We start from the raw sequence: 48,497 nt of genomic DNA, 5'->3' as shown, positions 1-48,497 counted from the left end.
CCACCGCATCGATCACCCGGTCACGCAAATCCTGAGAATAGGCTCGTGGCATAAAGGCTGGCCTCCAAACCCAGCCCCAAGCTTGAATCACACCTCGGCCGCCTTGGGAATCCCAATTCGATTCAAGCTATTCGCAGCGCGCTCTAAGGGCTGCGTCACCGCGTGTCGCTCCACCCTCTTGCCGTAACGATTGTGAGCGGGTATGTTCTCCATTCGTTCCAGCGGAGGCGCGGCATGTCACTGATCAAGACAACCGAGGAGAGCTTTGAGTTTCCAGTGCTCGGCTTCACCTCAGATGGGGATTTCTGCGGATTCCCCGACATGGACATCCTGACGATCGCGGCTCCGGCGATGATCAAGCGCGGCATGCACGAAGGCATGCTGCTTATCGACAATGGAAATAACCAGTGGGTCGTCCGATCGGTTCGAACCAAGGGCAGGGCCGCGCGCTGGACGTTGTTGGGGATTCTCCTGTACTTGCCGCCGTCCTGGCGTGTCGAACATGAGCTCGAGAAGCTCCCGCCGCTGTCGCTGGATGAGATCAAGGACCGGACCTGCGCCGCCGTGCGCGTCAGCTGGTATGACGGTTATGAGGCGGATGGCCAGGAGGATGAGTTCGAGGCGCTGCTCGACCAGGTGCGATCGGCCCGCGATGTCGCGCATATCTATCAAGTCCTCGGCATTGACGAGTTCGCGGGCTTGTGAAACGGCCTTATGATCGTCGCGACTGGGTGCTGACGTAAGTTCTTCTTTTGTTCTTATCCCAAATCGCGTAGGGAGTCGAACGAAGGAGAAACGCCATGACCCTGCGCCGGCCCTTTGACGATAGCGACGAGCTTGTCCTCCACCGCCTGTTCTTCGCGCTGATGCCGAGTGCGGAGGCCATCGAGGAGATCGCTGCGGTGCGCGACGGGATCGGCGTGGCGCGCAGCCATGTCGCCGATGACCGGCTGCAGATGACGCTGTTTGCGCTCGACCTGCCGATGACGCCGCCGCCGGGGCTGGTCGCGGCGATGGGGACGGCGGCCGCGACTCTGGCAGGGCCGGGGCTGCGGATCGTGCTGCAGGAGGTGGTGAGCAACGGCCACGTCACCTGCCTCAAGCCGGGCGATCACATGCCGGTGCTCAAGGCGTTCCAGCAGAAGCTCGCGCTGACAATGGCCGACGCCGGGGTGTGGCCCAATCGCGGCTTCCGCTTCGATCCACATGTTACCCTGGCCTATGGGCAGGAGGAAAGCTTCCGCCGCCCGGTCTGGCCGATCAGCTGGCGCGCCGGCGAGTTCGTGCTGGTCCACAGCCTGGTCGGGCTGACCGAGCATGTCCCGCTGGGGCGCTGGGCGCTGGCTGGCTGAGGCCGCCAAAGGTTCGCCGCTCGCACCAAGGAATCGTTCGAATACAGGAACTTACCAAATGCCGTCATTCCAGCGAAAGCTGGAATCTCTCTGCGCTGACATGTCGAGGAAAGGGGCAAGAGAGATCCCAGCGTTCGCTGGGATGACGAAAACGAGGGGGGTGGGATCTCTCCTCAAGCGCCGCGTCAGGCGGGATCCCCCATTCGCACCGCTCTGGACGCCGCGCTCGATACGCGACACACTCCCGCGATAGACTTTCGATCGGGGGATTGAAGGAATGACGTTCGACCGGCGCGCCATGCTCGCGCTGCTGCCCGCGCTGGCGCTCGCCGGCCGCCTGTCCGCGCAGGAGCCCGCGCCGGGCATTCCGGGGCAGGCCGGCTTCCAGGCGGAGCTTGCGCCATTCTGGGATCAGCTGGCGATGCTGCCCAGCATCCGCGTGCCGGCGAGCGGCGGGCCCTCGGCCGGCATCTGCTACATGTTCACCAACAAGGACTGCGCGGTCTGCCAGCTTGTTCACAAGGAATATCCGCGCGGCTTCCGCCATATCGAGATGCGCTACATCATCTATCCCTGGCCGGGCGAACCCTATCGCGAACTCAACTACATGTACCGGCCCGAGACCACGCCCGCCGACTATGAGACCTATATGGCACACAGGCTGGCGGCGCAGTCTTCGTCCGACAGCAGCGCGCAGGTCGACCTGGTGACGGCGGTCGCGGCCGACATGGCGCATGCGCTGATCGAGGGCGACAGCTTCGGCACCCCCTTCTTCTTCCACGCGCTGCCCGGTGCGACGCCGGGCAGCCTGCTGTTCAGCGCCGGCGACATCGTCGCGATGGCGCCGCTGCTCGACCGGGGAGCGTAGGGGCGATTTGTCAGGCCGTCAGGCGGCCCCGATGTCGGGCAGCGACCAGTCGATCGGCGGCAGGCCCCGCGCCTCCAGGAAGGCGTTGGCCTTCGAGAAGTGGCGGCAGCCGAAGAAGCCGTTGTGCGCGGACAGCGGCGAGGGGTGCGCGGCATTGAGCACGAGATGGCGGCCGCCCCGGTCGGTCGAGTCGACGAATGCCGCCTTCTTCTGGGCGTAGCTGCCCCACAGCATGAACACGACCGGCTCGGCCCTGGCGTTGACGAGGCGGACGATCGCGTCGGTGAACCTCTCCCAGCCGCGGTCGCGGTGCGAGGCGGCGAGGCCCATCTCGACGGTCAGCACGCTGTTGAGCAGCAAGACGCCCTGCCGCGCCCAATGTTCGAGAAAGCCGTGGCCGGGGCGCGGCAGGCCGAGGTCGCCGTGCAGCTCCTTGTAGATGTTGACCAGGCTCGGCGGCGGGCGGACGCCGGGGCGGACGCTGAAGCACAGCCCATGCGCCTGGCCCTCGCCATGATAGGGATCCTGCCCGAGGATCACGACGCGGACCTTGTCGAGCGGCGTCAGATCGAGCGCGCGGAACCACTCGCCGCCGGCCGGGAAGATGCGCTTGCCGCCCGCGCGCTCGCCGGTGAGGAAGGCCTTGAGCGCGGCCATATAGGGGGCGGCGAACTCGTCGGCGAGCGGGGTCTTCCAGCTGTCGTGGAGCTTGATGTCGGGCATGGCGGATGTTTGGCGCAGGACGGCGGTTCCGACAACTGCCGATCGTCACCCCCGCGCCATGATCGGCAGGATGTCGACCGGCGCGCTGTTGTGGCGCAATTCGACGGTGATGCGCGGATCGCGGTTTTCGGCGGTGCCGATCGGGCTGCCCTGGATCACCTGCTGGCCGACCCGGACGCCGAGCCCGGCCAGGCCGGTGATCAGCGTCGCCCAGCCATTGTCATGATCGATGATGACGATCCCGCGATAGCCGCGGAACGGGCCGGCATAGGCGATCCGCCCAACCGCGGGCGATACGACCTGCGCGCCGCGCGCCGGGGCGAGGGTCAGTCCCTTGGCGCGCACCCCCGACTGGGAGATCTCGCCCATACCGGCGACGAGCCTGCCGAGCACCGGCAGTCGGTAGAAGGGCGGCGCATTCGCCGCCGCCGCCAGCGCGGCGAGTTCTGCGGGCGGCGGCGGCGCCTGGCCGGGGATCGGCGGGCGCAGCCGGGGGCCGGGCAGGCTCGCCAGCCGCATGCGGATGTCGGCCTGGTCGCCGAGGTCGGCGATCAGCTGGGTGATGTCGCGCGCCTTCTCGCCCATCGCGATCACCCGGTCCTGCTCGGCCATCGCATCGTCGATCAGGCCCTGCGAGCGCCGGCGCTGGTCGGCCTCGAGCCGGGCGAGCGCGTGGCGATCGGTCTCGAGCTGCCGCTGCTGATGGCGCAGCTCGGCCACGGCCTGCTCCGCCTGGCGGCGCAGCGCATCCCCGCGCGCCACTTCGGCGCGCAGGCCGGCGGTCCGGGCGCGGATCTCGGGCAGCGTCGAGCCGAGCAGCGCGCGGACATGGACCATGTCGTCCACCGAGCCCGGCTGGACCAGGGCCAGCGCGGCCGGACGGCGCGCCATCGTCTGGAGCGCTGCGGTCAGCCGTACGATCGGCCCCTGCCGTTCGGCGAGCCGCGCCCGCTGCGCCGCGCGCAGCCGATCGACGATGACGACCTGCGCCTGCGCGGCGGCGATGCGCGCTTCGGAGGCCTGGATCGCGGCGGCGGCGGCGGCCTGCTCGGCCTGGGCGCGGTCGGCGGCGCGGGAAATCGCCTTGGCCTGGTGCTCGAGCCGTGCGGCGCGGCGCTCGGCGGCGGCCGCGTCGCGCCGTGCCGAGAGCAGCGCGCGCTGCTGCTCGGCGACCATCGGATCGCGATCGACGGCCGGGGCGCTGGCGGCGCAGGCCATCATCGCAGCGGCTGCCAGGATGGCGATGGCGCGCGTGCGCATCACCCTTCCCGATGATAGGGATGGCCGGCCAGGATGCTGGTCGCGCGCCACAGCTGCTCCGCCAGCATGGCGCGGGCGAGCATGTGCGGCCAGGTCGCCTTGCCGAAGGCGAACAGCAGGTCGGCATCGCGGCGCTGGTCTTCGCCGAAGCCGTCCGCGGCCCCGATCAGGAAGCGTATCTCGCGGACGCCATCGTCGCGCCAGCGACCCAGCTTTTCGGCAAAGGCCATCGATCCCAGCTGCTCGCCCTTTTCGTCGAGCATGACCAGCATGGTGCCGGGATCGCGCGGCGGCAGCTTGCCGCCGGTGTCGGGCAGTTCGGTGATGCGGGTCGGCCAGGCGATCCGCTTCAGGTAGCGGGCGACCAGCTCGGCCTCGGGGCTGCGGCCGATCCTGCCCCGGGCGACGATGTGCAGCAGCAATGCTTTCCCGGCCCCCGCCTGCTGCCGCTATGTCAGGCCTGGGCCGCCAGCGGCGCGGCGGGCGCGTCGCCGAAATTCCACATCCGCTCGAGATTGTAGAAGCTGCGGACTTCGGGGCGGAACAGGTGGACGATCACGTCGCCCGCGTCGATCAGCACCCAGTCTGCGGTTGGCAGGCCTTCGATGCGGACGCTCTTGCCGGTTTCGCTCTTGATCTTGTCGGCGAGCTTCGTCGCCATCGAGGCGACCTGGCGCGTCGAACGGCCCGAAGCGATCACCATGTGATCGGCGATGGACGACTTGCCCGCGAGCGGGATCGTCACGGTCTCGACAGCCTGGTCGTCGTCGAGAGATTTCAGCACGAGCTCGTGGAGCTTTGCTGAAGGGTCTTGGGCGGTCAAATTACCTCCTCATGGAAGCGGCTGGCGCGTCAAACGATCGCGCAAGCCTGTGTTGCTGTAGGAAAGATGCCAGCTAGGGTCCTTGGCCCGGAGCCGCGTTGCGGAACCGCGATCAGGATAAAAGTGCAGCAGCACGAGCGCTGGCGGTCTCCATGCCGTCCACTCCTTCGCCTTGGCCACGGGCCGGACGAAACGCCGTAACCAGCCCATCGACCTCGAGGCCCGGGCACCACCATCATAGCCCGGCCGGGCGACAACGGCAATGGCGACGCTGCGCGATATGCCGCGCCAATCATGCCATCGGTCGAATTGCGCCAGATTGTCGGCGCCCATGATCCAGATGAAGCGGCGGTTGGGATAGCGGCGGACCAGCGCGCGCAGCGTATCGGCGGTGTAGCGGGTGCCGAGCCGTGCCTCGATGGCGGTCGGCCGGATCGGTGCGCGGCGGGCCATGCGCTCCGCCGAGCCGAGCCGCGCCGGCAGCGACGCCATGTCCGACGCCCCCGCCTTCAGCGGATTGCCGGGCGACACCAGCCACCACATCTCCGCCAGCCCCAGCGCGCGAACCGCGAACAGGCTGATATGCCTGTGACTGTAATGCGCGGGATTGAAGCTGCCGCCGAGCAGGCCGGTTGGAATCATAGCGCCGCTCTAGCGGGTGGCGATATGTTCGGGAAGCCCGGCGACCGGCGTGAGGGTGAGCGGGGAGGTTGGAGCGAATGGCAGCAGCGCTTCATATCGCTCAAGTCCCGGCTTTCCCGGCCGGGCGACGCCGCGCCGCAGCAGGAAGGCATCGGCGACGATCTCGGCCTGCTGCTCGATGCCGTAGCGGGCGAACGGCCGGCCCGGCATCAGCCTGTAGGCGTAACGGCAGAAGGGATGGCGCATCAGCGGCAGATACCATCGCCCGCGCTGCTGCGCCTGCCAGACATGGGTCATCTCATGGACGAAGAGTGCCTGCATCGCCAGGCTCTCCGAGGCATAGCAGGCACGGAACAGCCCGCCACCAGGATGGCACCAGATCGCGCCGTCGGGCGCCATCAAGGTGCTCCTGGGCTGGAACGGCCACCAGCGTGCGTTGTGGACGACCGCGCGGTCGATATCGATCGCGTCGCCGAACATCGAGCGGACGAGCGCATGTTCGGCGGAGGTGAGAGGACGTGCGGTCATCCGCCCCATATAGTGCGCCCCGATGCGAGGAGGAGGAGGAGGAGGGAACATCGCCTGCCGCCCGCGCTTCATTCCCAATTCACCCCGGCTTGGGCATAAGCGCGGTTGCAACGACAGAATTGGAACCGCATGCGCCCGCTCTTCGCGTCCCTGATGCCCTTCGCGATCATCGCCGCGCCTGCCGCCGCCGAGACGGGGGGGGCGCTGGCCGCGGTGTCCGCGCATCTGCGCGGCATCAGCACGATGACGGCCGATTTCGTCCAGACCGACCGCAGCGGCAAATCGCTGTCGGGCACGCTCAGTCTCAAGCAGCCCGGGCGGATCCGCTTCCAATACCAGAAGGGCGTGCCGCTGCTGATCGTCGGCGATGGCAGCGCGTTGACGATGATCGACTATTCGGTGCGCCAGGTGTCGCGCTGGCCGGTCGGCAATTCGCCGCTGTCGGTGCTGATCGATCCCCGCAAGGATATCGGCCGCTTCGCCCGCGCGGTGCCGTCGGCGATGCCGGGCATCACAATGATCGAAGCGCGCGATTCCAAGCATCCCGAATTCGGCACGATCACCATCGCCTTTGCGCGCGGCGCCGGGCCGGGCGGGCTCAGCCTGCAGGGTTGGACGGTGCTCGATGCGCAGAATGGCCGTTCGACGGTGCGGCTGGTGAATCAGCGTTACGGCGTGCCGATTTCGGACAGGACGTTCCATTGGGACGACCCGCGGCCGAAGGGGCCGCAAAAATAGCGGCGCCGTTCATTCAGGCGACAGGTTGTGTAGCCTAATGCTCCTCCAGCGGTCGCGATCGTCCTCGGGATTCCCCCCTGTTGCTCGAGGATATCAATCGCGCCCCGCCTGCGTGACGAACGTCAGGTCGGCCCTCGCTCCCCGCCCCCGGAGCGGGGGCCATTCCTTTTTGAGTTCCTCCCATCCCGTGGAGCATAGGTGGCCCCGGGTGCCTTGCAGCGCCATCTTTCGCCGCGACAGTCCATCTTGCCGGGCTGCATTCACCTGCAACGATCAAGTCGCCTAGAAATGATAGCTTAGATTGATGCCGAATATCCGCGGCTCGCCAAAAACATTGGTCGTATAACCGAGCGAGTAATAATAATTGCCCGCGGCGATCCGGTAGAGCTTGCCGGTCACGTTGTTGGCATAGATCGTCGCGTCGATCGGTGTCCCGCCGATACCATTCCAGGTCGCGCTCAGGTTCAGCAAGCCGTAGCCCTTGATCACGATGTCCGGATCGAAGGCATCCAGGTTGCGGTAGCTGCTCTGATAGGCATAGGTCGCATGAAGCCCGACGGTGCCGATCTCGGCGCCCAGCTCATGCTGGTAATCCGCCTTGAGCGCGAGCTTGTGCTTGGGCGTGTAGGGCAGCCGCATTCCGGAAAAATCGCCCTGAGGACTGATGAACGCACCATAATGGGCATCGAGATAAGAATAGTTCAGGCCGACCTTGAATTCGCGCGACAGCGCGGCATCGGCTTGGACCTCGATGCCCTTGATCGTCGCATTTGTCGCATTGACGACATAGACGCCCACCCCGCCGCCAAAATCGGCCGGCAACGCGCGCTGGATGTCCTTATATCTGTCGCGGAAGCCGGCCACTGAGGTGCGCAGCTCGATGTCGCCCAGCCAGACCGTGGCCTTGGCGCCGAGCTCGATGTCGTCGACCTTCTCCGGACCGAAGCTCGCCGCGGCCGAAGCCGGCGGCGCAATCAGGTTGAAGCCGCCGCTCTTGAAGCCGCTCCGCGCGGTTGCATAAAGCAGCACGTCCTTCACGGGCTCGTAGCTCAGGGCGGCGGTGTAGGTGTCCGCGGAAAAATTGCGTGGCGCGAAGACGTATCGGCAGTTCGGATAGCTTCCGGGCAGATAGGAGCAAGCCCCTCCGCCTTCGAAGCTGTTGCCGGCCTGTAGATAGCTCTCGGTGTAATCCTCGCGCCTGTCATGCGTATGACGATAGCCGAGCGTCAGCCTGAGGCTCGCGAGCGACGGTGTCAGCGTGCCGAAGTCTAGCGTGCCCTGTCCGAAAACGGCCTTGCTGGTGAGTTCGTCGGCTAGCCTGGACAGGACGACCGGCCCGCCGAAGATACGCTGCGCAGTAAGCTCGTTCTTGGGCTGGTTGTGCTGGTAGTAGCCGCCGATCGTCCAGGACAGCATCCCGCCGGTCGTCTTGCCGGAAAGCTGAAGCTCGTCGGTGAACTGGTTGATCGCAGGCGTGGCGTTGTTCTGTGGCCCGCCCCACGCCGGCGTCTCGAAATAGTCGACGAGGGGGAGCACCGACCCGTCATTGTCGAAGGTGACGCTGGATCGGAAACGGGTGAAGCTGACGATGTTCTTGAGATCGATCGTTTCGGTCAAGCCGACGGTCGTGCGATTGACGATCGTGAGCACCTTCTGCTGCTCCTGCTGGGGCACGCCCATGCGGGTGCGGCGCGGACCCAGCACCGCCTGCTCGTCGGCTGCGGCCTGTGCGGCCTGCCCGAAGATGAACGCGGCCGGACCCAGCGGATTGACAAGCGACAATTTGGTGCCGACGCCATGCTCGTCACGGTCCGTGTAATTGACCACGGTATAGTTCTCGATCCCGTCGACCGGCTTTACAAGCAGCGAGGCGCGTGCCGCGAGGTAGTTGATATTATCATAGCGCGTGCCGGTGCCGACATCGCGGGTAAAGCCATTGCGCGTGCGATGGGTCATGCCGGCGCGAAACAGAACCTTGTCTTCCGCCAACGGGATGTTGACGACCGCTTCTTGCTGGAAGTTGTTGTGGTTGCCATATCCAAGCGTGACGTAACCGGCGAGCTTGTCAGTCGGGCGCTGCGGTTCGAACAGGATGGCGCCACCAGTCGTGTTGCGGCCGAACAGCGTTCCCTGAGGCCCATTCAGCACCTGGATATCGGCGAGGTCGAAAAGCATGCCCGAGCCGCCGCCGCCGCCGGGCATTGGGACTTCGGCGAAATAACCGACGACCGCCGGATCGGTGCCATATGTCGTGCCCTGGCCGCGCAAGGTATAGTTGTCGGAGTTCCGCGTCGTGTTGGAGCTTATGTTCAGCGACGGCGCAACATATTGGACATCCCTGATTGACGTCATGTTGGTCTGCTTGATCAAGCTGCTGTCGAACACGCTCGCCGAAAGCGGAACCTTTTGCAGGTTCTCCGTCTGACGACGCGCCGTGACGACGACCTCGTCCAGGCCGCCTTGATCCGAAGCGCCGGATGTGGCGGCTTCGCCCTGTGCCGCCGCGGACGCCAGCAGCACGGACAGCAATGCGCCCAATCCGGCCTGTGCCGAGATATATCGCTTCACAATTCCCCTCCCGCTCTGTCTATCATCCTGCGCAACTACCAACAGACAGCGGACACTGCGAGTAGCCAAACCCCGGGTAGTAAAAAAACGCTGCGGATGGCCTGCCGTTCGGCTCGCCAGTCCATGTTGACCCAAAATGCGAACAAGACGCTCTCGTTGGGACAAGAAGATTGGTACCGACAGCCAACCGGCTCAAGGTACATGACGGCTCACCCGAGCCGGTTGACGAGTGGTGTTCCGTCGGCCCGCGTTCCCATGAGCGTTTCTCATAATCGACCCCGAACTCTCATTGGTCTCAAGCTACGGCAGGCAGGATGCTGGTTTTCGGATATGCTATTGGAACAGTTCGGTGTGTGACGTCATTATGCCCTCGCTCGACCCTTTGCGCCAGTTTATCGGCAACTTGGACGGCATCGTCCGCACCGGCGACGAACCGCTGATCCTGGCTCAAGGCGGAAAGGCGCTCGCAAGGCTCGTGGCCCGCGACGACTGGCTTCCGCCAAGCTACGCCGCGCCGGATCGCGAACGCTACCGTCAGTATCGGCTATATGGCGACCCCGCCGGGCGCTATTCGATCGTCAGCTTCGTCTGGGGACCTGGGCAATATACGCCCATCCACGATCATACCATATGGGGACTTATCGGCGTGTTGCGCGGCGCTGAGATCGCCGAAAGTTTCGCGCCGGGCGCAGCTGGCCTGGAGCCGGCGGCCAAGCAACGGCTCGACGCCGGCGCCGTCGATGCGGTATCTCCGCGGATCGGCGACATCCATCGCGTTCGGAACGCCTATAACGATCGCGTATCGATCAGCATCCACGTCTACGGCGCTGACATCGGCATGGTCCACCGCCATGTTTATGACGAGACCGGCCGGAAAAAGGCCTTCGTCTCCGGCTATGCCGAGGCGCCTGCTCTCCTGATCTGAAGAGGTGAATTTGAATCCGACCTGCTCTCCCGCCGATGTTCGGCGCGCGCTGCTTCTGCGCAGCGAAATCGCTTTGCTCGACCTGCGAACGGAGGCCGCTTTCGCAACGGGCCATCCGCTGTTCGCCGCCAATCTCGCGGCCGACCGGATCGCGCTGGAGGCGCCGGTTCGGCTGCCGCGACGCGATATCCCGATCGTGATCTATGATGACGGCGAAGGATTGGTGGACGGGGCCCGCGCCAGTCTCGGCGCGCTCGGCTATTCCAACATCGCGTCGCTGGAAGGCGGCCTCGGCGGCTGGGCGGAGACGGGCTATGAACTGTTCGAGGATGTCAATTCCTACTCCAAGGCGTTCGGCGAATTGGTCGAGGCGCGGCGGCACACGCCGTCCTTGTCGGCGCAGGATGTCGCCGCGCTGATCGAGGAGAAGGCCGATATCGTCATCGTCGATGCGCGTCGCCCCATCGAATATGCGACGATGAACATCCCCGGCTCGCTGAGCAGCCCGGGCGCGGAACTGGTGTTACGGGCCGGGGCGGTCGCGCCCGATCCTGACACCACGATCATCGTCAACTGTGCTGGGCGCACCCGGTCGATCATCGGTGCGCAGTCGCTGGTCAATGCCGGCATCGGCAATCGGGTGTTCGCCCTGCGCAACGGAACCATCGGCTGGTCGCTCGCGGGGCAGGCGCTCGAACATGGCGCGGATCGCCATGCGCCGAGCGGCGATGCGGACAGTGCCCGTGATGCGGCCCGTGCAGTTGCCTATCGCGCCGGGGTGCGTCGCTTGTCCGCGGCCGATGCCGAGATTCTCGCCGCCGATCATCGCCGCACGCTCTATCGCTTCGATGTGCGCACCGCAGAGGAATATGCGGCTGGTCATCTCCCGGGCTTCCGCCATTATCCAGGGGGGCAGCTGGTGCAGGAGACCGATATGGCCGCTCCTGTCCGCGGTGCCCGGATATTACTTGCCGACGACCTCGGCTCGCGAGCCGACATGACCGCCTCCTGGCTCGCGCAGATGGGATGGGAGGTCTATGTCCTCGACAGCTTCCAGGTGCGGCTGGACACCGGGGCCGATCATCCGCTTCCGCCGGTTCCCGTCGCCGATCGCTACAAGCGTCCTTATGAGGGGACCGACAATGCCCGCGAGGCGATGCAGGCCTATCTCGATTGGGAATATGGCCTGGTCGAGCAACTCGAACGCGACGCAACCCACGGCTTCTACGTGATCTGATTAAAAAGCAGCGGCCCCCGCCGATATGGGAGGCCGCTGCCTTCCGTGCGCCTCAGGCTGCTGCGCTGTCGAGGGCTCGTATCGGCGTGACCGGCTCGGCAGCGGTCCGCTTGTTGGTCGGGATCGGCAGGCCGAGATTGCCGCGCAGCGTGCTGTGCTCATATTCCGTACGGAACAGGCCGCGCTCCTGCAGGATGGGCACCACTTCCGCCGTGAAGCGGCGGAACTGGCTCGGATGACCGGCGTGGATGTTGAGGCCGTCCAAGGCGCGCCCTTCGAACCAGCGCTGGATCTCGTTCGCCACGGTTTCGGCCGAGCCCACGAACGGGCTGCGCTGTTGCGCGCGGCCACCTTCCACCACCTGCCTGAGCGTCAGGCCGTTGGCCACCGCCGTCTCGGTGATCTTCTTGGCCTGGGTGAAGAAGCTGTTGTGCGCCAGCTCGAGCGCCTGGGCGGGGAAGGGCGCGTCGAGGTCATATTGGCGGAAATCGTGCCAGCCGAAGCTGCGACCGAGCTCGCCCAGCGCGCGTTCGAAGCTATGATCCTGTTCCCGGTAATGGCGCTCAATCGCACGTGCGTCGTCGTCATTGTCGCCCACCGTGACGGTGAAGCCGGGCAGGATCACGATCTCGTCGGGGTTGCGGCCGAGCTTCGCCGCCCTGCCCTTGAGGTCGGCATAGAATGCCTGGCCCTGCTCGATCGATCGTGCATGGGTGAAGATGCCGTCGGCGATGGCAGCACCGAGATCGCGCCCCTGCTCGCTATCGCCGGCCTGGAAGATGACGGGCTCGCCCTGTGGCGAACGCTCGATGTTCAGCGGCCCGGTGACCGAGAAGAACCGTCCCTTGTGGTTGAGCGCATGGAGCTTGGTCGGATCGAGGAAGACCCCGGTCTCGCGATCGCGGACGAAGGCGCCATCCTCGTAGGAGCGCCACAGGCCGCGCGCCACGTCGAGATATTCATGCGCACGGCCGTAGCGCGTGTCATAATCATAATGTTCGTCCTTGCCGTAATTGCCGGCGGTGCCCGCGTCGCCGCTCGTCACGACATTCCAGCCCGCCCGGCCACGGCTGATGAGATCGAGCGACGCCAAGCGCCGGGCAAGATTGTAGGGGTCGTTGTAGGATGTCGTCGCGGTCGCGATCAGGCCGATATGCTTGGTCGTGACCGCCAGCGCCGACAGCAGCGTCAGCGGCTCGAGCCGGTTCAGATAGTGCGGTGGCGAGTGCGGCGTGATGAACTGGCTGTCGACGATGAACACCAGGTCGAATTTGGCCGTCTCGGCGGCCTGGGTGACTTCGATATACCAGTCGATGTTCACGCTCGCATCGAGCGGAATCTCGGGATCGAGCCAGCGATGATGTTCGCCGGGTCCGCCGACGCCGGTGGGGACCAGGCCAAGCTTGAGCTGTCGTTTCGCCATGAATGTCACTCCTTGAAGATTATGGTGGGGCGCCCCGAGATCGGTGTCAGGAAAGCGCCGAACGGAGGTTGCGTCGTTCCACCGGCTGCGCGCGGACGGGATTGAGGGCCGCAAGCACCGCATCGGGTTCGACGCGGTCGAGCCAGTCAGGGCTGACGGCAGCGAACCGGACCCGGTACTCTTGATCGACGATGATGACCGCGGTCTGGGGCAGCTCCCAGCTGCCCGTTCCCGCCTTCTCGCCGATCCAGCCAGGCGGCGGCGGCTCGGGTGTCGACAGCGGTGTGAAGGTCAGCCTCAGAGCGCGCGCGAGGCGATTGTCGCGATCGGTGGCGACGGTCAGGTCGAGACCATGACGAACGCGGATCGCGTCGAGCTTTTCGGGAGGCTGCGGGCTGATCGCCACCAGCGGGACAGCCGCAGCGCGCAGTGGAGCCGACAAGGCCCGATCATAATAGGGCAAGGCGATATTATCCGCCGGACAATCGGCAAACCGGACGAAGATCAGAACGGCCGGGCCGTTGGTCAGCAGCTCTTCAGAGAACAGAGTTCCACCGCGCGTATCGTCCAGCTCGAACGCGGGGACGATGTCGCCGGGCTTCACCGTCGCGCGCGGGTCGAAATCATCCAGCAGCGCCTGCCGCTGCGCGAGATTCTCCGCCAGATCCTTGGCCGACCAGCTCCGTTCGCGCTCCTTCTGGAGCGCCGCGAAACGCGCCGCGAGGCTGTCGTTGGTCGAATTGGTCGCCATGGTCCCTATCCCTCGAAGCCGGTGGAGAATGTCGGATCGAGGCTATCGGGGGGCGGTTGCCGGGACCAACGAGAAGCGCGTTCGATCCATCAGTCCAACTCATAAGGCGAGATTGCGGCCGGCGATCTGCTCGCGCGCCAGGGCCATCAGCCTGCGCGTCGCGCGGCTGCCATTCGTCCCGCGAAGGATACACCCGATCTCCGGCAGCTTCGGCAGCGTCTCGAGCGGCAGCGGCTCGGCGTCCGGCAGGAACAGCGGCGTGCGGCAGGTGAGCCCGAGCCCTCCTTCGACCGCCGCGCGCAAGGTCGACAGATTCGGGGTCTCGATGGCGATGCGCCAGGGCCGGCCGGCGGCGTCGAGACTGGCTATGGCGGCTTCCCTGAAGCGGCACGGCTTTTCGAGCACCGCCAGCGGCACCACCTTGCGGTCAGCCAGAGCGGCATCGCCATACCAGATCATCGGTGCCTTTGAGATGACATCGCTTTCGCCGGCATCGCTATAACCGATCATGATGTCCAACTCGTCCCGCCCTAGCAGGCTAAGCAGCTCGTTGGTGCCCGCCACGCGCGCGAAGAGCTGGGAATCGGGGTGGAGTTCGGCAAAGCGGGCAAGCACGCCGCTGAGCAGGGCCTCGGCGAAATCCTGCACCATGCCGATCCTGATCGGCCCGGTGAACTGGCCCGAGCCGACTGCGCTGACCGCTTCGTCGTGAAGGGCCAGCACGCGGCGGGCATAATCGAGCATCAACGTGCCGGCGGGCGTCAGCGACAATCTGCGGCCATCGCGGACGAACAGGCTCTGCTGGAGCAACTCCTCGAGCTTGCGGATCTGAAGGCTGAGCGCCGATTGGGTGACGAACACCCGATCGGCGGCTTGCAGCATCGATCCGGTGTCGACGATCGCGACGAAGCTCCGGAGCACATTTGTCGGCAGATTTACGGGCATAATTAAATCTACCAAAACGGTAGATTATATGTAGGAGGAAAAAATTGGGGCCAGTAAAGCTCTGCCGGCGACAGCGTTTGCCGAGCCGAAAGCCGGCGCCGCAAGCCTTTCATTCGCTGGGTGTGCCAATCAGATCTCGGCGTAGATCGGTTCGTCGGCGATCAATATCCGCTCCATCACGCGCGGATAGTCTCCATAGTTGCGGACGGCATAGTGCAGCGAGCCGCGATTGTCCCAGAAGGCGACCGAGCCCGCCTTCCAGGAGAAGCGCACCTGATATTCGGGGCGCTTATACAGATCGACGATTTCCTCGACGAGCCGCCGGGATTCCGCCAGCTCCAGGCCGAGGATCTGCGGATTGAGCGTCGAGTTCACCCAGAGGATTTTCTGGCCCGACTCCGGGTGGGTGCGCACCACCTTGTGCGCGACGATCGGATAGTCGATGCCCAGCGGCACCAGGAAACGGCGAAAATCATGGGTTACGTAGAGATTTTCCAGCCGCTCCTTCAGCTCGTCGGACAGGCCCTCATAGGCCTGGTGCGCATCGACCCAGATCGTATCGCCACCCACCTCGGGCAGGTTGACCGCGCGGAGCACCGCGCCCCAGCTCGGATCAAGCCGCCAGCTCGTGTCGCTATGATAGATGTCGCCACGCGTCGCATAGTCGTGGACTTCGTACTTCTTGAGATCCTCGGCCGCGATCTTGTGGATCGAGGCGATCTTCTGATCCCGGTTCGGGCTCGGATGCGTATAGGGCGTGCCGAACTGTCGCGCGAAGCGGGTTTGGGCGTCATTGTCCAGTTGCTGATCGCGGAAAAAAACGACCTTATGTTTGACGACCGCCGCGCGGATCGCATCGCGCGTGGCCGGATCGAGCGGTTTGCTGATATCGATGCCGTGGATCTCAGCGCCGATGAGCGGCTGAACCGGACGAATGTCGAGAAGGTCGTTCGGTCGATTGTCGTCGCAGAAGCCGTCGTCATGATCCGAGTCCTTTCTGATCTCTTCCCACGAAATTTCTATGCGATTTCAAATCGATCCGGATATGATTGCTTCGGCGCTCCTATGAGGAATTCTGAACCCCGACAATCAAATGCAAGGATTTCAGCTGGTCGGCACGGCGAGCCGCCCATCAGCCGGGCGATCGGCTTCGAGGCGCAGGACGGAGTCGAGCAGGCGCCGCGTATAGGGATGGGCGGGCTGATCGATGAGTTCGTGGGTCGGGCGGCTTTCGACGATCCGGCCTTGGTAGAGCACTGCCACGCGATCGGCGATGCCGGCGATCGACCCCAGATCGTGCGAGATGAAGATCTGGGCAATCCCCCGATCGCGCGCGAGGCAGCGCATCAGGTCGAGCATATAGGTGCGGCTGACGGCATCGAGCGCGCTCACCGGCTCGTCGAGCAGCAGGATCGCCGGATCGAGGATGAGGGCGCGCGCGATGACGGCCCGCTGCCGCTGACCGCCGGACAGGTCGCGAGGGCGGCGGGCGGCGAGTGCCGGATCGAGGCCGACCGCCTCCAATGTGGCCACAACCCGCTCGGCCCGCTCGCGGCGGCTGAGCTCGCCCTTGATATCCAGCCCTTCCGCGATGGATGCGCCGATCGGAAGCTCGGGATCCAGGCTGCGCAAGGGATCCTGATGGACATATTGTATCTCGCTTGACAGGCGTAGCGCGCGCAACGCTCGACCTCCCAGCCCGCTTATCTCCTTGCCCCGGAAACTGATCGTGCCCGACTGCGGGGTGACCAGGCCGAGGATCGACCGCAGGATCGTGGTCTTGCCCGAGCCGGTTTCACCGATCAGCCCGAGGATCTCGCCCTTGTCCAGCTCGATGTCGATGCCGTGGAGCACCGAGGAGCTCGGGTGGCTGGATCGGCGATAGCTGGCGTGCAGGCTGTCGATCGTAAGGAGCGCCGGCACGCGCCGCGGCTCGGCTGTCGCCGCGGTCGGTCGGGAGATCAGATCGCCGTCGTCGATGCTGTAGCGGTGATGGCTGTCGATGAGGCTCCGCGTATAGTCATGGGCGGGATTGCTCAAAACCGTCCGCGCCGGCCCGGCCTCGACGATCGCGCCGTCGCGCATCACGACGACATGATCGCAGACCTTCGACACCACGGCCAGGTCGTGCGAGACCAGGATCAGCGTCAGCCCCTGCTCACGCCGCAGATCGTCGAGCAGATTGAGCACTTCGGCCTGCACCATCGCATCGAGCGCGGTCGTGGCCTCGTCCGCGATGAGAAGCTGCGGGTTGGCGCTGACCGCGATGGCGATCAACACCCGCTGGGCCATGCCGCCCGACAGCTCGAACGGATATTTGCGATAGACGGCCTCCGCCTCGGCAAGACCGACCCGTTTCAGCAGGGTGATGGCACGATCCTTCGCAGCCACTCGATCGAGCTTGAGCGTCGCCCGCAAAGCCTCGACCAGCTGAGCGCCGACCGGAATGGAAGGATTGAGATAGGATCCGGGATCCTGGAACACGGCCGCAAGATGGACGCCGCGCAACGCTCGCCAACCAGGCGGCGGCAGTCCGACCAGATCCTGTTCGCCATAGCGGATCGCGCCGGACCTGACCTTTAGTCCATCGGGAAGAAGGCCGAGGATGGCGCGGCAGGTCAGCGATTTGCCGCTTCCCGATTCGCCGACGATGCCGAGCGTGCCACCCTTCGGCACCGAGAAGCTCACCCCGCGCACCAGTTCGCGCCCGCCGCCGTCCGCAATGCCGAGATCCCCGACGGTCAGCAGCACGGTGGGATCCTCCGGTGGCGCGACAGGGCGCGCTCCGCGTGTGGGGAAGGTCAGGATAGTGGCGAGCTGGTTCATTTCCGGACCTCCTGGGGGCAGGCATCGGCGTCGCGGAGCGCGTCGGCGAGCGCGTTGAGCGCCCACACCGTCGCGACGATAAGAAGGCCGGGCGCGAGCGGGCCCAGCGGACGTTCGTACAGGGTCGTGAGATCGGTCGCGAGCACGCCGCCCCAGGTCGGATTAGGCGGCATGACACCGATGCCGAGGAAGGTCAGCGAGGCGACGATCGACAGGCAGGCGCCCATCATCGACGCGATCGCGACCGCCACCGGCGGCAGCACCTTGCGGACGACGTGTCGCCGGATCAGCGATGTGGTCGATGCGCCCATTAGCCGGGCGGCCTCGATATAGTCGGAATTGGCGACGGATAGCGTAGCGGCCCGGCTGACGCGGTAGAAAGCGGGGGTGATGAGGATTCCGACCGCGAACATCGCCTGGATAAGCCCGTTGCCGAGCATCGCCGTCATCGCGATGGCGAAGACAAGGAAGGGCAGGGTCATCAGCGCGTCGATGAACCGCAGGCTCAGCCACTCGATGCGCCGGTCGAGGAAGACCGACACCATGCCGGGCACCACCCCGAAGACCAGCCCGATCACGACCGAAAAGACGCTGGCCAGGACCGAACTGCTTGCGCCTGCCAGCAGCCGGCTTAGCACATCGCGGCCGAAGGCATCGGTGCCGAGCCAATGCGCGGCGCTCGGCCCTTGCAGCATGGCATAGGGGTTCTGGGCGATGGGATCCTGCGGCGCAAGCCAGTGGCCGAACGCCGCCAAGATGGCCACGGCGATGATGATCGCCAGGGCGACAGAAGCCGATCTGCCGCGAAGAAAGCCGGTTTTCATGTTCAGCCTCTCCGCCGGCTTGCTGGCTGCAGCACCGCGATCAGGGCGTTGACCAATATGCTGCACAGCAGGACGATCACGATCGAGACGGCCAGCGTCCCTTCGACCACGGGAACGTCGCCGCGCAGCGCCGAATCTGCCGCCATCTTGCCGATGCCCGGCATGGTGAAGATCGTCTCGGTGACCACCGACGCGCCGATCAGCATCGGGATCCGCACCGACAGGATCGACAGCGCGGCGCCGGCGCCGTTGCGCAGCACGTGGACGAACAAGATGCGCCGCGGCGAAAGGCCGCGCACTATTGCGCCGGTGACGTAATTTTCCGAGAGGGCCGTGACGAGCCCGGTCCGCAACTGGCGGGCGAGATCGGCGATGACGTCGACGCTGAGTGCCATCGCCGGAATCGCGATCACGCGCAGCCATCCCGCCGCGTCGTCCGAGAAGGGGATGTACCCGGCCGAGGGCAGAAGGTTGAGCCACAGGCTCAGGACGAGAATGAGCACGATCGCCACCACGAAGGGGGGCAATGCGGAGGCGACCGAGGCGAAGCCGGTGACGGCGCGGTCGATCAGCCGCCCGCGCCATACCGCAGCGGCGATGCCCAGCAGCGTGCCGACCGTGACGCCGATCAGCAGCGCCGCGCCCGCTATCGAGAGGCTGACCGGCAGCCGCTGGGTAATCAGCCGCAGCACCGGCACGCCGTTGAACCATGACGTGCCGAAGTCGCCGCGAACGATCCCGGCCATCCAGGCGAGATATTGCACGATCACCGGCTGATCGAGGCCGAACTGGGCGCGGATCCGCGCGACCACTTCGGGGCTGGCAGCGTCGCCGGCAATGCCAGCGGCCGGATCGAGACCGCTCGCATGGCCGAGCAGGAAGGTTATCAGCGTTGCTCCCAGGAAGATCGGGACCGCGACCAGCAGCGTCGCCCAGAGGAAGCGCAGCGCCGCGGTGACGCGCGGGACATGCCCGCTCCGCGCAATGCCAGGCTGTACGGTGTTGCCGGCGGCAGCGATGGGCTCTTCGAAGACAGTGCTCATTCGACACGTACTCCTTCCCAACGAATCTGGGAGGGCAGGATGTTGAGGTTTTTCAAGCGGGGCCGGGCAGCGACGATCCAGGGCGTGCTGTACAGATAATTCGTCGGCGACTGGGCCACGCCTTCGGCGACCGCTTCGCCGAGCCGCGCCCGGTAGTTCGGATCGTCCGTCGGGGTGCGCCGCACTCTGTCCACAGCTTTCAGAAAAGCCGGCGAGGCGTAAGGTGCGCTCAGATTCATTATGCCGGCCGGGCCATAGACCGAGAGGAGGTTTTGGACCGGCGATTCGCGCCCGATCGTCCCGTCGATCGCGATCTGCGGCTTCTTGGCGATGTAGACCTCGCTCTGCCAGCTCGATGAGCCGGGCGGCACGACCCGGATCGTCGCGTTCACGCCGATCCTCGCAAGCTGCGCCTGCGCGATCTCGGCGCCGCCGTCGACGAGCAGCGGATTCGCGGCAATCTCCACCGATAGCTGTCCCGGCCGATAGCCGGCCTCGCGCAGCAGCGCGCGCGCGCGCGCCGGATCATGCTTCCAGCGGGTTTCGAGTTGTGGCTGAAAGGCAAAATAGCGGGGTGGAAAGGGCTGATGCGTCGCGCTCGCGACACCGGCGGTGGCGATATTGACGAACTCCTGCCGGTCGAAGGCATAGCGGAACGCCTCGACCACCTTGGGGTCGTCGAACGGCGGCTTATTGCGATTGATCGACACGTCGGTCGCGCTCAGCGACGGCGCTATCACGACGTTGAGCCCGCGCGCCCTCGCCTCCTCCACCTTTCGCGCAGGGATGCGGCCGACGATGTCGATCGAGCCGGAGAGCAGGGCCGCCACAACCGTGGCGGCATCGGGGCTGTTGGTCAGCTCGAGCCGGTCGATATGGATGTTGGCCGCATCCCAATAGCCGGGGTTCTTCTCGAGATAGGCGTGGGATTCCGGCACGAACTCGACCATCCGGAAGGGGCCGGCTCCGACCGGCCAAAGCGCCAGCTTGGCCGTATCGCGGGCGGCGCTCGGGCTCGCGATCGCGCCGACCCTGCCCGCCATCACATAGGGAAGCTGATAGTCGGGTTCGCTGAGGTGGAGAGTTACGCGGGTGGGCGTGTCGGCGGTGATCCGCTCTACCCCCTTCAGCTCCGCCTTCAGGAAGCTGTCCTTCTGGGCCTTGCCGCGCTCGAAGAACGTCTTCACCGCCGCGGCATCGAGCGGCGTGCCGTCGGTGAAGGTGAGGCCGGGCCGTAGGTCGAACGTCAGCGTCCGCCCGCCGTCGGCATAATGCCATGACTTGGCGAGCGCGGGCTGGGGCTCACCATGCTTGTCCAGCCTGGTGAGCGACGCATAAGCGAGACTGATCGTGTTGATGTCGGCGCCGGTGCGGCTCGTCACCGGGTCCCAGGAGGTGGGCATGAAAAATGCCCAGCGCACGCGCGCCAGATGGGTATCGCTCGAAGCGCCGCAGCCGGCCACCGGCAGCAGGGTGGCGAGCAGGATCAGCCTCCATTTCGCCAATCTGCGGCTCACAAGCGCCCCTTCAGGGTGAGGCCGTACATGCGCGGCTCGCCGAGCTGCGCCAGGACCACACCAAATTGGGCGCTCACCGACCTGGTGTTGAAATAATCCTTGTTGAACAGGTTGCGGACCCACAGCGACACGTCCCAGCGGCTGTCTGGATTGCGCACGCCGCCGTGCAGGCCGACGAGCGTGTAGCCTGGCACGCGCGAGAAGGGATCGAGGTTCACCGCCGCGTAGAAGCCCGAACGGTAGCTGACGTCGCCGCCGCCGTAGATCTCCACCGGTCCGGCGGCGTGGACATATTCGGCATTGCCGGTCACGGACCATTTCGGGGCGCCGGAGGCGGGGCGGCCGGAAAGGTCAATCACGCCGAGATAGCTGTTCAGATATTGCGCCGGCGCGTTGCGATAGCTGCGATATTTCGCGTCGTTATAGGTCCCCGCGACCCCTAGGCTCAGCCCCTCGAGCGGAGTGGCACGGGCGTCGACCTCGACGCCACGCGAGCGCAGATTGCCGACATTGGTGATGTAGCTGACGGCCGGCGTGACCTGGGTGTTGACGAAATTCGCCTGATAGTTGCTGACGTCGGTCCAGAACAGTGCGACGTTGACTTCTGCCGCTCCGCCGAACAGGCGGCTTTTCAGGCCCAGCTCATAATTGTCGACCTTTTCCGGCTTGACGAAGATATCGATGCCGGGGGCGAGATTCACCAGATTGATGCCCGGCGACTTATAGCCCCGCGAATAGGACGCATAGGCGTGGACGTTCTGGTCCAGGTCATAGGCGGCGATTAGCGTGCCGGACAGGTTGTTGGTGTTTTTCGACGCCGTATAGCGGCGGCTCGGGGCCAGGGCCGCGCGCCGTGCAACGATCGTCGCCTGGATCGCAGGATCGAAGCTGCTGATCGGAGCGACGTCCCCCGCTGCGGTCGCATCGTACAGGCCGGTCTTGTGTTCATAGGTGAAGCGGAGCCCGCCGGTGATCCGGAAGACCGGCGAGATATGCCAGGTCGCTTGGCCGTAGGCGGCATAGCTGTAGGTCGCGGGCACGACATGGGCGGAGGCGACCAGGCCGTTAAGCGCCGCGGATGGGATCGTGGTGACCGGCGCGGTCGGCGTGTTCGGTGTGATGAGCCAGGCCGAAGCATCTCGGCCATAGAGCTGGATTTGGCGGTCGTTCGCTTCCTGCCAGAAGAAATAGAGGCCGGCGGTGTAATCGATCGCGCGCTCGCCGTTGGACGCAACGCGCACCTCCTGGCTGAACTGCTGCTGGTGCGTCGCGACGACCGCGTTGACGACGACGTTCGCACCGATCTGGTCGCCGTCGTAGTTGGGAATCCACTTCCAGTTGCGATAGGCGGTGATCGAGGTCAGCGTGACCGGGCCGACATCCCAGTCGGCTTTGCCCTGCAGGCCCCAACTCGGCATCTTGTCATATTGCGAGCTGTCGATGTCGGTCGCGCGGTCGAAGGGGCGAACGGCGATTGGCGTGTAGCCGACGTCCGCCGCACGCCGATAGAAGCCGCGGACCTCGGTGCCATTGCCCAGCACGGTCGGCAGCACCTCGCCGACCGTTTGGAAGCCCATATCGCCCTTCTGGATGCTGTAATCGGCGATGAACCGGAACTTGAAGCTGTCGGTCGGCTTGTAGAGCAGATCGAACTTCCCCGCATGGTTGTCCTGATTGTCCCAGTCTTTGCGGTACGTCGTGTTGTAGATGATTCCGTCGCGCTGGCTGCGCAGATAGCTGAAGCGGAACGCGACCTCGTCGTTCAGCGCCGCGTCGATGCTGCCATAGGCGCGGAGCTGGTTGTAGTTGCCGTAGGTGAGTTCGAGGCGTGCTTCCGGATCGAAGCTGGGCTCCCGCGTCTTGATGTCGATCGCGCCGGCAACCGTGTTCTTGCCGAATAACGTGCCTTGCGGTCCCCGCAGCAGCTGGATGTTGTCGACCTCGAGCAGGTCGGTGATCACCGAGCCGGTCCGCGGCCGATAGACGCCATCGACATAGAGGCCGACGCCCTGTTCGAGGCCGTCATTGGTGCCGCCCGCGTTGGTGCCGATGCCGCGGATCGTGATGGTCTGGTTGCGGCCGCTGAAGCCCTGGATGTTGAGGCTCGGAAGCTGCTGGACGACCTGCTTCAGAGAGCTGACGCCCTGATTCGAGAGCTGGGTGTTCGTCAGAGTCGTGATTCCGATCGGCACCTTCTGCACGCTCTCGGTACGATAGCGGGCGGTGACGGTGATCTCGCTGACTTCGGCGTCGGCCGCGTCTTCGGCGTGGGCGGCCGAAGCGCCGATGAGGCCGATCGCCGTGGCGGCGAGCATCCGGCGCCGGGCTGAGCAAAAGAACGCGGACGCGGTTTGATTAGACTTCAATGTAGACCCCTTCGGCTCGCTGTTTGGTGCTTGCCGTTCAGGATCGGTATAATCACTACTGATTCAATAGAGATTTGCTTTGCCACTATGACTTCTAATTATGGGCACCGATTTTTCTCAGATTTTCGGGGTTTTTGGTATGTCGGCGGCGGAGGGTTGAGCATTGCTAAAGGCCGTTGAGCAAATCTCAATGGCGTCTGTCCGGCGCATCGCCCAAGAATGCGGACTCCTGATGGTCGACCCGGCCCCCCAGCGCGTGACACATTGATGAACACCTCATTCCGGACCGCTTCGGCTTCGGTCGAACACCTGTTTCTCGATCGTTGGTCGCCTCGCGCGTTCGACGCCAGCCCGCTCCCGCAGGCCGATCTCGACATCATGTTCGAGGCGGCGCGCTGGGCGCCCTCGGCATTCAACTATCAGCCATGGCGCTTTCTCTATTCCCATCGCGACGGCGCCGATTGGGCGAGATTCCTCGACGTGCTGCTCCCCTTCAACCAGGCATGGGCCGAGCGGGCGGCTGTCCTCGTCATCGCGCTGTCGGATACGCTCATTCAGTCGCCGAGAGCGGCCGATCCGAACCCGTCCCGCAGCCACAGCTTCGACACCGGTGCGGCATGGGCGCTGCTCGCGCTGCAAGCAACCAGGCTCGGCTATCATGCGCATGGCATGACCGGCCTGGATTTCGAGCGCGCGCAGGCCGAGCTGGACATTCCCGAACGGTTCCGGATCGAAGCGGCCATCGCCATCGGGCGGATCGCGGATAAGTCGATCCTGCCCGAAGCGCTTCGGGGGCGCGAGGTGCCGAGTGATCGCAAGCCGCTGGAGGAATTCGCCTTCAACGGGCGGTTCGCGGTCTGATCAAGCCGATCCGCTGCGTCGCATGGCCGCACCAGCTGGGATCGAGTTTGTCCAAAGGCTTGGACCGGTCCATCACCCCGGGCGAATGACGACCAATCGCCTTTCTCCACCGGCGATCAACCTGCTGCGTCACGGTGGTCCGCGCGTCCAATATGAGCGCGCTGCCCGGCGTTCCCTATCACTCGTCCGTTGGCTGGTCGCGCGCGGCGCCGCGCATTGAAAATGGTCGGGGAGACAGGATTCGAACCTGCGACCCCCTGGTGCAAACCAGAAGGTCCGAATGTTCTGTGATTTCCTGAAAATGGCCCATGCGCCGAAAATGTGCGGGAAACAGCCATTTCATGGTAGGTTGCGTTGGCCAATTTTGGACGATATTTCCTCTATGGTGATTGCTACGTGATTACTGGATAGAGATATGCCGCAGCAGAAGTTGACCAAGACGCGCGTTGATGCCGCCCTGCCCGGAGAGAAGGATTATATCCTCTGGGATACCGACCTGACCGGATTCGGCCTGAAGGTGACGCCGAAGGGAGCGAAGACCTACATCTTCCAATATCGCATGGCTGGGGGCCGGGCAATGTCGGTGCAGCGGATCACCATTGGGCCGAGCGGTTCTGCGATGACGCCCGATAATGCCCGCAAGATAGCGGAGACGCATGCCATCAGCGCGAAGCGCGGTATCAACCCGAAGGCGGCCATGGTCGAGGCGCAATACGCGGCCGTAAACCTGCGGTTCGACAAATATGTCGAGTTCTTCATAGAAAAGTACCTGCCTGAGAATTGGCCCGGCTTCCTGAAGGAGGCAACGCGCCTACTGCGGTCCAAGGCGGTGCCGCACTTCGGACGGAAATCGCTGCCCGACCTGACAAAGCGGGAAATCACGCAGTTCTTCGACGGCTTGCAGGCGCGCGGGGAGACGCCACGTAACCTCAGCGATGTGATGCGCAAGATGTTTCGCTGGGCGGTGAAGCGGGGCGACCTTGTCATTTCGCCGATGGATAATCTCGACCTCCCGCAAGGCTATGAGGCGCGCGCGCGATTCCTGACCGACGAGGAAATTGTTTTGGTCTGGCGGGCATCCCTCAAGCTGGACCATGCCTATGGCGCGATGGTTCGGATGTTGATCTTGAGCGGCCAACGCAGGGGCGAGGTGGCCGGGATGTTGCGGTCGGAGATCGACGGTGCTGCCGTCCTGTGGACCATACCGGCCGAGCGGACCAAGCAAGGCAAGGTTCAGACGGTGCCGCTCACCGATGCCATGCTTGAGGTTATCGATTCCGCTCCCGATTTCGAAGGCGATTACGTCTTCACCGCGCGTGGCAACCAGCCGATTTCGAACTGGTCGAAGTGGAAGGATAAGCTGGACGCGCAGGTGGCCCTGATAATCGCTCAGGAAGGGGCCATACAGGAGGTTCTGCCCTGGAGGCTGCATGACCTCCGCAGAAGCGTTGCAACCGGCCTACAGCGTCTCAATGTGCCTCGCGAGGTGATCGAGGCCGTGCAGGGCCGGATCGTCAACTTTGGGGCGGGAACAAGGTATCAGCGACACGATTACGAACGTGAGAAGCGGGACGCCCTGGATCTATGGAGTTCACATGTTCTCCGGTTAGTCGCGGTCGGGTCAACTAATTCACGAACGTATAGCAGTTCACGACGCGCATCTTCAAACCTGGAAGTTTAACCGCGTTAATTGCGAAATTGCCATCGATCGTCATGTTGTATCGCTTGGTTCCTAGCCAGCCGTCTAGAACGACCGCCGACGATAATCGTGGAGTCCATTGCGGGCGGCGGATCATGGAATCTCTAAACCACTTCGCCATGGTGCCGCTATCGCATCGATTCCAAGGGAGGATCGAGAACAGGCGACCTTTGCTTTTGATGAGTTCGGACGCGAAGTTATCCATTTCCACGAACTGTTCTGGCGTTGGAGCGAGTTCTCGTCCGACGGTGACACCGTTGTCGTCGAGTTGGGGTGGACAGCGAGCGGCACGCACCATTTCCAGTTGCGATCTTAAAGGGGGCGGGTCACCTTCGAAGGTGCCTGCAACTTCGCGCAGACAGACGTGCGGCGATATCATGCGCTGCGAAAGCAATAGCCAGTATACTGAGGCAGAGGGCGGCTCGTCCGGCTTCTCCGAAAATCTCCTGGCAGAAATTGCATGGTGCAACAGCGCTACCTGGCGCACCTGAGGGGGGAGTTCCCTGATGGCGACTGTACGGAAACGCAGCGGAATGTCGGCCGCAGCCGGGTAGGCGCAAGGCATGGTCAGTACCACACCAATCCAGCTTAACCGCTGCATGGACATCCTCTCCCCACATCTACGGCATCGCCGAATCCAGCGCTGCGCTATCACGTCCATCCGACACCAGAAAAAAATATCTCACATCATCCAAAATGGCGTTATAATGATGATGCGTGGATGGATCCGTAAAGCGTCCTCCATGCGTTCCTTCGTGTGGAGGTCTTTTTCGAAAGGCCGACTGCATGTCTCAACATACCGATATCGATCGCATTGCTGGCTCCGCTTCAGGCGGGTTGCTGACGGTGGCTGATGCCGCTCGCCACCTGTCCGTCTCGCAAAGCTACCTGAACAAGGCGCGGGTACGAGGCGATGGCCCGCCCTACGCCAAGCTGGGCAAGGCGATCCGCTACCGTGCCGATGCACTGGAGCGGTGGATTAGCAATCAGGAGCGGATCAGCACGACCGAGGATGTAAGCCAACTGCACTGATTGGCGTTACGTCCGCCCGATTGCGGCACAGTGTCGCCGGGCAACAGCCTCTCCTTTCAACTCGGCAGTAGGCACCGCCGATATTTTTCGGAGTGAATTCCTGTGGGAAAAATCAATCAAACTGGCCGTAACAAGAACGGCCATCCCTTCGTCATGCTTCCTTTGTGGATGCTGCACTCGCCCGCATATCGCAGCCTCTCAGCGACCGCTCGGGCGTTGTTGGTCGAACTGATGTCCATGTACAACGGTTCGAACAACGGAGAACTCTACCTCTCCCAACGCGACGCTGCCGAGAGGCTTAACATCCGTTCTCATGGCACCGTCGCCAAGTATTTCCGGGAACTGGAAGCCAAGGGATTCATCAAGGCGCGGGTACGTGGATCGTTCGACAACAAGGTTGCGTTGGCGACCGTGTGGATTCTGACGATGCACGGATATCGCGATGCTTTGGCAACCAAGGACTTCATGAGGTTGATCGTACTCAAGCCAAAATTCCGTGTCGGAAAATCGGACCAGACGGGTCTGAAAAGCGGACCTGTAGGTCTGAAAATGTTGCCCGAGGGATATGCCGACGGGTGCGAAACTTCACCCCGCCCCGACGAAATCGGGGGTGCCGTCGGGAGCGATAATTGCTCCACATATAATATACCAGGGATAGGGGCGGCAGCGATAGCGGCGGCGGCATCGCCACCATCATCGCCGACGCTTCAATAGCTGGCTGCAAGACCTTGGGTGGGGAGGGGGTACACGTGGTGCCAGCAACCCCGCCCTTTCCTCAGACGGTTCCATGTCGGGTATCTCGCACCCCCGGCGCGGAATCTGAGAGTACCTGTCTTGATGACGAAATGCGTGGTCCTAGCCACAGAGCAGAACAGAACGGCATTGGCATTAAAGCCGCCAAAATGCCTCTTAGAGCAAGGCGGCACGATTCAGGTCTGGGTGACCGGAAGTGTGCGGCACTCACTCCTGAGGCTTCCTACGGCGATTTCTTGACTCGCAAGATGGGACGGTGCAGAAACGACAAACGCCGCACGTCAGGATTCGTGGTCCTAGCGGCGGCGTTTGTTTCAACAATGTTCCAGCGGATGGATCATTGCCTTGTATGAGCGGCTTTCAACCACAGGTTGACGGCTGGGTCAAGGTCTTCCGCTGGTGGATATAAAGGCCTTGTTATATGACACCTGACGAATTGAATAAGTTCCTCGCCAAGACCCGCAAGCGGCGCGAGGCGGCCAACGATATGGCCGGCCAGATCGAGATGGAACTCGTCCGTTTCGATGGTGAGAACGCGGCGATCGACTTCAGTGTCGACTGGTCGGAAGACACGATCTGGGCATCCCAGAAGCAGATGGCCGACCTCTTCGGCCGCGATGTCCGGACGATCAACGAGCATATCTCGACCCTCTACGCTGATGGCGAGATGGAGCGGGAGGCAACTATCCGGAGTTTCCGGATAGTTCGGCTGGAGGGTGGTCGTCAGGTCGCTCGCGAGATTGAGCATTACAACCTCGATGTCATCCTGACCGTTGGCTACCGCGTCAGTTCCGCCAAGGCGGTGGAGTTTCGCAAATGGGCCAATGGCGTCCTCAAGGCCTACATCACCGAGGGTTATGCCCTCGATGACAAACGGCTACGTGCGGACCCTAATGCCCTCCAAGGCTTGGCCGCGCGTGTTCGCGCGCTTCGGTCGGAAGAGAAGAATATCTACTCGGCGGTCCGGGACTGCTTCAAGGAAGCTGCCTCCGACTACGAGCCGTCATCGCAGGCGGCGAGGTCGTTCTACGCCCGTATCCAGGATCGCTTCATGTTCGCAGCGACGGGTAAGACGGCTGCCCAGATTCTGCTGGAACGTGCGGACGGAACCAAGCCGAATATGGGCGTGACGACCATGAAGGGCCGTTACCCGACGAAAGCCGAATGCACGACGGGCAAGAACTACCTGTTCTCTGACGAACTCTACGTGCTTCACATCATGTGCGAGCAGTTCCTGCTCTACGCCGAGAGCAAGGCGCTTCGCGGGCAGAAGACCACTATGCAGGATTTGACGAAGAAGCTGGATCAGCTGCTTCAGGTCAATGAGTATCCCCTCTTTCCCGGCTACCAGGGTGGTTATCTCGCCGACAAGGCGAAGGAGCATGCCGAGGTCGAGTGGCATCTGATGACCCAGCGCCTCGCGACTGGGGAGCATCTCTCAGCGGCGTAACGTTCGATGCCGGGGGCGAGTTCGCTCCCGGCATCGCTCGCCCATGTGCTATGCGCGCCAAGTCTCTTCAACGAGCGTTTTCCCAGCATCGTTGACCTGGACAAGCCGAATGGTGCGATTGAAGCCTCTTACGGCGGTATGATCCTCGACCGTCACCGAACCGCGTTTCTGACCATCCGCGTCGACCACATCATATGTGGCCACGTCGGTCTCCATCATGAAGCCTTTGGACTTCGATCCAGCATGCTTAAGAGTTTCACCCTGTTCCAGGACGAGTTTGCTTTTCCAATCCGACATATTGACCTCATGTGTTCCGGTAAGTGACGGCGCAAAACGCGTGCGGCATGCCGCTGCATATTCTCAAGACGAACCGGCGTTCTCCGCCTTTCTGCGGCAAAACCAAAATATTAGGTCTGTTGCCCAAGCGGGCCAAAAAATGGCCCAATCCTGCCCCATCCGGCGCGGATATAAACTCGACTTACGCCCCGTTCGATAGGGTAAAACCCCAATCGGTCACCCCATTGGTGAGCATTATGATCGCCTCCTGGATTTCCGCCCGACCAAAAATGGCTTGTGCACGGAAAGTAGCCGCTCAGCGTGGCATTCAACTAGCGGAGATGGCTGCGCCGCGCGTGTTTGGGGAGACACGGGGAAGGAAGTCCGCTGCTCAGAGCTAGCGCCGAGAACATTCCGATTATGGTAGCGCATTTGCTCATAATCATCCCGCGACTTGCACGACCCAACGCCCATTGATGTTCCGCACCCTATTGCACCGGTAGAAGTCGCTTTTGCTGCTCGCGTACACCGCGCCTGCGACCGAACCGGGCCATCCAGCCGGATCGGTGGCCCGGTAGGATTGGCATACGATCAATGCCTGCATGCCTTGCTGGGGCCTGAAGACTTTGGTCGGCGGACCTTCTGCAAAGCCGGCATCATAGGCCGCCGATTCAACCGCAGCCGCAAGTGGCTTGGCGACTTCGATAAGGCCGCCAGGGTTCTGCATCCAAAGTCCTTCGCGACTGGAGCGGCGCTTGCTTACCGAAACGACGTTCGCATCGTACAGGATAACCTCACGATCGAGACAATTGCCGGTCCAACACGTTGGGTCAAACTTCGCCTGAAGGACCACGCTTGCGAAGCGGAAAACGCTTTCCTGTTCGACTGATCCAAATCCTGTTTCAGGGATCAGCGGCCGGAAGCTAAGAGGCAGGCATCTCTTGGAATCGGCCGTGCCTGTGGTCATATTTTCAGGGCAGAGCGAGCATTCCCAGCCGAAGCATTCGTTCAGTCTGCCTGATAGTCGGACCAATTTTCCCGAGTATTTCTTTGGTTGAGAAATCAGGTCTTGGATCGTTGTGGGCAGCGCGGCCTGCTCCGCGCGGACATGCGCGATAAAGGCCCATCCAGCGAGCAAAACAGTTATAACGGCAAGAATGCCAAGTGAGATGGAGCGGAACCGCACCCGAGGACCATCGGTCATTCAAGGCGTATCTGCAATCCAGTCATGCGTCAGGGGACTGCAAATGGTCCAGATTGGCGCAGGTTGTATCGCGAGCGAAAGCAAGCGCTGCTCGCTGTCAGCAGCAGCGATCGAGGCGCAAGTGGATTCCCCGCCGTGATTGCTAGGTGATTGCTGAGATTCGCTCACACGTGACGGAGTGCGAGCTAAGTAATTGAAATAAATGGTCGGGGAGACAGGATTCGAACCTGCGACCCCCTGGTCCCAAACCAGGTGCGCTACCAGCCTGCGCCACTCCCCGACGCGGGCGCCGCTATAGGGCGCTCGGCGGCCAAGTACAAACATTTGTCGGTGCGCCGATAAAAGGCTCCCGCCGCAGCCAGCACGGAGCCGCTCCCTTGAAGCGATCGGCAAGAAGGCAGAAGCTCGATGGCGGCGTGAAGGAGGTCGGGCCGCATGAAACTCTACAGCTATTTCCGGTCGTCGGCGGCCTATCGCGTCCGCATCGCGCTCAACCTGAAGGGCCTCGATGTCGAGCAGTTCGCAGTGCACCTGCTGAAGCGCGACGGTCTCTCGGCCTACCGCGCCGGGCATAATCCGCAAGGGCTGGTCCCGGCGCTCGATACCGACGAGGGCCTGCTCGTCCAGTCGCTGGCGATCATCGACTATCTCGAGGAGCGTTGGCCCCAGCCGTCCTTGCTGCCGCAGGGTCTGGCCGAGCGCGCTTATGTCCGGGCCGCCGCGCTGCTGATCGCGTGCGACATCCATCCGCTCGCGAACCTGCGGGTGCTGCGCTACCTCAAGCAGGATCTCGGCCATGACCAGGACGAGATCGACACATGGTATCGCCACTGGGTGGAAGACGGTCTGGCCCGGCTCGAAACCTATCTGGTCGCCGAGGGACGCAGCGGGCGCTTCGTCCATGGCGACAGCCCGACGACCGCTGACTGCTGCCTGGTGCCGCAGATGTTCAACGCCCGGCGGCTGAACTGCGATGTCGGGCAATTCCCGACGCTGGTTGCGATCGATGCGCAGTGCGCGGCGCTCGACGCATTCCAGCGCGCGCATCCTTCGGTGCAGCCCGACGTCGAGTAGGGCGTGGCCCCCGCCGCGCCCGGTGGCGAACAAGCTTGTTCGGACGGGTTTCGTTTTACCGCGCAGACCCTAAGGTGGGCGCATGGGTGGTGCGAACTCCAATCTTCTTGAGGTGCGCGGCCTTGCCAAGTCGGTGCCGGGCCCGCGGATTCTGTTCCGCGATCTCGAATTGGTCGCCGGCGCCGGGGAGGTCGTCGCGATCCTCGGCGAATCCGGGGTCGGCAAGTCGACCCTGCTCAACCTGCTCGCCGGGCTCGATCAGGCCGATGCCGGCGCGATCCGGATCGAGGGCGTCGACCTCGGCCTGCTCGACGAGGCGGCGCGGACGCGCATCCGGCGCGAGCGGATCGGCTTCGTGTTCCAGGCCTTCCATATCCTGCCCTATCTGACGCTGCGGCAGAATGTCGCGTTGCCGCTGGCGCTGGTGTCGTCGGACGCGCGCGCCGCCGCCGCCCGCGCCGATGCGATGCTCGATGCGGTCGGGCTGGGTGGGCGCGGCGAGGGCTATGCGCGCGATCTTTCAGGCGGCGAATTGCAGCGGGTGGCGATCGCCCGCGCGCTGGTGCATCGCCCGGCGCTGGTCCTGGCCGACGAGCCGACCGGCAATCTCGATCCCGACACCGCCGCGCGGGTGCTGGCGCTGTTCGGTGCCGCCAGCCGCGATCATGGCGCGGCGGTGGTGCTGGTCACCCATAGCGAGGGGACCGCCGGCATCGCCGATCGCGTGCTGGTCCTCGGAGCGGAGGGGCTGGTGGAGCGCGATGGGCGCTGAGCCCGGATTGCTGTCGGCGCGGCTGGCGCTCGGCTGGCTGGTCGGCGGAGAGTGGCGCTGGCATCCGCTGCGGTTCCTGCTCACCGCGCTGGCGATCGCGGTGGGCGTCGCGCTGGGCTTTGCGGTGCATCTGGTCAACGGCTCGGCGCTGACCTCGTTTGACGGGGCGGTGCGCAGCGTCAACGGCGCTGCCGAGCTGGCGGTGCGCGCGGTCAGTCCGCTCGGCATGGACGAGCTGGCCTATCCCCGGATCGCGACCGCGCCCGGCGTCGCCGATGCCAGCCCGGTGGTCGAGCTGCGCGCCCATGCCGGCGAGCAGCGCTTCACCCTGCTGGGGGTCGATCTGCTGCGCGCAGCCGCGGTGACGCCCAGCCTGGTCGGCGTCACCGCCGAGGGGTTGGGCGGCGGCGAGGTGGTGTTCGACGGACAGGCGCTGTTCCTGTCGCGCGGCGCGATGGCGCGGATCGGCGCGCACATCGGCGATCGGATCATGGTCGGCGCGAACGGCCATGTCGTACCGCTCAGGATCGTCGGGACCCTGCCGGCGCTGGGCGAGGACCAGGCGGTCGGGGTGATCGACATCGCTGCCGCGCAATGGCGATTCGGGCGGCTGGGGCGGGTCGACCGGATCGACCTGAAGCTGGCCGACCGGCTGCGGGCGATGGCGGCGCTGCCGAAACTTCTACCGGCGGGTGCCGCGCTCGAAAGCGGGCAGAGCCGCGCGATGCAGGGTGACACGCTGTCGCGCGCCTATCGCGTCAATCTCGACATGCTGGCGCTGGTGGCGCTGCTGACCGGCGGCTTCCTCGTCTATTCGGCGCAATCGCTGTCGGTCACCCGCCGCCTGCGCGTCTTCGCGCTGGTCCGCACCCTCGGCCTGCCGCGCGGCGGCATCGTCGCGGCGGTGACCGTCGAGGGTCTCATCATCGGCGTCATCGGGTCGGCGCTGGGGTTGCTGGCCGGCTATGGGCTGGCCGCGGGTGCGCTGCGGCTGTTCGGGGGCGATCTCGGCGCCGGCTATTTCGACGACCAGGCAGTGCGGCTGGTCTTCCAGCCCGGCCCGGCCGCGGCCTTCTTCCTCCTGGGCCTGGCCGCGGCGCTGCTCGGCAGCGTGCTCCCGGCCCGCGCCGCGGCCAGGGCCGCTCCGGCAGCGGCGCTCAAGAATAGCGGCGACATGATCGATCCGCGCGCGCCGGTGCCGTGGCGGCTGGCGGCGCTGCTGGCGCTGCTGGGCGCGCCGCTCGCGCTGCTGCCCGCGGCGGGCGGACTGCCGCTGTTCGGCTTCGCGAGCATCGCGCTGCTGCTCGCCGGCGGAATCGCCGGGGTTCCCTGGCTCGCGCGGCAGACGCTGGGCTGGTTGTCGCGGCGGCCCGCCCGCCATGTGCCGCAGCTGCTCGCCACGCGGCACGTCCATGGTGCGCCGGGCGAGGTGGCGACTGCGCTGTGCGGGATCGTCGCCTCGACCGCGCTGATGATCGCGATGGCGACGATGGTCACCAGCTTCCGCGTCGCGGTCGACGGCTGGCTGGGCCACGTACTGAGCGGCGACCTATATGTTCGCAGCGCCCTGCCGGGCTTCGCACCCGCCGACCAGGCGCGGCTCGCGGCGACACCGGGGGTGGCGGAGATGCGTTTCTCGCAGCAGATCCCGCTGATGATCCGGCCTGACAGGCCGCCGATCATATTGGTGGCGCGTCCGGTCGGCCGGGAAGGCCGCGATCCGCTGCTCGACCTGATCGAGACCGGCCCGCCCGCACCCGCTGGCAACGTGCCGGTCTGGGTGTCGGAGCCGGCGTCGCGGCTCTATGGCTGGCGGCCGGGCGCGACGATCAGCCTGCCGATCGCGCCGGGGCAGCGCTTCGCGATCCTCGGCATCTGGCGCGATTATGCACGGCAGAACGGCGCGGTGATCATCGACACCGGCGACTATCAGCGGCTGACCGGCGATGCGATGCGCAACGAGGCCGCGATCGCCGTGCGAGAGGGTGCGGTGCCGGCACAGGTCGGCCGCGACCTTGCCGCGCGCTTGCCGGCGGCGCTGGCGATGCAGACCGAGATCAGCGAGCCCGCGGCGCTGCGCCGCTTTGCGCTCACGCTGTTCGACCGCAGCTTCGCCGTGACCTATCTGCTCGAGGCGGTGGCGATCCTGGTCGGGCTTGCCGGGGTCGCCGCGACGATGTCGGCGCAGACCGTGGCGCGCACCCGCGAATTCGGGATGCTGCGCCATCTCGGCGTATCGAAGCGCCAGATCATCGCGATGCTTGCCACCGAGGGGGCGCTGCTCGGCCTGATCGGCGGCCTGGCCGGGGTGCTGCTCGGGCTGATCCTGTCGCAGGTGCTCATCCATGTCATCAACCCGCAGTCCTTCCACTGGACGATGTCGACGCATGTCCCGGTCGGCACGCTGGCCGGGGTGATCGCGGCGCTGGTGGTGGCCGCGGCGGGCACGGCGATGCTCGCGGGGCGCCGGGCGACGTCGATCGACGCGGTGCTGGCGGTGAGGGAGGATTGGTGATTCGCGCACTGGGCATACCGCTCGCGTTGATCGCGTTGATCGCGACGGCCGCGATGGCGGCGCCTGCCGCGGATTATCCCGCGGTGAAGCCGGGGCTGCAGTTGCGCTTCCCTGCCGACCATGGCGCGCACCCGGCGTTTCGCACCGAGTGGTGGTACGTCACCGGCTGGCTCAAGGCACAGGATGGCCGCGCCTTCGGCTTCCAGGTGACCTTCTTCCGCAGCCGAGCCCGCGTCGACCCTGCCAATCCGAGCCGCTTCGCCGCGCAGCAGATCCTGTTCGCGCACGCCGCCCTGTCCGATCCGAAGCTGGGCCGCCTGCTGCATGGTGAGCGCGCGGCCCGTGCCGGCTTCGGGCTCGCGGTGGCGGCGATGGGCGACGCCGATATCCGCATCCGGGACTGGCGCCTGCGCCGCCTGTCCGACGGCCGCTTCGCCACCCGGGTGCGGGCCGATGGCTTCGCGCTCGACCTCGCGTTCCACCCGACGCAGAAGCCGATGCCGCAGGGCGAGAACGGCTATAGCCGCAAGGGACCGAAACCCGGGCAGGCGAGCTATTATTACTCGATCCCGCACCTCGCCGTTGCCGGCACTGTCCTGCGAGACGGCACGCCTCTGCGCGTGACGGGCGAGGCGTGGCTCGACCGCGAATGGTCCTCCGATTATCTCGCTCCCGACGCTGTCGGCTGGGACTGGACCGGCCTGAACCTCGACGATGGCAGCGCGCTGATGGCGTTCCGGATCCGGCGCAAGGGCGGCGGCGTGCTGTGGGCCGGCGGATCGTTTCGCCGCCAGAACGGAAGCGTCACCCGCCTCGCGCCGGGCGACGTCAGCTTCCGCCCGCGCCGCAGCTGGAAGAGCGCGGCGACGGGAGCGGTCTATCCCGTCGAGCAGCTGCTGAGCGTGCGTTTGCCCGAGGGCGTGAGGCGCTTCCCGCTGGTGCCACTGTTCGCGGCGCAGGAGCTCGACGGCCGGCGGACCGGCCTGCCGGTCTATTGGGAAGGGGCGGTGCGAACCAGGGGGGGGCGCGGCTATCTGGAGCTGACCGGATATGCGGCGCCGCTGGCGATGTAGGCACGGCCTCGGGCCGTGTCGGCAGATACGGGGAGGATTGCTGCAATGGTCGGGGCGATAGGATTCGAACCTACGACCCCTGGACCCCGAGACCAGTGCGCTACCAGACTGCGCCACGCCCCGACACATTGCAGGTGGGTGCGCCTAGCTGGGCAGCCGGTCTGCATCAAGTCAAAAAGACTCTGAAGCCGGACACGCGCTGCTTTTTCAGGCCGGCCCGGCGTGCGGCGAAGAGCGGTTCGGATCGGGCGATGTTGGCCCTTGGGCATCGATCGGTACACACTGTGCAAGCGCAAAAAGAAAGGCCCCTGCCGGGGGGCGGGGCCTCTCCGATTATCTTATGAACGCGAGGGCCGGGGCTTCAGGCCGCCTTCGCGGCCTTCGCGCGCTGGATCGCTTCGAGCACGATCTGGCGGGCTTCCTCGGCGCCGCCCCAGGTGCCGATCCGCACCCATTTCTTGGCCTCGAGATCCTTATAGTGGGTGAAGAAATGCTCGATCTGCTGCATCACGATCTCAGGCAGATCGTCCTTCTCGCCGACCTTGGAATAATAAGGGAAGGTGCCGTCGACCGGCACGGTCAGCAGCTTTTCGTCGCCGCCGGCTTCGTCCTCGAGCTTGAGCACCGCGATCGGTCGTACCCGGACGACGCAGCCCGGCACGAACGGCGAGCGCGCAACGACCAGGGCATCGAGCGGGTCGCCGTCGGGCGACAGCGTGTGCGGCACGAAGCCGTAATTGCACGGATAGCGCATCGGCGTGTGCAGGATTCGATCGACGAACAGCGCGCCCGACTTCTTGTCGAACTCATATTTGACGGGTTCGCCGCCCACCGGCACTTCGATGATGACGTTGAGGCTGTTCGGCGGATCATCGCCGATCGGGATAAGGTCGATGTTCATAGGGCGCGGCTTTATGCTGCACTGCACCGAATGCCAAGCGGGAATAAGGCCGACCGCGCTGATTTCGGCGACGAAATGCAGGAGGGGCGGCAATCTTCCCTCCCGCCCCGAATTTGTTCTAAGGCCGCTGCGATGAGCAAGATCGAAACACCGCGCCCGATCCGGGGAACGCAGGACATGCTGGGCGAACAGGCGCGGCGCTTCAGCCATGTCGTCGACACCTTTGATCGCGTTCGCCGCCTGTACGGCTTCGGACGAGTCGAGGTGCCGGTGATCGAGCCGACAGCGGTGTTCGCGCGGTCGCTGGGCGAAACCACCGATGTCGTCTCCAAGGAGATGTACAGCTTCGACGACCGTGGCGGTGATTCGGTGACGCTCAGGCCGGAATTCACCGCCGGCCTCTGCCGCGCTTATCTGACCGAGGGCTGGCAGCAGCATGCGCCGCTGAAGATCGCCACCCATGGCCCGCTTTTCCGCTACGAACGGCCGCAAAAGGGGCGGTATCGCCAGTTCCACCAGCTGGATGCCGAGGTGATCGGTTCGGGCGAGCCGCAGGCCGATGTCGAGCTGCTGTGCCTGGCCGACCAGCTGCTGCGCGAGCTCGGCATTTCCGACGGCGTGACGCTGACCCTCAACACGCTCGGCGACGGGGCGACGCGCGACGCGTGGCGTGCTGCGCTTGTCGCGCATTTCGATCGGCATCGCGGCGAGCTGTCCGAGGACAGCGTCGATCGTCTCGATCGCAATCCGCTGCGCATCCTCGATTCGAAGGACCCGCGCGACCGGCCGATCGCCGACGCGGCACCCGAGATCGACGCCTACCTGTCGGCCGAGGCCGGCGCCTTTTTCGAGGCGGTGACCAAGGGACTGGAGGCGGCCGGGATCGCCTGGGTGCGCAACCCCCGGTTGGTGCGCGGGCTCGATTATTACCGGCACACCGCCTTCGAGTTCGTCACCGACCGGCTCGGTGCGCAGGGCACGGTGCTCGGCGGCGGCCGTTATGATGGGCTGATCGAGGCGTTGGGTGGCCCGCCCACGCCGGCGGTCGGCTGGGCCGCCGGGATCGAGCGGCTGGCAATGCTGATCGATGCGCCCGATACCGAGACGATCGATGTCGCGGTGGTGCCGATGGGGGACGGTGCGCAGGCCGTCGCCGGTACGGTGCTCGCCGATCTGCGCCGCGCCGGCATCGCGGCCGATATGGCCTATAAGGGCAATATGAAGAAGCGGATGCAGAAGGCCGATGCGTCGGGAGCGACCTGGGCGGTGATCATCGGCGATGACGAGGTGGCGCGGGGCGAAGTGGCGCTGAAGCAGCTCGACGACCAGACCCAGCGCTGGGTGCCGGTTGGCAAGCTGATCGAAACGCTGCGGGGCTGACGCCGATGGCCGGGATAACATCGGCGCGGATCGCGCAGATCGAGGCGCGTCGCGACGAGCTCCAGGCGCTGATGTCCCGTGGCGATCTGCCTTCGGATCAGTTCGTCCAGCTGTCGAAGGATTATGCGGAGATCGAGCCCGTCGCGGTGGCGGCGGGCGAGGTGCGGCGGCTGCGTGCCGAGCTCGAAGTGCTCAAGGGGCTCGCGGAAGACGACAGCAGCGATGCGGACATGCGCGCGATGGCGGCCGAGGAGGTCGAGGAGATCCGCGCCAGGCTGCCCGAGGCGGAACGCGACCTGGCGCTGAAGCTGCTGCCACGCGACGCCGCCGACGAGCGATCGGCGATGCTCGAGATAAGGGCGGGGACGGGCGGCGACGAGGCCGCCCTGTTCGCGGGCGACCTGTTCCGCATGTACCAGCGCTATGCCGAGGATCGCGGCTGGCGGGTCGAGCTGATCTCGGCCAGCGCTGCGGATCTCGGCGGCTACAAGGAAGTGGTGGCGAGCGTCACCGGGGCCGGCGTGTTCGCGCGGCTGAAGTTCGAGAGCGGGGTCCACCGGGTCCAGCGCGTGCCGGTCACCGAATCGGGCGGGCGGATCCATACCTCCGCGGCGACGGTGGCGGTGCTGCCGGAGGCGGAGGAGGTCGACGTCCAGATCGACGACAAGGACCTGCGGATCGACGTCTATCGCTCGTCCGGCCCGGGCGGCCAGTCGGTTAACACCACCGACAGCGCGGTGCGGATCACCCATCTCCCCTCCGGTCTGGTGGTGATCCAGCAGGACGAGAAGTCGCAGCACAAGAACAAGGCCAAGGCGCTCAAGGTGCTGCGCACGCGGCTCTATGAGCAGGAGCGCGAACGGCTGGCGAGCGCTCGGGCCGGCGCGCGCAAATCGATGGTGGGGTCGGGCGACCGGTCGGAGCGGATCCGCACCTATAATTTCCCGCAGGGGCGGGTGACGGACCATCGCATCAACCTGACGCTGCACCGCCTTCCGGACATCCTGGAAGGACCTGGGCTGAACGAGCTGATCGGTGCGCTGATCGCCGAGGATGAGGCCGAGCGCCTCGCCCAGCTGGATAGCTGAGGCCGATGGTCGAGAAGGTTCGCACCGCGCTAGCGCGTGCGGCGGCGATCCTGTCGGAGAGCAGCGGCAGCGCGCGACTCGATGCCGAACTGCTGATGGCGCATGCGCTGGGTGTCGATCGCGGCGTGATGCTGCTCGGCTGGCAGGACATCGCGGCGCCCGAGGGCTTCGATGCGCTGGTGGCGCGGCGGCGCGCGCATGAGCCGGTCGCCTATATCACCGGTCGGCGCGATTTCTGGACGATCAGCCTGGATGTGGCGCCGGGTGTGCTCATCCCGCGGCCCGACAGCGAGACACTGATCGAAGCGGCGGTCGATCATTTCGGCCGGGCCGGGCCGGCGCGGGTGCTCGATCTCGGCACCGGATCGGGCGCGCTGCTGCTCGCCGCCCTGGCCGAGTGGCCGCGTGCGACCGGCCTCGGGATCGATCGGTCGGTCGCTGCGGTCGACATCGCGCGCGGCAATGCGGCGCGGCTCGGGCTGCTTGGCCGGGCGGAGCTCCGGGAGGGCGACTGGGCGGCGGGGCTCGACGAGCGTTTCGACCTGCTGCTGTGCAATCCGCCCTATATAGCCAGCGATGCGGTCCTGCCGCCCGACGTCGCCGATCATGAGCCGTCGACGGCGCTGTTCGCCGGGCCGGCTGGGCTCGATGACTATCGGCGGCTGGCGCCCGAGATCGGCAGGCTGCTGGCCCCGGGCGGCCTGGCGGCGATCGAAATCGGTGCAGATCAGGCAGATAGCGTAGTTGCGCTGTTCGCGGCCAACGGCATGGACGGGGCGGTTCGCCGCGATCTCGCCGGGCGAGACCGCGCGATCGTCGTCAGAGGCTGATCCTTTTATCGCATGGCCACATATTGTGCTTGGAAATCGCGGCGCGACCCCCTACATCGGGGCTATTGACGGGCCTTGGATGCGTATCGCACCGGCCCATGCTACGACCTCCAATGCCAGGGGCGCTGTTTTTTCGAGCGACCATGACGTAGGCGGATGCGGACCGAAAGGGTTCGTGCCTGTGGGCGGCGTGCATCTTTTACGGTTTGGGGGCGATGGCCCCCTCATGGCTCCGGGACGGTCCCGGTGTAGGGAGTGGTGAACCGATACCACCAGTGACGAGGACATCGGAAAGTTGATAAATAATCGGCAGAACGGCCGCCGTCGCGGTCGTGGCGGTGGTCAGGGTGCACCCCCGCGCAATGGTTCCAGTGGTGGCGGTCAGGACCGCGGCAATCGCATCGACAATCGCGCGCGCGGCAATGCCGCCCAGCTCCATGAGAAGTATAAGGCGCTGGCGCGCGACGCGCAGATGCAGGGCGATCGCGTCAATACCGAATATTATCTCCAGTTCGCGGACCATTATTTCCGGGTGCTGAGCGAGAGCCGGTCGCGCTTCGAGGAGCAGCAGCCCCGTCCCCGCCGCGATGACTATGCCAACCAGTCCGACGAGGATTATGGCGACGAGGGCGAGCGGATCGGCAATGACGACCGCCAGGCGCCAGAGCCGATCTTCGCGATGCGGGAAACCGATGCGCAGCGCGATTTCGGCGACCGCGAGACGTCCGACGGCAATCGTGGCGACGGTAACCGCGGCAACCGCGACAATGGCAATCGTGGCGATGGACATCGTCGCGCCAGCAATCGCGACGATGTCCGCAGCGACGGCAACCGGAACGAAGCGTCGCGTGGCGACGCCAATCGAGGCGGTGGCAATCGAGACGACGTGAATCACGCCGACGGCAACCGCGGCGATGGCGAGCGTGGCGAGGAAACCGAGCGCCGTCCGCGCCGCGGCCGTCCGCCACGTGCGGAACAGGGCCACGTGGCCGCCGAGCAGCGCCCCGCACCCGTGGAATTGAACCTGGGGCCTGTCGCCGAGAGCAGGCCCCCGGTCCAGGATGCCCCGTCGGCCGAGGAAGAGCCGCGTCCCGTCCGCCGCCGCGGTCGTCCGCCCAAGGCGCAGCCGGCCGAGCAGATCGAGGTCGATCGCCTGCCGCCGTCGCTTTCGCTGAAGACGCCGGTCGAAGATGGCAGCGAGGGCGGCGACCGTCCGCGTCCCCGGACCCGCAAGCCACGCGGCGAATCTGCCGTGGCCTGAACAGGCTGGCATGACGCAAGGAAAAGGGCGGCTCGCGGGCCGCCCTTTTTGCATTCGGCGTGGATCGAACTGTGCCCACTCTCCGTAGATGTGCCGCAATGTCGGAGTGGTCGGCTCATTCGAGCCGACTTGAAATCCCTTAATCCTGCTCGTCGATATGGCCGACATCGTCGTCATGGCCGGTGCCCGAGCTCAGGAATATCAGCCCCATCAGCGCGCCAGCCAACAATATGGTGAGGGCGACACCGGCGCTGGTGGCGATGATCATCGTCGCGGTGAGCGGCGAGCCGTCCGCCCTGAGGTAGATCAACGCGGCGGCCACGCTGAGCGCCGCGGCCGCAACCACCCAGCGCATGATCCAGCGATAGCGCGCCCAGGCGCGCGCCGCATAAACCGGATCGGAAAGGCGATTCCGGCGTCGGGGTGGTCTTGTCATGGCTTCCATTTGGGAAGGAAAAGTGGGACTATCAAGGCGGTGGAGACCAAACTCCGTTGGGGATGCGCCTGCGTCCCTGTCGAGAAGGCGGCTCCCCAGCGTGGCTTGGCCTGCCCTGCATGGCCGGGCGTAGAACGGGGGTAGGAGGCCGATATGACGATTGCGGCAATGCTTCATGGGCGACCCAACAACAGCATTATCAGCGTGTCCCCGGATATGCCCGTGAACGGGGTGCTCTCGCTGCTGGCCGACAAGCGGATCGGCGCGGTGCCTGTCATGGCGAATGAGCAGCTCGTCGGCATCCTGTCCGAACGCGACATGATCTATGGCATCCGCCGCGACGGAGCCGATTTTCTGAACCGCCAGGTGCGTGACGTAATGACCTCGCCGGTGATCACGGTGACCAGCAACACATCGCCACTCGAGGCGCTGGCGATGATGACGCAACGTCGGATCCGCCATCTGCCGGTGGTCGACGATGGCGTCGTCATCGGGTTCGTTTCGATCGGGGATCTGGTCAAGTTCAGGATGGAGCGGATCGAGAGCGAGGCCGCGGCCCTGCGCGAATATATCCAGACGGCCTGATCGGGGCTCGCGCCGGCTGGCCGTTGAGGGGTGTGCGCTGCGGGGTTCGTCGCGAATCTCTGCGATCCAGAGTAAAAGCAGCCTCTATCAATGACTTGGCGGCTCGGAAATTTCAGCAGCGCCGAATCGGAAAGGTTGATTCGGCTCGGCCGGATCCCATATCGGTTTCAACGATAGCGCTGAAATGCCCGGAAAATCTGGCTCGATTGGCGCTGTCGTTTTTTTGTAATTTTGTTGTTGACCGGGTGGGGCCTCCCCCATAGAAGCCGCTCCACCGACGGGGGTGACGCGCGGTTCTTTCTCATTGTTGGATTGATGAAGGGACATGTGGGCGGCGGCTCCGGTTTCTGGCGGCTTCAAGGCGTCGGAGGATCGGTTTAAAGTCAAGTCGTTCCATGTCTTAATATGCAAACACACTTTGTGTATTGTGCAGGAACGGCTCCTTGAAATGCTGGYGTGCCCTGGGATTCCCCTGGGGTATGTCGGACATCAACTTGAGAGTTTGATTCTGGCTCAGAACGAACGCTGGCGGCATGCCTAACACATGCAAGTCGAACGAACCTTTCGGGGTTAGTGGCGCACGGGTGCGTAACGCGTGGGAATCTGCCTTTAGGTACGGAATAACTCGGGGAAACCCGTGCTAATACCGTATGATGTCTTCGGACCAAAGATTTATCGCCTAGAGATGAGCCCGCGTTGGATTAGCTAGTTGGTGAGGTAAAGGCTCACCAAGGCGACGATCCATAGCTGGTCTGAGAGGATGATCAGCCACACTGGGACTGAGACACGGCCCAGACTCCTACGGGAGGCAGCAGTGGGGAATATTGGACAATGGGCGCAAGCCTGATCCAGCAATGCCGCGTGAGTGATGAAGGCCTTAGGGTTGTAAAGCTCTTTTACCCGGGAAGATAATGACTGTACCGGGAGAATAAGCCCCGGCTAACTCCGTGCCAGCAGCCGCGGTAATACGGAGGGGGCTAGCGTTGTTCGGAATTACTGGGCGTAAAGCGTACGTAGGCGGCTTTGTAAGTTAGAGGTGAAAGCCCGGGGCTCAACCCCGGAATTGCCTTTAAGACTGCATCGCTTGAACGTCGGAGAGGTGAGTGGAATTCCGAGTGTAGAGGTGAAATTCGTAGATATTCGGAAGAACACCAGTGGCGAAGGCGGCTCACTGGACGACTGTTGACGCTGAGGTACGAAAGCGTGGGGAGCAAACAGGATTAGATACCCTGGTAGTCCACGCCGTAAACGATGATAACTAGCTGTCCGGGCACTTGGTGCCTGGGTGGCGCAGCTAACGCATTAAGTTATCCGCCTGGGGAGTACGGCCGCAAGGTTAAAACTCAAAGAAATTGACGGGGGCCTGCACAAGCGGTGGAGCATGTGGTTTAATTCGAAGCAACGCGCAGAACCTTACCAACGTTTGACATCCCTAGTATGGTTTGTGGAGACACATTCCTTCAGTTCGGCTGGCTAGGTGACAGGTGCTGCATGGCTGTCGTCAGCTCGTGTCGTGAGATGTTGGGTTAAGTCCCGCAACGAGCGCAACCCTCGCCTTTAGTTGCCATCATTAAGTTGGGTACTCTAAAGGAACCGCCGGTGATAAGCCGGAGGAAGGTGGGGATGACGTCAAGTCCTCATGGCCCTTACGCGTTGGGCTACACACGTGCTACAATGGCAACTACAGTGGGCAGCGAACTCGCGAGGGTGAGCTAATCTCCAAAAGTTGTCTCAGTTCGGATTGTTCTCTGCAACTCGAGAGCATGAAGGCGGAATCGCTAGTAATCGCGGATCAGCATGCCGCGGTGAATACGTTCCCAGGCCTTGTACACACCGCCCGTCACACCATGGGAGTTGGATTCACCCGAAGGCGCTGCTCTAACCCGCAAGGGAGGAAGGCGACCACGGTGGGTTTAGCGACTGGGGTGAAGTCGTAACAAGGTAGCCGTAGGGGAACCTGCGGCTGGATCACCTCCTTTCTAAGGATCGACGAGACAGCGCTTTGGCTAGACCGAAGAATGCTTCTCCTCTTTTCAAAGAACATATGCCGCCGTCCTCATGTCCCTTCATCCTGGAAAACAGCTTCGCTGGTACGAGTTATCGTGCTGGCGTCGAGCTGTGCGCCTGAGCTGGCTATGGTCCCGCTGCGTCGTGCAACGGGCCGTCAGGCCCGCAAGCGCGAACGCGCGCCCGAGCTTATTGCGAGGAAGCCAAGGTCACGGAAGTGACCGCCGGCGTCTGAGGCCAAGCAAAGGCTAGGGGGCCGGTAGCTCAGGTGGTTAGAGCGCACGCCTGATAAGCGTGAGGTCGTAGGTTCAACTCCTACTCGGCCCACCATGAGATTGGGGCCTTAGCTCAGCTGGGAGAGCGGTTGCTTTGCAAGCATCAGGTCATCGGTTCGATCCCGATAGGCTCCACCATCTTTCATGCGTACATCATCCAGGATGAGGATCATCAGATCCGCGGCTCCGAGCCGCGGTATGGCGCGCAAGCGCGCTATCTTTGACATTGTGAATGGGTTCTAGAAATCGATGCGGGATGCGTTGTTTTCTATGGGTTGGCCGCGAGGCTGATCGATAGGGGGCAGTGCGTTCAAATTGATTATATGCTGAGTGAATATTCCGCTCTGCCGATGTGGTTTTGAGGGTTTTGCCGGGGATGTCCCCGACAGGCTTTCAGGGTTGCTATTGGTGGTGCGGGTTCTCAAGCGTGAGGTAAGGGCATTTGGTGGATGCCTTGGCATGCACAGGCGATGAAGGACGTGGCACGCTGCGATAAGCGTCGGTGAGGTGTGAGCAACCTTTGACCCGACGATTTCCGAATGGGGAAACCCATCCTCACCAATTAATCTCGATATCGGCTGGATTTTCGGATGCGGCCGGTGGCGGGGTTAATTGGGAAGGATATCACCGAGGTGAATACATAGCTTTGGTGAAGCGAACCCGGCGAACTGAAACATCTCAGTAGCTGGAGGAAAAGACATCAACCGAGATTCCGTTAGTAGTGGCGAGCGAACGCGGACCAGGCCAGTGCCTGATGGTGAATTAGCAGAACGCTTTGGAAAGAGCGGCCGTAGCGGGTGACAGCCCCGTATGCGAAAATGAAACATCAGGACTTGAGTAGGGCGGGACACGTGTAATCCTGTCTGAACATAGGGGGACCACCCTCTAAGCCTAAATACTCGTGCATGACCGATAGTGAACAAGTACCGTGAGGGAAAGGTGAAAAGCACCCCGATGAGGGGAGTGAAATAGTACCTGAAACCGAATGCCTACAAGCAGTTGGAGGGTCCTTGAGGCCTGACAGCGTACCTCTTGCATAATGGGTCTGTGACTTAATGTATCAAGCAAGCTTAAGCCGTTAGGTGTAGGCGCAGCGAAAGCGAGTCTGAATAGGGCGACTTAGTTTGATGCATTAGACCCGAAACCCGGCGATCTAGGCATGACCAGGATGAAGGTGGGGTAACACCCACTGGAGGTCCGAACCGATTAACGTTGAAAAGTTACCGGATGAGTTGTGTTTAGGGGTGAAAGGCCAATCAAGCCGGGAAATAGCTGGTTCTCCGCGAAAACTATTGAGGTAGTGCCTCGGATGAATACCGATGGGGGTAGAGCACTGGATGGATGCGGGGGTCGCGAGATCTACCAAATTCAACCAAACTCCGAATACCATCGAGTAATATCCGGGAGACAGACGGCGGGTGCTAAGGTCCGTCGTCAAGAGGGAAACAGCCCTGACCTACAGCTAAGGTCCCCAAGTCGTGTCTAAGTGGGAAAGCATGTGGGAATCCCAAAACAACCAGGAGGTTGGCTTAGAAGCAGCCATCCTTTAAAGAAAGCGTAACAGCTCACTGGTCTAAATAAGGGTTCCTGCGGCGAAGATGTAACGGGGCTCAAGACACGCACCGAAGCTTAGGGTGTGGATTTATCCACGCGGTAGCGGAGCGTTCCGTAGGCCGTTGAAGCGATCTGGTAATGGGTCGTGGAGGTATCGGAAGTGCGAATGCAGACATGAGTAGCGATAAACAGGGTGAGATGCCCTGTCGCCGAAAGACCAAGGGTTCCTGCGCAAGGCTAATCCGCGCAGGGTGAGCCGGCCCCTAAGACGAGCCCGAAGGGGGTAGTCGATGGGAACCACGTTAATATTCGTGGGCCTGGTGGTGTGTGACGGATCATGTGTGTTGTCACTCCTTATTGGATTGGAGTGGCTTCGAAATGGTTCCAGGAAATAGCCCCACCGTATAGACCGTACCCGAAACCGACACAGGTGGTCAGGTAGAGTATACCAAGGCGCTTGAGAGAAGTGTACTGAAGGAACTCGGCAAATTGCCTCCGTACCTTCGGAAGAAGGAGGCCCCACCTATGGGCAACCATTTGTGGGGGGCACAGGCCAGGGGGTAGCGACTGTTTAGCAAAAACACAGGGCTCTGCTAAGTCGGCTTCAAGACGACGTATAGGGTCTGACGCCTGCCCGGTGCCTGAAGGTTAAGTGGAGGGGTGCAAGCTCCGAAATGAAGCCCAGGTAAACGGCGGCCGTAACTATAACGGTCCTAAGGTAGCGAAATTCCTTGTCGGGTAAGTTCCGACCTGCACGAATGGCGTAACGACTTCCCCACTGTCTCCAGTACATGCTCAGCGAAATTGAATTCTCCGTGAAGATGCGGAGTACCCGCGGTTAGACGGAAAGACCCCGTGCACCTTTACTGCAGCTTCAGAGTGGCATTAGGAAAGAATTGTGTAGCATAGGTGGGAGGCTTTGAAGCATGGGCGCCAGCCCGTGTGGAGCCATAGGTGAAATACCACCCTGTTGTTTTCTGATGTCTAACCTCGAACCATGAAACTGGTTCAGGGACCCTCTGTGGCGGGTAGTTTGACTGGGGCGGTCGCCTCCCAAAGAGTAACGGAGGCGCGCGAAGGTTGGCTCAGGCCGGTTGGAAACCGGCTGTTAGAGTGCAATGGCATAAGCCAGCCTGACTGCGAGACTGACAAGTCGAGCAGAGACGAAAGTCGGTCATAGTGATCCGGTGGTCCCTCGTGGAAGGGCCATCGCTCAACGGATAAAAGGTACGCCGGGGATAACAGGCTGATAACCCCCAAGAGCTCATATCGACGGGGTTGTTTGGCACCTCGATGTCGGCTCATCACATCCTGGGGCTGGAGCAGGTCCCAAGGGTTTGGCTGTTCGCCAATTAAAGTGGTACGTGAGCTGGGTTCAGAACGTCGCGAGACAGTTTGGTCCCTATCTGCCGTGGGCGTCGATATTTGAGAGGAGTTGACCCTAGTACGAGAGGACCGGGTTGAACGTACCTCTGGTGGACCTGTCGTGGCGCCAGCCGCGCAGCAGGGTAGCTATGTACGGACGGGATAACCGCTGAAAGCATCTAAGCGGGAAGCCTCCCTCAAGATAAGATATCTTAGAGCGGTCGAAGACCACGACCTTGATAGATCGGATGTGGAAGTGGGGTAACCCATGGAGCTAACCGATACTAATTGCTCTATTCGCGCTTGAGAGCCCCGCCATCAATATCAATCCTGATGGCGGAATAACGCTCGGTATATATGTCAACGTGCACGCATCGATAGAACCATATCCCAACCCTATTGCGCCGGCTCCATAGCTTGGTGGCCATAGCGTCTGTGACCCACCCGATCCCATCCCGAACTCGGCCGTGAAACCAGACCGCGCCGATGGTACTAGTGCTTAAGCAGTGGAAGAGTAGGTCGCCGCCAGGCTTTGAAGCCGGCGCAACAGGCACGGGATATTAGAACCCTTCACAATCTCAAAGGCCAACAGGGCCACAACCCCAAGGCCGCTCTCAGTGTCGCGGGGTGGAGCAGCCCGGTAGCTCGTCAGGCTCATAACCTGAAGGTCACAGGTTCAAATCCTGTCCCCGCAACCAAATAAACAAACCAACATAATCTCAGCCCGCTCGGATAACTCCGCGCCGC

Annotated in this window: 43 protein-coding genes, 5 tRNA genes and 3 rRNA genes; 27 read left to right on the top strand and 24 right to left on the bottom strand. The window is 63.8% G+C overall.

Annotated features, from left to right (window positions below; translation table 11 throughout):
• Positions 1–234: 234 nt before the first annotated feature.
• The 3 genes from AC1DQK_RS18645 (at position 235) to AC1DQK_RS18635 (ending at position 2,220) form a co-directional block, all read left to right on the top strand.
• Complete coding sequence (locus AC1DQK_RS18645; RefSeq protein WP_477873276.1) at positions 235–705, top strand: hypothetical protein; 471 nt, start codon at positions 235–237, stop codon at positions 703–705.
• Positions 706–800: 95 nt separating this feature from the next.
• Positions 801–1,352: a 2'-5' RNA ligase family protein gene (locus AC1DQK_RS18640; protein ID WP_477873274.1), complete on the top strand. Its 552-nt coding sequence runs from the start codon at positions 801–803 to the stop codon at positions 1,350–1,352.
• A gap of 277 nt (positions 1,353–1,629) precedes the next feature.
• Positions 1,630–2,220, top strand: a complete 591-nt coding sequence (locus AC1DQK_RS18635) for a permease (protein WP_477873272.1) — start codon at positions 1,630–1,632, stop codon at positions 2,218–2,220.
• Between the two features lie 18 nt (positions 2,221–2,238).
• Here the strand turns inward: AC1DQK_RS18635 and ung are convergent, their stop codons facing one another.
• Genes ung through AC1DQK_RS18605 form a run of 6 tightly spaced genes read right to left on the bottom strand, consistent with a single transcriptional unit; the run spans position 2,239 to position 6,196 of the window.
• Positions 2,239–2,943, bottom strand: a complete 705-nt coding sequence (gene ung / locus AC1DQK_RS18630) for a uracil-DNA glycosylase (RefSeq protein ID WP_477873270.1) — start codon at positions 2,941–2,943, stop codon at positions 2,239–2,241.
• Between the two features lie 45 nt (positions 2,944–2,988).
• A complete protein-coding gene (locus AC1DQK_RS18625; RefSeq protein ID WP_477873268.1) occupies positions 2,989–4,203 on the bottom strand; it encodes a murein hydrolase activator EnvC family protein in 1,215 nt (404 codons plus the stop codon).
• A complete protein-coding gene (locus AC1DQK_RS18620) occupies positions 4,203–4,625 on the bottom strand; it encodes a 23S rRNA (pseudouridine(1915)-N(3))-methyltransferase RlmH (protein ID WP_477873266.1) in 423 nt (140 codons plus the stop codon). Before AC1DQK_RS18620 ends, AC1DQK_RS18625 begins: the two co-directional genes overlap by 1 nt.
• Before the next feature lie 32 nt (positions 4,626–4,657).
• Positions 4,658–5,026 carry a ribosome silencing factor gene (gene rsfS / locus AC1DQK_RS18615; RefSeq protein ID WP_477873264.1) on the bottom strand — a complete coding sequence of 123 codons (369 nt, stop codon included), beginning with the start codon at positions 5,024–5,026 and terminating at the stop codon, positions 4,658–4,660.
• Between the two features lie 9 nt (positions 5,027–5,035).
• Positions 5,036–5,668: a nicotinate-nucleotide adenylyltransferase gene (locus tag AC1DQK_RS18610; protein WP_477873262.1), complete on the bottom strand. Its 633-nt coding sequence runs from the start codon at positions 5,666–5,668 to the stop codon at positions 5,036–5,038.
• A gap of 9 nt (positions 5,669–5,677) precedes the next feature.
• Positions 5,678–6,196, bottom strand: coding sequence for a vgr related protein (locus AC1DQK_RS18605; RefSeq protein WP_477873260.1), 519 nt, complete (start codon positions 6,194–6,196; stop codon positions 5,678–5,680).
• Positions 6,197–6,349: 153 nt separating this feature from the next.
• On the opposite strand from AC1DQK_RS18605, the gene AC1DQK_RS18600 reads away from it, so the two are divergent.
• Entirely contained in the window at positions 6,350–6,934 is a 585-nt protein-coding gene (locus tag AC1DQK_RS18600; RefSeq protein ID WP_477873258.1) for a LolA family protein, read from the top strand.
• Between the two features lie 282 nt (positions 6,935–7,216).
• On the opposite strand, the gene AC1DQK_RS18595 is transcribed toward AC1DQK_RS18600, so the two are convergent.
• A complete protein-coding gene (locus AC1DQK_RS18595; protein WP_477873256.1) occupies positions 7,217–9,502 on the bottom strand; it encodes a TonB-dependent receptor in 2,286 nt (761 codons plus the stop codon).
• Positions 9,503–9,851: 349 nt separating this feature from the next.
• On the opposite strand from AC1DQK_RS18595, the gene AC1DQK_RS18590 reads away from it, so the two are divergent.
• Positions 9,852–10,427 carry a cysteine dioxygenase family protein gene (locus AC1DQK_RS18590; protein WP_477873254.1) on the top strand — a complete coding sequence of 192 codons (576 nt, stop codon included), beginning with the start codon at positions 9,852–9,854 and terminating at the stop codon, positions 10,425–10,427.
• A gap of 4 nt (positions 10,428–10,431) precedes the next feature.
• Entirely contained in the window at positions 10,432–11,664 is a 1,233-nt protein-coding gene (locus tag AC1DQK_RS18585; protein WP_477873252.1) for a rhodanese-like domain-containing protein, read from the top strand.
• A 52-nt stretch (positions 11,665–11,716) separates the two neighbouring features.
• On the opposite strand, the gene AC1DQK_RS18580 is transcribed toward AC1DQK_RS18585, so the two are convergent.
• From AC1DQK_RS18580 to AC1DQK_RS18540, 9 genes are all read right to left on the bottom strand, one after another.
• A complete protein-coding gene (locus AC1DQK_RS18580; RefSeq protein ID WP_477873250.1) occupies positions 11,717–13,087 on the bottom strand; it encodes an LLM class flavin-dependent oxidoreductase in 1,371 nt (456 codons plus the stop codon).
• 46 nt (positions 13,088–13,133) lie between these two features.
• Positions 13,134–13,838, bottom strand: a complete 705-nt coding sequence (locus tag AC1DQK_RS18575; protein ID WP_477873248.1) for a peroxiredoxin-like family protein — start codon at positions 13,836–13,838, stop codon at positions 13,134–13,136.
• A 99-nt stretch (positions 13,839–13,937) separates the two neighbouring features.
• On the bottom strand, positions 13,938–14,783 hold the full coding sequence (locus tag AC1DQK_RS18570; protein ID WP_477873246.1) for a LysR substrate-binding domain-containing protein: 846 nt from the start codon (positions 14,781–14,783) through the stop codon (positions 13,938–13,940).
• Positions 14,784–14,912: 129 nt separating this feature from the next.
• The gene (locus AC1DQK_RS18565) at positions 14,913–15,671 is read right to left on the bottom strand and encodes a TauD/TfdA dioxygenase family protein (RefSeq protein ID WP_477873278.1); all 759 of its coding nucleotides are present in this window, start codon (positions 15,669–15,671) and stop codon (positions 14,913–14,915) included.
• Between the two features lie 216 nt (positions 15,672–15,887).
• Entirely contained in the window at positions 15,888–17,609 is a 1,722-nt protein-coding gene (nikE, locus tag AC1DQK_RS18560) for a nickel ABC transporter ATP-binding protein NikE (RefSeq protein ID WP_477873244.1), read from the bottom strand.
• Positions 17,606–18,433, bottom strand: a complete 828-nt coding sequence (locus tag AC1DQK_RS18555; protein ID WP_477873242.1) for an ABC transporter permease — start codon at positions 18,431–18,433, stop codon at positions 17,606–17,608. The genes nikE and AC1DQK_RS18555 overlap by 4 nt, the downstream gene beginning before the upstream one ends.
• A gap of 2 nt (positions 18,434–18,435) precedes the next feature.
• The gene (locus tag AC1DQK_RS18550; protein ID WP_477873240.1) at positions 18,436–19,476 is read right to left on the bottom strand and encodes an ABC transporter permease; all 1,041 of its coding nucleotides are present in this window, start codon (positions 19,474–19,476) and stop codon (positions 18,436–18,438) included.
• Complete coding sequence (locus tag AC1DQK_RS18545; protein ID WP_477873238.1) at positions 19,473–20,993, bottom strand: ABC transporter substrate-binding protein; 1,521 nt, start codon at positions 20,991–20,993, stop codon at positions 19,473–19,475. Before AC1DQK_RS18545 ends, AC1DQK_RS18550 begins: the two co-directional genes overlap by 4 nt.
• Positions 20,990–23,308: a TonB-dependent receptor gene (locus tag AC1DQK_RS18540; protein WP_477873236.1), complete on the bottom strand. Its 2,319-nt coding sequence runs from the start codon at positions 23,306–23,308 to the stop codon at positions 20,990–20,992. The genes AC1DQK_RS18545 and AC1DQK_RS18540 overlap by 4 nt, the downstream gene beginning before the upstream one ends.
• Before the next feature lie 318 nt (positions 23,309–23,626).
• Between AC1DQK_RS18540 and AC1DQK_RS18535 the strand changes: the two genes are divergently transcribed.
• The 3 genes from AC1DQK_RS18535 (at position 23,627) to AC1DQK_RS18525 (ending at position 25,901) form a co-directional block, all read left to right on the top strand.
• A complete protein-coding gene (locus AC1DQK_RS18535; RefSeq protein WP_477873234.1) occupies positions 23,627–24,220 on the top strand; it encodes a nitroreductase family protein in 594 nt (197 codons plus the stop codon).
• Between the two features lie 85 nt (positions 24,221–24,305).
• On the top strand, positions 24,306–24,440 hold the full coding sequence (locus AC1DQK_RS18530) for a hypothetical protein (protein WP_477873232.1): 135 nt from the start codon (positions 24,306–24,308) through the stop codon (positions 24,438–24,440).
• 195 nt (positions 24,441–24,635) lie between these two features.
• A complete protein-coding gene (locus AC1DQK_RS18525; protein WP_477873230.1) occupies positions 24,636–25,901 on the top strand; it encodes a tyrosine-type recombinase/integrase in 1,266 nt (421 codons plus the stop codon).
• Here AC1DQK_RS18525 and AC1DQK_RS18520 read toward each other — a convergent pair.
• Positions 25,846–26,520 (bottom strand): hypothetical protein, encoded by a 675-nt coding sequence (locus AC1DQK_RS18520; protein WP_477873228.1) that lies wholly within the window; start codon positions 26,518–26,520, stop codon positions 25,846–25,848. The genes AC1DQK_RS18525 and AC1DQK_RS18520 overlap by 56 nt on opposite strands.
• A 185-nt stretch (positions 26,521–26,705) precedes the next feature.
• On the opposite strand from AC1DQK_RS18520, the gene AC1DQK_RS18515 reads away from it, so the two are divergent.
• The 3 genes from AC1DQK_RS18515 to rhuM all read left to right on the top strand — a co-directional run bounded on the left by AC1DQK_RS18515 (position 26,706) and on the right by rhuM (position 29,154).
• The gene (locus AC1DQK_RS18515) at positions 26,706–26,951 is read left to right on the top strand and encodes a helix-turn-helix transcriptional regulator (protein WP_477873226.1); all 246 of its coding nucleotides are present in this window, start codon (positions 26,706–26,708) and stop codon (positions 26,949–26,951) included.
• 102 nt (positions 26,952–27,053) lie between these two features.
• Positions 27,054–27,665, top strand: a complete 612-nt coding sequence (locus AC1DQK_RS18510; RefSeq protein WP_477873224.1) for a hypothetical protein — start codon at positions 27,054–27,056, stop codon at positions 27,663–27,665.
• Positions 27,666–28,191: 526 nt separating this feature from the next.
• Positions 28,192–29,154: a RhuM family protein gene (gene rhuM / locus AC1DQK_RS18505; RefSeq protein WP_477873222.1), complete on the top strand. Its 963-nt coding sequence runs from the start codon at positions 28,192–28,194 to the stop codon at positions 29,152–29,154.
• Between the two features lie 48 nt (positions 29,155–29,202).
• Here rhuM and AC1DQK_RS18500 read toward each other — a convergent pair whose 3' ends face one another.
• The 3 genes from AC1DQK_RS18500 to AC1DQK_RS18490 form a co-directional block, all read right to left on the bottom strand.
• A complete protein-coding gene (locus AC1DQK_RS18500) occupies positions 29,203–29,451 on the bottom strand; it encodes a hypothetical protein (RefSeq protein ID WP_477873220.1) in 249 nt (82 codons plus the stop codon).
• 421 nt (positions 29,452–29,872) lie between these two features.
• The gene (locus AC1DQK_RS18495; protein ID WP_477873218.1) at positions 29,873–30,634 is read right to left on the bottom strand and encodes a hypothetical protein; all 762 of its coding nucleotides are present in this window, start codon (positions 30,632–30,634) and stop codon (positions 29,873–29,875) included.
• A 203-nt stretch (positions 30,635–30,837) separates the two neighbouring features.
• Positions 30,838–30,914: transfer RNA gene (locus tag AC1DQK_RS18490), tRNA-Pro, on the bottom strand.
• Between the two features lie 155 nt (positions 30,915–31,069).
• Between AC1DQK_RS18490 and maiA the strand changes: the two genes are divergently transcribed.
• From maiA to AC1DQK_RS18470, 4 genes are all read left to right on the top strand, one after another.
• Positions 31,070–31,708 (top strand): maleylacetoacetate isomerase, encoded by a 639-nt coding sequence (gene maiA, locus AC1DQK_RS18485; RefSeq protein ID WP_477873216.1) that lies wholly within the window; start codon positions 31,070–31,072, stop codon positions 31,706–31,708.
• Positions 31,709–31,790: 82 nt separating this feature from the next.
• Positions 31,791–32,480: an ABC transporter ATP-binding protein gene (locus tag AC1DQK_RS18480; RefSeq protein WP_477873214.1), complete on the top strand. Its 690-nt coding sequence runs from the start codon at positions 31,791–31,793 to the stop codon at positions 32,478–32,480.
• The gene (locus tag AC1DQK_RS18475; protein ID WP_477873212.1) at positions 32,470–34,995 is read left to right on the top strand and encodes an FtsX-like permease family protein; all 2,526 of its coding nucleotides are present in this window, start codon (positions 32,470–32,472) and stop codon (positions 34,993–34,995) included. The genes AC1DQK_RS18480 and AC1DQK_RS18475 overlap by 11 nt, the downstream gene beginning before the upstream one ends.
• Positions 34,992–36,068, top strand: a complete 1,077-nt coding sequence (locus AC1DQK_RS18470) for a lipocalin-like domain-containing protein (protein ID WP_477873210.1) — start codon at positions 34,992–34,994, stop codon at positions 36,066–36,068. The genes AC1DQK_RS18475 and AC1DQK_RS18470 overlap by 4 nt, the downstream gene beginning before the upstream one ends.
• Positions 36,069–36,114: 46 nt before the next feature.
• Here the strand turns inward: AC1DQK_RS18470 and AC1DQK_RS18465 are convergent.
• Positions 36,115–36,191 (bottom strand) — tRNA-Pro (locus tag AC1DQK_RS18465).
• 238 nt (positions 36,192–36,429) lie between these two features.
• A complete protein-coding gene (gene ppa / locus AC1DQK_RS18460) occupies positions 36,430–36,969 on the bottom strand; it encodes an inorganic diphosphatase (RefSeq protein ID WP_477873208.1) in 540 nt (179 codons plus the stop codon).
• A gap of 132 nt (positions 36,970–37,101) precedes the next feature.
• Between ppa and hisS the strand changes: the two genes are divergently transcribed.
• From hisS to AC1DQK_RS18440, 4 genes are all read left to right on the top strand, one after another.
• Positions 37,102–38,349 (top strand): histidine--tRNA ligase, encoded by a 1,248-nt coding sequence (hisS, locus tag AC1DQK_RS18455; RefSeq protein WP_477873206.1) that lies wholly within the window; start codon positions 37,102–37,104, stop codon positions 38,347–38,349.
• A 5-nt stretch (positions 38,350–38,354) separates the two neighbouring features.
• Positions 38,355–39,437, top strand: a complete 1,083-nt coding sequence (gene prfA / locus AC1DQK_RS18450) for a peptide chain release factor 1 (RefSeq protein WP_477873204.1) — start codon at positions 38,355–38,357, stop codon at positions 39,435–39,437.
• Positions 39,438–39,442: 5 nt separating this feature from the next.
• Complete coding sequence (prmC, locus tag AC1DQK_RS18445; RefSeq protein ID WP_477873202.1) at positions 39,443–40,267, top strand: peptide chain release factor N(5)-glutamine methyltransferase; 825 nt, start codon at positions 39,443–39,445, stop codon at positions 40,265–40,267.
• Between the two features lie 295 nt (positions 40,268–40,562).
• Complete coding sequence (locus tag AC1DQK_RS18440) at positions 40,563–41,528, top strand: DUF4167 domain-containing protein (RefSeq protein ID WP_477873200.1); 966 nt, start codon at positions 40,563–40,565, stop codon at positions 41,526–41,528.
• A gap of 139 nt (positions 41,529–41,667) precedes the next feature.
• Here the strand turns inward: AC1DQK_RS18440 and AC1DQK_RS18435 are convergent, their stop codons facing one another.
• Positions 41,668–41,973 carry a hypothetical protein gene (locus AC1DQK_RS18435; protein WP_477873198.1) on the bottom strand — a complete coding sequence of 102 codons (306 nt, stop codon included), beginning with the start codon at positions 41,971–41,973 and terminating at the stop codon, positions 41,668–41,670.
• A 144-nt stretch (positions 41,974–42,117) separates the two neighbouring features.
• On the opposite strand from AC1DQK_RS18435, the gene AC1DQK_RS18430 reads away from it, so the two are divergent.
• On the top strand, positions 42,118–42,549 hold the full coding sequence (locus AC1DQK_RS18430) for a CBS domain-containing protein (protein ID WP_477873196.1): 432 nt from the start codon (positions 42,118–42,120) through the stop codon (positions 42,547–42,549).
• 87 nt (positions 42,550–42,636) lie between these two features.
• Here the strand turns inward: AC1DQK_RS18430 and AC1DQK_RS18425 are convergent, their stop codons facing one another.
• Positions 42,637–42,909 carry a hypothetical protein gene (locus AC1DQK_RS18425; RefSeq protein WP_477873194.1) on the bottom strand — a complete coding sequence of 91 codons (273 nt, stop codon included), beginning with the start codon at positions 42,907–42,909 and terminating at the stop codon, positions 42,637–42,639.
• A 130-nt stretch (positions 42,910–43,039) separates the two neighbouring features.
• On the opposite strand from AC1DQK_RS18425, the gene AC1DQK_RS18420 reads away from it, so the two are divergent.
• The 6 genes from AC1DQK_RS18420 (at position 43,040) to AC1DQK_RS18395 (ending at position 48,448) form a co-directional block, all read left to right on the top strand.
• Positions 43,040–44,528: ribosomal RNA gene (locus AC1DQK_RS18420) — 16S ribosomal RNA — on the top strand.
• A gap of 281 nt (positions 44,529–44,809) precedes the next feature.
• A tRNA-Ile gene (locus AC1DQK_RS18415) sits at positions 44,810–44,886 on the top strand.
• Positions 44,887–44,893: 7 nt separating this feature from the next.
• Positions 44,894–44,969 (top strand) — tRNA-Ala (locus AC1DQK_RS18410).
• A gap of 284 nt (positions 44,970–45,253) precedes the next feature.
• Positions 45,254–48,058: ribosomal RNA gene (locus AC1DQK_RS18405) — 23S ribosomal RNA — on the top strand.
• A gap of 108 nt (positions 48,059–48,166) precedes the next feature.
• Positions 48,167–48,281: ribosomal RNA gene (gene rrf / locus AC1DQK_RS18400) — 5S ribosomal RNA — on the top strand.
• Together the 16S, 23S and 5S rRNA genes with 3 tRNA genes alongside form the textbook arrangement of a ribosomal RNA operon.
• Before the next feature lie 90 nt (positions 48,282–48,371).
• Positions 48,372–48,448, top strand: a tRNA-Met gene (locus tag AC1DQK_RS18395).
• Positions 48,449–48,497 lie beyond the last annotated feature (49 nt).

The sequence above is a fragment of the Rhizorhabdus sp. P4_G5 genome (genome assembly GCF_056401065.1).
The sequence above is the reverse complement of the archived record's forward strand: the minus strand, read 5'-3'. Positions and strand labels throughout refer to the sequence as shown.

Excerpts from the sequence above, each read along its gene's own strand:
- AC1DQK_RS18645 (WP_477873276.1), top strand. The coding sequence starts at position 235 with ATGTCACTGATCAAGACAACCGAGGAGAGCTTTGAGTTTCCAGTGCTC.
- AC1DQK_RS18640 (WP_477873274.1), top strand. The coding sequence starts at position 801 with ATGACCCTGCGCCGGCCCTTTGACGATAGCGACGAGCTTGTCCTCCAC.
- AC1DQK_RS18635 (WP_477873272.1), top strand. The coding sequence starts at position 1,630 with ATGACGTTCGACCGGCGCGCCATGCTCGCGCTGCTGCCCGCGCTGGCG.
- ung (WP_477873270.1), bottom strand. The coding sequence starts at position 2,943 with ATGCCCGACATCAAGCTCCACGACAGCTGGAAGACCCCGCTCGCCGAC.
- AC1DQK_RS18625 (WP_477873268.1), bottom strand. The coding sequence starts at position 4,203 with ATGCGCACGCGCGCCATCGCCATCCTGGCAGCCGCTGCGATGATGGCC.
- AC1DQK_RS18610 (WP_477873262.1), bottom strand. The coding sequence starts at position 5,668 with ATGATTCCAACCGGCCTGCTCGGCGGCAGCTTCAATCCCGCGCATTAC.
- AC1DQK_RS18605 (WP_477873260.1), bottom strand. The coding sequence starts at position 6,196 with ATGACCGCACGTCCTCTCACCTCCGCCGAACATGCGCTCGTCCGCTCG.
- AC1DQK_RS18600 (WP_477873258.1), top strand. The coding sequence starts at position 6,350 with ATGCCCTTCGCGATCATCGCCGCGCCTGCCGCCGCCGAGACGGGGGGG.
- AC1DQK_RS18580 (WP_477873250.1), bottom strand. The coding sequence starts at position 13,087 with ATGGCGAAACGACAGCTCAAGCTTGGCCTGGTCCCCACCGGCGTCGGC.
- AC1DQK_RS18575 (WP_477873248.1), bottom strand. The coding sequence starts at position 13,838 with ATGGCGACCAATTCGACCAACGACAGCCTCGCGGCGCGTTTCGCGGCG.
- AC1DQK_RS18570 (WP_477873246.1), bottom strand. The coding sequence starts at position 14,783 with ATGCCCGTAAATCTGCCGACAAATGTGCTCCGGAGCTTCGTCGCGATC.
- nikE (WP_477873244.1), bottom strand. The coding sequence starts at position 17,609 with ATGAACCAGCTCGCCACTATCCTGACCTTCCCCACACGCGGAGCGCGC.
- AC1DQK_RS18555 (WP_477873242.1), bottom strand. The coding sequence starts at position 18,433 with ATGAAAACCGGCTTTCTTCGCGGCAGATCGGCTTCTGTCGCCCTGGCG.
- AC1DQK_RS18550 (WP_477873240.1), bottom strand. The coding sequence starts at position 19,476 with ATGAGCACTGTCTTCGAAGAGCCCATCGCTGCCGCCGGCAACACCGTA.
- AC1DQK_RS18540 (WP_477873236.1), bottom strand. The coding sequence starts at position 23,308 with ATGCTCGCCGCCACGGCGATCGGCCTCATCGGCGCTTCGGCCGCCCAC.
- AC1DQK_RS18535 (WP_477873234.1), top strand. The coding sequence starts at position 23,627 with ATGAACACCTCATTCCGGACCGCTTCGGCTTCGGTCGAACACCTGTTT.
- AC1DQK_RS18530 (WP_477873232.1), top strand. The coding sequence starts at position 24,306 with ATGACGACCAATCGCCTTTCTCCACCGGCGATCAACCTGCTGCGTCAC.
- AC1DQK_RS18525 (WP_477873230.1), top strand. The coding sequence starts at position 24,636 with ATGCCGCAGCAGAAGTTGACCAAGACGCGCGTTGATGCCGCCCTGCCC.
- AC1DQK_RS18520 (WP_477873228.1), bottom strand. The coding sequence starts at position 26,520 with ATGCAGCGGTTAAGCTGGATTGGTGTGGTACTGACCATGCCTTGCGCC.
- AC1DQK_RS18515 (WP_477873226.1), top strand. The coding sequence starts at position 26,706 with ATGTCTCAACATACCGATATCGATCGCATTGCTGGCTCCGCTTCAGGC.
- rhuM (WP_477873222.1), top strand. The coding sequence starts at position 28,192 with ATGGCCGGCCAGATCGAGATGGAACTCGTCCGTTTCGATGGTGAGAAC.
- AC1DQK_RS18500 (WP_477873220.1), bottom strand. The coding sequence starts at position 29,451 with ATGTCGGATTGGAAAAGCAAACTCGTCCTGGAACAGGGTGAAACTCTT.
- AC1DQK_RS18495 (WP_477873218.1), bottom strand. The coding sequence starts at position 30,634 with ATGACCGATGGTCCTCGGGTGCGGTTCCGCTCCATCTCACTTGGCATT.
- maiA (WP_477873216.1), top strand. The coding sequence starts at position 31,070 with ATGAAACTCTACAGCTATTTCCGGTCGTCGGCGGCCTATCGCGTCCGC.
- AC1DQK_RS18480 (WP_477873214.1), top strand. The coding sequence starts at position 31,791 with ATGGGTGGTGCGAACTCCAATCTTCTTGAGGTGCGCGGCCTTGCCAAG.
- AC1DQK_RS18475 (WP_477873212.1), top strand. The coding sequence starts at position 32,470 with ATGGGCGCTGAGCCCGGATTGCTGTCGGCGCGGCTGGCGCTCGGCTGG.
- ppa (WP_477873208.1), bottom strand. The coding sequence starts at position 36,969 with ATGAACATCGACCTTATCCCGATCGGCGATGATCCGCCGAACAGCCTC.
- hisS (WP_477873206.1), top strand. The coding sequence starts at position 37,102 with ATGAGCAAGATCGAAACACCGCGCCCGATCCGGGGAACGCAGGACATG.
- prfA (WP_477873204.1), top strand. The coding sequence starts at position 38,355 with ATGGCCGGGATAACATCGGCGCGGATCGCGCAGATCGAGGCGCGTCGC.
- prmC (WP_477873202.1), top strand. The coding sequence starts at position 39,443 with ATGGTCGAGAAGGTTCGCACCGCGCTAGCGCGTGCGGCGGCGATCCTG.
- AC1DQK_RS18435 (WP_477873198.1), bottom strand. The coding sequence starts at position 41,973 with ATGGAAGCCATGACAAGACCACCCCGACGCCGGAATCGCCTTTCCGAT.
- AC1DQK_RS18430 (WP_477873196.1), top strand. The coding sequence starts at position 42,118 with ATGACGATTGCGGCAATGCTTCATGGGCGACCCAACAACAGCATTATC.